Origin of the sequence: Clostridium sp. CM74B_53 (assembly GCF_036318045.1) — a bacterium.
In the GTDB taxonomy this organism is placed as follows: Bacteria; Bacillota; Clostridia; order Lachnospirales; family Lachnospiraceae; genus Pilosibacter.
Genome location: NZ_JAWQDE010000021.1, coordinates 1 through 52057, shown reverse-complemented (window position 1 = coordinate 52057; position 52057 = coordinate 1). Strand labels below are relative to the sequence as shown.

Annotated in this window: 60 protein-coding genes; 9 read left to right on the top strand and 51 right to left on the bottom strand. The window is 48.6% G+C overall.

The window, feature by feature from the left end; translation table 11 throughout:
* On the top strand, positions 1–832 hold an 832-nt coding region (locus V2546_RS14360; RefSeq protein WP_329752675.1), incomplete at its 5' end, for a transposase.
* A gap of 301 nt (positions 833–1133) precedes the next feature.
* Here the strand turns inward: V2546_RS14360 and prfB are convergent.
* Both prfB and secA read right to left on the bottom strand, forming a co-directional pair.
* Positions 1134–2273: a peptide chain release factor 2 gene (gene prfB / locus V2546_RS14355; RefSeq protein WP_118299253.1), complete on the bottom strand. Its 1140-nt coding sequence runs from the start codon at positions 2271–2273 to the stop codon at positions 1134–1136.
* Positions 2274–2365: 92 nt separating this feature from the next.
* Positions 2366–4942 carry a preprotein translocase subunit SecA gene (gene secA, locus V2546_RS14350; RefSeq protein ID WP_118533619.1) on the bottom strand — a complete coding sequence of 859 codons (2577 nt, stop codon included), beginning with the start codon at positions 4940–4942 and terminating at the stop codon, positions 2366–2368.
* A gap of 1213 nt (positions 4943–6155) precedes the next feature.
* On the opposite strand from secA, the gene hpf reads away from it, so the two are divergent.
* Positions 6156–6683, top strand: a complete 528-nt coding sequence (gene hpf, locus V2546_RS14345) for a ribosome hibernation-promoting factor, HPF/YfiA family (protein ID WP_118533617.1) — start codon at positions 6156–6158, stop codon at positions 6681–6683.
* 140 nt (positions 6684–6823) lie between these two features.
* Here the strand turns inward: hpf and sdaAA are convergent, their stop codons facing one another.
* From sdaAA to V2546_RS14320, 5 genes are all read right to left on the bottom strand, one after another.
* Entirely contained in the window at positions 6824–7705 is an 882-nt protein-coding gene (sdaAA, locus tag V2546_RS14340) for an L-serine ammonia-lyase, iron-sulfur-dependent, subunit alpha (protein ID WP_329752674.1), read from the bottom strand.
* A 14-nt stretch (positions 7706–7719) separates the two neighbouring features.
* Positions 7720–8397 carry an L-serine ammonia-lyase, iron-sulfur-dependent subunit beta gene (sdaAB, locus tag V2546_RS14335; protein WP_021905496.1) on the bottom strand — a complete coding sequence of 226 codons (678 nt, stop codon included), beginning with the start codon at positions 8395–8397 and terminating at the stop codon, positions 7720–7722.
* A gap of 260 nt (positions 8398–8657) precedes the next feature.
* Positions 8658–9956 (bottom strand): C40 family peptidase, encoded by a 1299-nt coding sequence (locus V2546_RS14330; RefSeq protein WP_021905497.1) that lies wholly within the window; start codon positions 9954–9956, stop codon positions 8658–8660.
* Between the two features lie 74 nt (positions 9957–10030).
* Positions 10031–11029, bottom strand: a complete 999-nt coding sequence (locus V2546_RS14325; RefSeq protein WP_329752673.1) for an FAD-dependent oxidoreductase — start codon at positions 11027–11029, stop codon at positions 10031–10033.
* A gap of 366 nt (positions 11030–11395) precedes the next feature.
* Positions 11396–13357, bottom strand: a complete 1962-nt coding sequence (locus V2546_RS14320) for an aconitate hydratase (RefSeq protein WP_118727771.1) — start codon at positions 13355–13357, stop codon at positions 11396–11398.
* 356 nt (positions 13358–13713) lie between these two features.
* Between V2546_RS14320 and V2546_RS14315 the strand changes: the two genes are divergently transcribed.
* From V2546_RS14315 to ymfI, 6 genes are all read left to right on the top strand, one after another.
* The gene (locus tag V2546_RS14315; RefSeq protein ID WP_329752672.1) at positions 13714–14604 is read left to right on the top strand and encodes a LysR family transcriptional regulator; all 891 of its coding nucleotides are present in this window, start codon (positions 13714–13716) and stop codon (positions 14602–14604) included.
* 12 nt (positions 14605–14616) lie between these two features.
* Positions 14617–15483 (top strand): LysR family transcriptional regulator, encoded by an 867-nt coding sequence (locus V2546_RS14310; RefSeq protein ID WP_021905501.1) that lies wholly within the window; start codon positions 14617–14619, stop codon positions 15481–15483.
* Positions 15484–15743: 260 nt separating this feature from the next.
* Positions 15744–16793, top strand: coding sequence for a lactonase family protein (locus V2546_RS14305; RefSeq protein WP_021905502.1), 1050 nt, complete (start codon positions 15744–15746; stop codon positions 16791–16793).
* Positions 16794–16805: 12 nt separating this feature from the next.
* Positions 16806–18059 (top strand): SLC13 family permease, encoded by a 1254-nt coding sequence (locus V2546_RS14300; protein ID WP_329752671.1) that lies wholly within the window; start codon positions 16806–16808, stop codon positions 18057–18059.
* A gap of 324 nt (positions 18060–18383) precedes the next feature.
* Positions 18384–19052, top strand: a complete 669-nt coding sequence (locus tag V2546_RS14295; protein ID WP_329752676.1) for an RraA family protein — start codon at positions 18384–18386, stop codon at positions 19050–19052.
* Positions 19053–19235: 183 nt separating this feature from the next.
* Positions 19236–19964, top strand: a complete 729-nt coding sequence (gene ymfI, locus V2546_RS14290; protein WP_329752670.1) for an elongation factor P 5-aminopentanone reductase — start codon at positions 19236–19238, stop codon at positions 19962–19964.
* On the opposite strand, the gene fliB is transcribed toward ymfI, so the two are convergent.
* The 6 genes from fliB to V2546_RS14260 form a co-directional block, all read right to left on the bottom strand.
* On the bottom strand, positions 19961–21343 hold the full coding sequence (fliB, locus tag V2546_RS14285; protein WP_329752669.1) for a flagellin lysine-N-methylase: 1383 nt from the start codon (positions 21341–21343) through the stop codon (positions 19961–19963). The genes ymfI and fliB overlap by 4 nt on opposite strands.
* A complete protein-coding gene (gene tsaB, locus V2546_RS14280; RefSeq protein WP_118650844.1) occupies positions 21340–22047 on the bottom strand; it encodes a tRNA (adenosine(37)-N6)-threonylcarbamoyltransferase complex dimerization subunit type 1 TsaB in 708 nt (235 codons plus the stop codon). Before tsaB ends, fliB begins: the two co-directional genes overlap by 4 nt.
* Complete coding sequence (gene tsaE / locus V2546_RS14275) at positions 22048–22473, bottom strand: tRNA (adenosine(37)-N6)-threonylcarbamoyltransferase complex ATPase subunit type 1 TsaE (RefSeq protein ID WP_021905508.1); 426 nt, start codon at positions 22471–22473, stop codon at positions 22048–22050.
* Complete coding sequence (locus V2546_RS14270) at positions 22470–22964, bottom strand: YcxB family protein (RefSeq protein ID WP_021905509.1); 495 nt, start codon at positions 22962–22964, stop codon at positions 22470–22472. The genes tsaE and V2546_RS14270 overlap by 4 nt, the downstream gene beginning before the upstream one ends.
* A complete protein-coding gene (locus tag V2546_RS14265) occupies positions 22961–24151 on the bottom strand; it encodes a MalY/PatB family protein (protein ID WP_329752668.1) in 1191 nt (396 codons plus the stop codon). Before V2546_RS14265 ends, V2546_RS14270 begins: the two co-directional genes overlap by 4 nt.
* Positions 24152–24342: 191 nt before the next feature.
* A complete protein-coding gene (locus tag V2546_RS14260) occupies positions 24343–26493 on the bottom strand; it encodes a Tex family protein (RefSeq protein ID WP_329752667.1) in 2151 nt (716 codons plus the stop codon).
* A 196-nt stretch (positions 26494–26689) separates the two neighbouring features.
* On the opposite strand from V2546_RS14260, the gene V2546_RS14255 reads away from it, so the two are divergent.
* Positions 26690–27433 (top strand): hypothetical protein, encoded by a 744-nt coding sequence (locus V2546_RS14255; protein ID WP_329752666.1) that lies wholly within the window; start codon positions 26690–26692, stop codon positions 27431–27433.
* 199 nt (positions 27434–27632) lie between these two features.
* On the opposite strand, the gene V2546_RS14250 is transcribed toward V2546_RS14255, so the two are convergent.
* From V2546_RS14250 to V2546_RS14065, 38 genes are all read right to left on the bottom strand, one after another.
* Positions 27633–28169 carry a bL17 family ribosomal protein gene (locus V2546_RS14250; RefSeq protein ID WP_118532559.1) on the bottom strand — a complete coding sequence of 179 codons (537 nt, stop codon included), beginning with the start codon at positions 28167–28169 and terminating at the stop codon, positions 27633–27635.
* A 144-nt stretch (positions 28170–28313) separates the two neighbouring features.
* Positions 28314–29276 (bottom strand): DNA-directed RNA polymerase subunit alpha, encoded by a 963-nt coding sequence (locus tag V2546_RS14245; RefSeq protein ID WP_118298697.1) that lies wholly within the window; start codon positions 29274–29276, stop codon positions 28314–28316.
* A 110-nt stretch (positions 29277–29386) separates the two neighbouring features.
* The gene (gene rpsD, locus V2546_RS14240) at positions 29387–29980 is read right to left on the bottom strand and encodes a 30S ribosomal protein S4 (RefSeq protein ID WP_015553822.1); all 594 of its coding nucleotides are present in this window, start codon (positions 29978–29980) and stop codon (positions 29387–29389) included.
* Between the two features lie 15 nt (positions 29981–29995).
* Positions 29996–30397, bottom strand: coding sequence for a 30S ribosomal protein S11 (gene rpsK, locus V2546_RS14235; protein ID WP_015553823.1), 402 nt, complete (start codon positions 30395–30397; stop codon positions 29996–29998).
* 87 nt (positions 30398–30484) lie between these two features.
* Positions 30485–30853, bottom strand: a complete 369-nt coding sequence (rpsM, locus tag V2546_RS14230) for a 30S ribosomal protein S13 (RefSeq protein ID WP_015553824.1) — start codon at positions 30851–30853, stop codon at positions 30485–30487.
* Between the two features lie 109 nt (positions 30854–30962).
* Positions 30963–31076: a 50S ribosomal protein L36 gene (gene rpmJ, locus V2546_RS14225; protein ID WP_003022746.1), complete on the bottom strand. Its 114-nt coding sequence runs from the start codon at positions 31074–31076 to the stop codon at positions 30963–30965.
* A gap of 232 nt (positions 31077–31308) precedes the next feature.
* Positions 31309–31527, bottom strand: a complete 219-nt coding sequence (infA, locus tag V2546_RS14220; RefSeq protein WP_015553825.1) for a translation initiation factor IF-1 — start codon at positions 31525–31527, stop codon at positions 31309–31311.
* 5 nt (positions 31528–31532) lie between these two features.
* Complete coding sequence (locus V2546_RS14215) at positions 31533–31706, bottom strand: KOW domain-containing RNA-binding protein (RefSeq protein ID WP_182426560.1); 174 nt, start codon at positions 31704–31706, stop codon at positions 31533–31535.
* A gap of 10 nt (positions 31707–31716) precedes the next feature.
* Complete coding sequence (map, locus tag V2546_RS14210) at positions 31717–32481, bottom strand: type I methionyl aminopeptidase (RefSeq protein WP_118532557.1); 765 nt, start codon at positions 32479–32481, stop codon at positions 31717–31719.
* 4 nt (positions 32482–32485) lie between these two features.
* Positions 32486–33130 (bottom strand): adenylate kinase, encoded by a 645-nt coding sequence (locus V2546_RS14205; RefSeq protein ID WP_329752665.1) that lies wholly within the window; start codon positions 33128–33130, stop codon positions 32486–32488.
* 107 nt (positions 33131–33237) lie between these two features.
* On the bottom strand, positions 33238–34560 hold the full coding sequence (gene secY / locus V2546_RS14200; protein WP_329752664.1) for a preprotein translocase subunit SecY: 1323 nt from the start codon (positions 34558–34560) through the stop codon (positions 33238–33240).
* A gap of 1 nt (position 34561) precedes the next feature.
* Complete coding sequence (rplO, locus tag V2546_RS14195; protein WP_118298693.1) at positions 34562–35002, bottom strand: 50S ribosomal protein L15; 441 nt, start codon at positions 35000–35002, stop codon at positions 34562–34564.
* A gap of 25 nt (positions 35003–35027) precedes the next feature.
* Positions 35028–35210: a 50S ribosomal protein L30 gene (rpmD, locus tag V2546_RS14190; RefSeq protein WP_015553830.1), complete on the bottom strand. Its 183-nt coding sequence runs from the start codon at positions 35208–35210 to the stop codon at positions 35028–35030.
* Between the two features lie 15 nt (positions 35211–35225).
* Positions 35226–35735, bottom strand: coding sequence for a 30S ribosomal protein S5 (gene rpsE / locus V2546_RS14185; RefSeq protein ID WP_118321375.1), 510 nt, complete (start codon positions 35733–35735; stop codon positions 35226–35228).
* A gap of 18 nt (positions 35736–35753) precedes the next feature.
* Positions 35754–36122, bottom strand: a complete 369-nt coding sequence (gene rplR / locus V2546_RS14180) for a 50S ribosomal protein L18 (RefSeq protein ID WP_015553832.1) — start codon at positions 36120–36122, stop codon at positions 35754–35756.
* Positions 36123–36140: 18 nt separating this feature from the next.
* A complete protein-coding gene (gene rplF, locus V2546_RS14175; RefSeq protein WP_015553833.1) occupies positions 36141–36683 on the bottom strand; it encodes a 50S ribosomal protein L6 in 543 nt (180 codons plus the stop codon).
* A gap of 160 nt (positions 36684–36843) precedes the next feature.
* Positions 36844–37245 (bottom strand): 30S ribosomal protein S8, encoded by a 402-nt coding sequence (rpsH, locus tag V2546_RS14170; RefSeq protein WP_015553834.1) that lies wholly within the window; start codon positions 37243–37245, stop codon positions 36844–36846.
* A 251-nt stretch (positions 37246–37496) separates the two neighbouring features.
* Positions 37497–37682 (bottom strand): type Z 30S ribosomal protein S14, encoded by a 186-nt coding sequence (locus V2546_RS14165; protein ID WP_008396318.1) that lies wholly within the window; start codon positions 37680–37682, stop codon positions 37497–37499.
* Between the two features lie 15 nt (positions 37683–37697).
* Positions 37698–38237 (bottom strand): 50S ribosomal protein L5, encoded by a 540-nt coding sequence (gene rplE / locus V2546_RS14160; RefSeq protein WP_118532551.1) that lies wholly within the window; start codon positions 38235–38237, stop codon positions 37698–37700.
* 23 nt (positions 38238–38260) lie between these two features.
* Positions 38261–38566, bottom strand: coding sequence for a 50S ribosomal protein L24 (gene rplX / locus V2546_RS14155; RefSeq protein ID WP_118532549.1), 306 nt, complete (start codon positions 38564–38566; stop codon positions 38261–38263).
* A 14-nt stretch (positions 38567–38580) separates the two neighbouring features.
* Positions 38581–38949: a 50S ribosomal protein L14 gene (gene rplN, locus V2546_RS14150; RefSeq protein WP_118532547.1), complete on the bottom strand. Its 369-nt coding sequence runs from the start codon at positions 38947–38949 to the stop codon at positions 38581–38583.
* Positions 38950–38974: 25 nt separating this feature from the next.
* Entirely contained in the window at positions 38975–39256 is a 282-nt protein-coding gene (gene rpsQ, locus V2546_RS14145) for a 30S ribosomal protein S17 (protein ID WP_330579573.1), read from the bottom strand.
* Positions 39257–39337: 81 nt separating this feature from the next.
* The gene (rpmC, locus tag V2546_RS14140; RefSeq protein WP_021905521.1) at positions 39338–39547 is read right to left on the bottom strand and encodes a 50S ribosomal protein L29; all 210 of its coding nucleotides are present in this window, start codon (positions 39545–39547) and stop codon (positions 39338–39340) included.
* Positions 39537–39974, bottom strand: coding sequence for a 50S ribosomal protein L16 (gene rplP, locus V2546_RS14135; protein WP_015553837.1), 438 nt, complete (start codon positions 39972–39974; stop codon positions 39537–39539). Before rplP ends, rpmC begins: the two co-directional genes overlap by 11 nt.
* Positions 39974–40630: a 30S ribosomal protein S3 gene (gene rpsC / locus V2546_RS14130; protein WP_015553838.1), complete on the bottom strand. Its 657-nt coding sequence runs from the start codon at positions 40628–40630 to the stop codon at positions 39974–39976. The genes rplP and rpsC overlap by 1 nt, the downstream gene beginning before the upstream one ends.
* 12 nt (positions 40631–40642) lie before the next feature.
* Positions 40643–41029, bottom strand: a complete 387-nt coding sequence (gene rplV, locus V2546_RS14125) for a 50S ribosomal protein L22 (RefSeq protein WP_015553839.1) — start codon at positions 41027–41029, stop codon at positions 40643–40645.
* A gap of 29 nt (positions 41030–41058) precedes the next feature.
* Positions 41059–41340, bottom strand: coding sequence for a 30S ribosomal protein S19 (gene rpsS, locus V2546_RS14120; protein WP_015553840.1), 282 nt, complete (start codon positions 41338–41340; stop codon positions 41059–41061).
* 18 nt (positions 41341–41358) lie between these two features.
* Positions 41359–42204 carry a 50S ribosomal protein L2 gene (gene rplB / locus V2546_RS14115; RefSeq protein ID WP_117470154.1) on the bottom strand — a complete coding sequence of 282 codons (846 nt, stop codon included), beginning with the start codon at positions 42202–42204 and terminating at the stop codon, positions 41359–41361.
* A gap of 75 nt (positions 42205–42279) precedes the next feature.
* Positions 42280–42579 (bottom strand): 50S ribosomal protein L23, encoded by a 300-nt coding sequence (rplW, locus tag V2546_RS14110; protein WP_117470153.1) that lies wholly within the window; start codon positions 42577–42579, stop codon positions 42280–42282.
* Positions 42579–43199, bottom strand: a complete 621-nt coding sequence (rplD, locus tag V2546_RS14105) for a 50S ribosomal protein L4 (RefSeq protein ID WP_117470152.1) — start codon at positions 43197–43199, stop codon at positions 42579–42581. Before rplD ends, rplW begins: the two co-directional genes overlap by 1 nt.
* A gap of 27 nt (positions 43200–43226) precedes the next feature.
* Positions 43227–43862 carry a 50S ribosomal protein L3 gene (rplC, locus tag V2546_RS14100; RefSeq protein ID WP_117503172.1) on the bottom strand — a complete coding sequence of 212 codons (636 nt, stop codon included), beginning with the start codon at positions 43860–43862 and terminating at the stop codon, positions 43227–43229.
* Positions 43863–44084: 222 nt separating this feature from the next.
* Complete coding sequence (rpsJ, locus tag V2546_RS14095) at positions 44085–44402, bottom strand: 30S ribosomal protein S10 (protein WP_015553845.1); 318 nt, start codon at positions 44400–44402, stop codon at positions 44085–44087.
* 503 nt (positions 44403–44905) lie between these two features.
* Positions 44906–46303, bottom strand: a complete 1398-nt coding sequence (locus V2546_RS14090; protein WP_329752663.1) for a S41 family peptidase — start codon at positions 46301–46303, stop codon at positions 44906–44908.
* A 141-nt stretch (positions 46304–46444) separates the two neighbouring features.
* Entirely contained in the window at positions 46445–47677 is a 1233-nt protein-coding gene (locus V2546_RS14085) for a peptidoglycan DD-metalloendopeptidase family protein (protein ID WP_329752662.1), read from the bottom strand.
* 13 nt (positions 47678–47690) lie between these two features.
* The gene (locus tag V2546_RS14080; protein WP_118321379.1) at positions 47691–48605 is read right to left on the bottom strand and encodes a cell division protein FtsX; all 915 of its coding nucleotides are present in this window, start codon (positions 48603–48605) and stop codon (positions 47691–47693) included.
* Positions 48595–49281 (bottom strand): cell division ATP-binding protein FtsE, encoded by a 687-nt coding sequence (gene ftsE / locus V2546_RS14075; RefSeq protein WP_215701824.1) that lies wholly within the window; start codon positions 49279–49281, stop codon positions 48595–48597. Before ftsE ends, V2546_RS14080 begins: the two co-directional genes overlap by 11 nt.
* 3 nt (positions 49282–49284) lie before the next feature.
* On the bottom strand, positions 49285–50373 hold the full coding sequence (locus V2546_RS14070) for a PucR family transcriptional regulator (protein ID WP_118321381.1): 1089 nt from the start codon (positions 50371–50373) through the stop codon (positions 49285–49287).
* 221 nt (positions 50374–50594) lie between these two features.
* Positions 50595–51692, bottom strand: a complete 1098-nt coding sequence (locus V2546_RS14065; protein ID WP_329752661.1) for an ABC transporter ATP-binding protein — start codon at positions 51690–51692, stop codon at positions 50595–50597.
* Between the last annotated feature and the right edge of the window lie 365 nt (positions 51693–52057).

The following is a 52057-nucleotide window of genomic DNA, read 5'->3' as shown; positions in this document are numbered from 1 at the left end:
GTCAAAAAAGAATCCTGTTAAAAGCTATACCACAAACAGTGTAAATGGAAATATCCTGTTAAAAGATGGGAAGCTGAAGCTCCCAAAGGCAGGCTGGATCCGGATCCGGCAGCATCGTAAGATCCGGGAAGATGCCTGCTTGAAAGGTGCATCCGTCTGTATGGAAGCTGATGGGCGGTATTATGTTTCTCTTCTGTATTTTTGTGAAGAAAAGCCGGTGGAAATAAGGAACATAAGGCAGGCCGTCGGACTCGATTTTTCCATGAAAGAACTATATGTAGATTCCAATGGAAAACATGTAGGTTATCCGCACTATTTCAGAAACAGCGAGGAAAAACTGGCGAAAGCGCAGAGAAAACTGAGTCATTGCCGGAAGGGGAGCAATCGTTACAAAAAACAACAGAAAAAAGTGGCGCGGATCCATACACATATCGCTCACCAGAGAAAAGATTACTTGCATAAAGAATCAAGAAAGATAACCAATTTCTATGATATCGTATGTATCGAAGATCTGGATCTGAAGACGATGAGCGGGGAACATCATTTTGGAAAAAGTGTTCATGACAACGGTTGGAGAATGTTCACAGATTTTTTGCAGTATAAACTGGAACGGGAAGGGAAGAAGCTTGTCCGCATCGACCGCTGGTATCCCAGTTCCAGAACATGCAGCTGTTGTGGAAAAATAAAACATGATCTGAAACTGGAAGAGCGGGTATATCTTTGCAGCTGCGGAAACCGGATGGACCGTGATGAAAATGCGGCGGTCAACATCTGCCGGGAAGGGCTGAGAATATCCGGGATCATATTGGAAAAGAGCGAAAAAGCATCATAAAAAGATATCAGTCCAAAAGAACCGTGGGACACACGGGGATCGCTCGTGAATGCTTTGCCCAACGGGGGAATCGAACGAGAAGCCCCCACTTCAAGCGTGAGCTAAGTGGTGGGAGTATGTCACTTTACAGGAACCTCCAGGGAATTTTCTAAAAAAAGTACGCCAGACAATGAATTTCTCCATCATCTGACGCACTTTCTTAATTTTCTTTATCTGATTCCTTTTTGATCTATCACCGGCTGCCCGGCCATTCCATCGTTTCGTATGGATCTGTTTCCGTCCATCCGTCATTCTTCCGGATCTATTCTACGTCCTGTCCGCCCTTCACCTGCGGCCGTCCAAGGCTCTCCCACTTCAGGTAGGCACTGATAAATCCGTCGAGTCCGCCGTCGAGCACCGCATTTACGTTTCCGCTCTCAAATCCGGTCCGGTGGTCTTTTACCATCGTGTATGGCTGGAGTACATAGGAACGGATCTGGCTGCCCCATCCGATATCTTTGATATCGCCGCGGATGTCGGAGAGCTTCTCTGCATTTGCCTGCTGCTTTAACATATACAGTTTCGCTTTCAGCATTTGCATTGCCTTGTCCTTATTCTGGAACTGGGAACGCTCATTCTGACACTGGACAACAACGCCGGTCGGGATATGGGTGATACGGACTGCAGATGACGTCTTGTTGATGTGCTGTCCGCCGGCACCGCTGGAACGGTAGGTATCGATCCGCAGGTCATCCGGGTTGATCTCGATATCCAGATCTTCCTCGATATCCGGCATAACATCACAGGATACGAAGGAGGTCTGTCTCTTTCCGTTCGCGTTGAACGGAGAAATTCTTACGAGACGATGAACGCCGCGCTCGGACTTTAAGTAGCCGAAAGCATTCTCACCGTTAATCTGGATCGTTACCGACTTAATACCGGCTTCCTCACCGTCGAGGAAATCGAGGACCTCGACCTGATAGCCTTTTCTCTCTGCCCAGCGGCAGTACATGCGGTATAACATGCTGCACCAGTCGCAGGACTCGGTTCCGCCCGCTCCGGCATTCAGTCTTAAGATCGCATTGTTATTGTCATATTCTCCGGTCAGAAGTGTGCGCAGACGAAGTGCATCGAGCTCAGAAGTGAACTCGTCGAGCATCTCCTGGATCTCCGGAATGATCGCCGGGTCATTCTCCTCGTACCCCATCTCGATCATCAGTCCGATCTCCTCATACTGATTCTGGAGCTTGTTGTACTCTGCGACCGTGTCCTTTAAGTTTTTCGCTTCTTTCACGAGTCTCGTAGATTTCTCTGCATCCTCCCAGAAGCTCGGCTCTTCCATGGTCTTGTCCAACTCATCGATCCTTCTGATCTTTGCCTCCAGATTCAGGGAATCACGAACCTCCTTTAACGGAGTTTCATATGTGGACAAGGTGTATTTAAACTGGTCTAACTCAACCATTGACTCTGCCCTTTCTTAATAATGATTTAACAAGGTCAGCGCAAGAATTTGCGCTGACCAGTAACATTTCAGTATCTTTCCGGCTGCCGTCTCTATGCCAGCGGTTTTCTTCCGTGACACTGCTTATATTTCTTACCGGATCCGCACGGACACGGATCATTCGGGTAGATTTTCTGGGTCTGGCGTCTCTGCGGAGCTTTTGCCGCGGAATCGTCACGGTTTGTACCTGTAACCTTGGCTGCCGGCTCTCTCTCGACCTTCTCCTCTACACGGATATGGCAGAGAATACGGAGCGTGTCCTCACGGATCGCCGCAGTCATATCATCGAACATCTCGTATGCGCTCATCTTGTACTCAACGAGCGGGTCACGGTTGCCGTATGCCTGTAAGCCGATTCCCTCACGGAGCTGATCCATATCGTCGATATGGGACATCCACTTGTTGTCGATAACCTTTAAAAGTACCACACGCTCGATCTCACGAACCTGCTCTGCATCCGGGAATTCTGCTTCCTTGGACTCATAGAACTTCGTCGCAAGCTCTTTTAACATGTGCTTAAACTCATCTTTGTTCATCTTCTTGATCTCTTCTGTCAGCTCGATCGGCTTTAACGGAATGATCGGAAGAAGAAGATCATTTAATTCCTTGAATCCCCAGTTCTCCGGAGTCTGCTCGTCGCTGATGGACATGTCCACAGCGCCCTCGACAACGTCGTTGAGCATCTTCATGATCACTTCACGCATGTTCTCACCGTCAAGTACCTGGCGGCGCTCAGCGTATACGACTTCACGCTGCTCATTATTGACCTCATCATACTTTAAGAGGTTCTCACGGATACCGTAGTTGTTTGTCTCGATCTTCTGCTGTGCCTTCTCGATCGCGGAAGACAGCATCTTGTGCTCGATCTGCTCATTCTCCGGAACACCGAGTGCATTGAACATGCTCATCAGCTTGTCGGAACCGAAGAGACGCATCAGGTCATCCTCAAGGGAGATATAGAAGCGGGACTCACCCGGGTCACCCTGACGTCCTGCACGTCCGCGGAGCTGGTTATCGATACGTCTGGACTCGTGGCGCTCTGTACCGATGATCTTTAAGCCGCCGAGTGCTTTGGACTCATCGTCAAGCTTGATATCGGTACCACGGCCTGCCATGTTCGTCGCGATCGTTACCGCACCGTGAACACCTGCGTCCGCTACGATCTCAGCTTCCAGCTCATGATACTTCGCGTTTAATACTTTATGCGGAACTCCGCGCTTCTTTAACATCTGGCTCAGCATCTCAGATGTCTCGATCGTGATCGTACCGACAAGGACCGGCTGTCCTTTCTCGTGTGCCTTTACGATCTCCTCGACAACTGCGTGGAATTTCTCTTTCTTTGTCTTATATACAGCATCATCAAGATCCTTACGGATTACCGGACGGTTTGTCGGGATCACGATAACGTCCATGCCGTAGATATTACGGAACTCTTTCTCCTCAGTCTGGGCTGTACCGGTCATGCCGCCTTTTTTCGCGTACTTGTTAAAGAAGTTCTGGAATGTGATCGTTGCAAGAGTTCTGGACTCTCTCTTGACGTTTACATGCTCCTTCGCCTCGATGGCCTGGTGGAGACCGTCGGAGTAACGACGGCCCGGCATGATACGTCCTGTGAACTCATCGACGATCAGGACCTCATCATCCTTGACCACATAGTCCTTATCGCGGAACATGAGGTTGTGTGCACGGAGTGCGAGGATAATGTTGTGCTGGATCTCAAGGTTCTCCGCATCTGCAAGGTTGTCGATGTGGAAGAATGCCTCGACCTTCTTCACACCCTGTTCTGTCAGGTTTACGACTTTCTCCTTCTCATTTACGATGAAATCACCGGTCTCAGTGATCTCCTCGCCCATGATGGCGTTGAGTTTATTAAACTCACCGGATTCCTCACCGCGGACCAGCTGCTTTGCAAGGACATCGCAAACCTCATAGAGCTTTGTGGACTTTCCGCTCTGTCCGGAAATAATAAGCGGGGTTCTCGCCTCATCGATCAATACGGAGTCGACCTCATCGATGATGCAGTAGTCCAGGTCACGGAGTACCATCTGATCTTTGTAGATCGCCATATTGTCACGAAGATAATCGAAACCGAGCTCATTGTTCGTCACATAAGTGATATCGCACTGGTAAGCTGCTTTTCTCTCCTCGGAAGTCATGGAGTTTAATACCACTCCGACCTTTAAGCCGAGGAACTCATGAACCTGTCCCATCCACTCAGCATCACGCTTTGCAAGGTAATCATTGACCGTTACGATCTGGACGCCTTTACCGGAGAGGGCATTTAAATATGCCGGACAGGTGGAAACAAGAGTTTTACCTTCACCTGTCTTCATCTCTGCGATACGTCCCTGATGAAGGACGATACCACCGATGAGCTGTACCGGGTAATGCTCCATATTTAAGACTCTCTTTGCTGCCTCTCTGACAGTTGCAAATGCCTCCGGCAGAATATCGTCGAGCGTTTCTCCTGCAGCAAGGCGCTCTTTGAACTTTCTCGTCTGATCCTTTAACTCGTCATCAGACATCGCCTGCATGGTCGGGCGCAGTTTCTCGATCTTATCGATGATCGGGTAAATATACTTTAATTCCCGGTCACTGTGCGTACCAAATATTTTTTCAACAAAATTCATTCTGCTTGTTCTCCTATATAAATAAATATCCACATGCGGCTACCCCCAGGCTTTCAACTGAAAATCCAGCCACATACACTGTTTCAATCTCTATCCGATGCCTTTTCTTCTATGTTGCGGCACTTTTCACATGACCGCATACGACTGCATCGTACAATCCTTAATATTTTAACACCTTCCGGGCTTTTATTCAATGACTTCATTTAATTTTAACAATTCGTACATAAATCTCTTATTTTTAAGGACGGTACTTTATAAATTTACAAATTAATGTCGCCTCCAGCAAACAAGCGCGACTCCCAAGCATGTTGTCGCGGCTGAACACCTCTACGGGCAGCAGACCAACGAGCTCCCGAAACCGTAGCAGCACATGCACTCGCCGCGGTTTACTACCACTGTGGCAGCGGACCGGTGAGATTCCGGGCGGGAGCACATTGATCCGGGGAGATGGCTTCTCTTATCTCGCGGGTGACTGCGTTGGAGAACAAGGAACACTTGTCTGAGCGAAGCGAGTTGTGTTCCTCGTTCTCCGCCCTTAGCAGTCGCACGCAAGCTTAGAGGAACCCTCCCTGGATCTCCGGTGCTTCTGCCCGGAATCTCACCGGCCCGCAGATACTCCCCAGCGCCCGCAATCTCTTCTCCCCAAATTCCTGCCAAACCATTTTCCACTTAAAAACTGTGCCCCTTTCCCACACACTTCCAAAAATTCAGATATTTTCCTCCCCTATCATTTTTCCCATCTTCTCCCCTTCCGGCATCCTCTTCCCGCAGCTTTTCCTCCATGATTCCCCCATTTCCCCCAGACTGTACAACTTGCACAAACCATACATTCGATTCTCCGGTTATCCACTTTATCCACACTAATCCACCAAAATTATGTGGAAAGTTGTCCACCTCGAAAAATGCCGATTTCACGCTATTTCGCAGTTATACACCAAGTTATCCACATTATCCACAGGTTTTTTCCTCCCCACCGGTGGATTTTACTCTCTCTTTATATTTGTTTTATTTTTGTGAACATCTCATAAAATTTACATTTCCGACAACTTTTTTGCCCGATCCCATTGACAAACCCGGAAGACTTTATCTAGCTTTTGAGCTTTTATACACCTTTTTTTACCTTTTGAAATTTTCTCATTTTTTGTGTATTTTAGTTGTCTTTTACAGAATTTTGTGTTATACTTAAGCCATCCCAAACAAAGGAGTTGATTTTATGCGTTACACAATCAGCGGAAAAAATATCAACATTACACCAGGCTTAAAAGATGCCGTGGAAAGTAAATTAGGAAAACTGGAGCGCTATTTTTCTCCTGATACAGAAGTACAGGTAACATTAAGCGTAGAGAAAGGACGTCAGAAAATAGAGGTTACGATTCCTGTCAAAGGCAGCATTATCCGTGCTGAACAGGATTCCAGCGATATGTACGTATCCGTTGATCTTGTAGAAGAGATCATCGAGCGCCAGATCAAGAAATATAAAACCAAGATCGTCGATAAGAAACAGAGCGCATTAGCTTTCAGCGAAGCTTTCCTTCAGGAAGAAGCAGAGCAGGAAGAAACCGTTAATATCGTAAAGACAAAACGCTTCGCGATGAAACCGATGGATGCTGAAGAGGCATGCGTACAGATGGAACTTTTAGGACACAATTTCTTTATGTTCCTCAACGCAGATACAAACGAAGTAAACGTTGTTTACAAGAGAAAAGGCAACTCCTACGGACTGATCGAGCCGGAGTTCTAAGTGTTCTGAAATTTCATAAGAATGAATCACCGGATAACGGCACCGATACGGATCATCGTACAGTGACCGGTTCTCCGGATCAGTAGAAAAACAGGCGGTACCTGATCTGAAATCGGTTATCGCCTGTTCTTTGTCTTCTTTTATCTCTTCTTTTTTGCACACGCCGCGCACGCCTCACATGCGCTCTTCGCGACTGCCATCCCGCCGAGGGATGTCTCGCGAAGCTCCGACGGGATCGAACGTCCGACCGCATACATGACTCCGATCGTCTCATCGATCGGGGTGATGCTCCGGATCCCGGCCATGGAGAGTTCTGCTGAGATCAGCGCATTCGAAGCGCCCATCGCATTCCGGTTCTGGCATGGATTTTCAACCAGTCCTCCGATCGGATCACAGACGAGTCCTAAAATATTCACGATCGCAAAGGATGCCGCATCGAGACACTGTGCCGGAGTTCCTCCGAGAAGCTCCACGGCCGCGGACGCCGCCATCGCACTCGCCGCTCCGACCTCCGCCTGACAGCCGCCCTCCGCTCCTGCCGTTGTTGCATTTCTCGTGATCAGGTAGCCGACTGCCGCCGCATTGAACAGCACCTTGCAGATCTCCTCATCCGTAAATCCGAAATTTTCCTGCAGCGAACAGAAAACTCCCGGGATCACTCCCGAAGATCCTGCGGTCGGTGCCGCCACGATAAGTCCCATGGAGGCATTGACCTCGAGAACTCCCACTGCGTAAGCGATCGCCTTTGAGACCACATCCCCGCAGATATTCTTTCCGTTCTCCCGGAGTGTGTGCAGCTTCCGGCTCTCCCCGCCGATCATGCCGCCCATGCTGACGATGTTCTCCTTCAACGGCTTTTTCGCCGACGCCTGCATGATCGACCATGCCTTTTTCATCTTTTCCTTCGTCTTTTGCGGATCCTGCTCCAGGAAGGTCGTCTCCCGCTCAAACATCGCCTCGGAGATCGTTTTCTTTTCTTTCTCACAGTACTCTAAAAGTTCTGCTCCATTTGTAAAATTCATCGTTTTCCCTCCCGTCAGTCCAGATTGATCGCCGGAACCAAAAGTACATTTTTGACCGCCTCAAAGCCGCGCAGAGCGTTTACCACCTGGTTTGAGACCGTCGTGTCCACTTCAATGATCGCATAGGCCATCTTGCCCTTGCTCTCCCTGTAGAGGCGCAGGGAGCCGATATTTAAGTCGTATGCACTTAAAACTGCCGTCACGAATGCAAGCGTTCCCTTCTTGTCGATATGCTGGACTACGATCGTACTGTAATTTCCGGTGAGATCCACATCAACGCCATTTAACCGCGTAATGACCGCATTTCCGCCGCCGATGGACTTTCCGCGCAGGGACATCTCATTCCCGTTCTCATCCTTCACATAGATGTCCACCGTGTTCGGATAGATCTCCTTGTCCGTAAAATTCTCCTCAAAACTGAACTGGAGTCCCGCCTCCTTCGCGTACTCAAACGAATCGCGGATCCTCTCATCATCCGGATGGTACCCTAAGATACCGCCGACCAGCGCCCGGTCCGTGCCGTGCCCATGGTACGTGCGCGCAAAAGAGCCATAGAGAACAAAGCGCACCGACACCGGTTTCTCCACCATTTTTCCGGCGATAAAGGCGATCCTCAGCGCTCCCGCCGTGTGAGAGCTTGACGGTCCGATCATATTCGGTCCGAGAATATCGAACGTTCCGATCTCATTCATACCTGTTTCCTCATTTCCTGTATTTTTCGCAAAACGGCCATGATGCTGCATGGAAAATACGCAGCGCTGGATTATAAAACGCAGCTGCCGTTTTGCTTTTCTTTTTCTACATACTGCACTATCCACTATTATACACAAAAAGGAGCTGTTTTTCCACAGCTCCTTATCGTTTCTTTTTTATAGTTCCTGCTGTAATTCTTCGCTTGTTCTTCTCTCTATTCCCGACAACTCCCAGCGGCAAGTCTCCGGGCAGGAGTGCCTTAATTCAGGAACGTAACCGCCTTCGCCGGCGTTCTGTAATACGCGTTGGAAATAATAATACCGGTCTTTGACGTGCTGGCGTGAATGATCTTTCCATCGCCGATATAGAGCGCAACGTGGTTGATCGTCTTTCCACTCGCATAGAACAGAAGGTCACCCGGCTGGATCTCAGACAGGGAGATCTGCTTTCCGTTCGATGCCTGATCTCTCGAAGTACGTCCGGTGGAAACTCCAAAATGCTCAAAGATCCGCATCGTAAATCCGGAACAGTCCGCTCCGTTTGTCAGGCTTGTCCCACCGTATACATACGGATTTCCGAGGAACTGTTTCGCATAAGCCACGATCGCTGTGCGGACTGCAGAATCATATACCGCACTTCCCGGTCCGTTCTGGGTATCCTGGTAACTTCCGGAGGTTCCCGTACTGCTGCCTGTGGAAGTATTACTGCCGTCACCGCCCGGACCTGCCGTATTGCCGGTATTCTGGCTTGTGCTGCCCTGGCTGCTCTGGTTCGTCTGCTCCTTCGTCGTTCCGTTGTCCGCATTCGGATTCTGCGCGATCATACCGATCGAGGTTGACGGAGTGTCCTTATTTTCCGTGCTCTGTCCAGATTCCTTTTTCAGCTCCTCAACCTTTGCGATCGCATCGTCCGCCTCTTTCTTGATCCGGGCAGCCTCCTCAGCTTTCTGCTTTTCTTCCTCAACGCTGACCGCCTGCTTGAACTCTACCCTCTGTGTGACATAATCCTTATGAACATATCCGCTCAGGGATTCATCGACCTGGATCTCGATAAAATCGCCGTCTTCCTTCACTTCCAGATATTCCGAATCTTTGGAAAGTGTCGTGAGGACCGCGCTGTTCATATTCGGCTGTTCGCGGAGATTTAAACCGTCCGCGCTGACTGTGACATATACAGTTCCCACATTCTTTGCGATCTTCTCAGCCTCAGCACCGGTAATAAAATATTCTGATTTTATGTAACCTTTAACGGAACCGGACTGGATCTGATACCAGGTTCCTCCCTCTCCGTCCACCGTTGCAAGGATCGTCGCCGCACAGTTATTGTAGATCTTTCCGACAATACTGCTGGAGGTGTTCGCCTCAGAACGGATATTTACATAGTTGCTCACGTGGGAGATCGCCACATTATCGTAAGCCGACTGTTTATTTCCAACGGTCGTGATCCCCTCTCTGGCGCTCACCTGCACCGAAAGCGTCTCAGCCGCATAAGCAGCCTGCGGCATCATGAGCGCCATGCTCAGCCCGCAGACCGCGATGATTCTTCCTGCTCTGTTCATTCTTTTTCTTTTCTCCTGTCAATTACCGGCAATCCCGTCTTAATTCTGCATCCTGTCAAAAGCTGTCGATATACTTAATTCTGCCCGTTCAGATAAGCTTCCACCGATGCGACGCAGTTCGCGCCGTCCGCCACCGCCGTCACGATCTGGCGGAGCGCCTTTGTACGGACATCCCCGGCCGCGAAGATTCCCGGAACATTTGTCCTTCCGTCCTCGCCGGCTGCGATATATCCCGCCGGATCCATCTCCACGGATCCTCTGAATCTCTCACTGTTCGGGGTGATCCCGACCGCGACGAACACGCCGTCCACAGCCAGGTCATTCTTCTCCCCGGTCTTCTTATTTAAAATTCTGAGTGTTTCCACCTTATCTGTTCCGACAATTTCTTCCGGGACTGTATCCCACAGGATCTCCACATTCGGAAGCTCCATCAGACGCTTCTGTAAACTCTTCGCTCCCCGGAACTCGTCTCTTCTGTGGATCACATAGACTTTCTCGCAGAGTCTCGCGAGGAAGATCGCATCCTCAAGGGCAACATCCCCGCCGCCGATCACCGCAGTCGTCTTTTTCCGGAAAAACGCACCGTCACAGGTCGCGCAGTAGGAAACACCTTTTCCCGTAAACTCCGCCTCTCCCAGGATCTCAAGCTTTCTGTGATGCGCCCCGGAAGCGATGATGACCGCTCTCGCAAGTCTCGTCTCCTTTTTGCAGACAACCTGATAGATCACAGGCGGGCGCTCCGCCCCGGCTTCTGCTGCCGTCAGGAGTTCCTGCTCCTCTTCCTTCCCGGATGCATCTGCGGACTCCGCACTTTCGATCTTCTGTACGGTATCTTTTGCGAATTCCACCCCGAGCTTATCGGCATGTTCCCGGAATTTCATTCCGAGATCAAAGCCGCCGATCCCCGGAAGTCCGGCATAATTGTCTACCTCATATGTTGTAAGCACCTGTCCGCCGCTCATCCTCTCTTTTTCGATCACGAGTGTCTCAAGCTCCGCGCGTTTTGCGTAGATCGCAGCCCCGAGTCCCGCCGGACCGGAACCGATAATGATCAGATCATAAATCTGTTCCATGATGCCTCCAATCTCAGAATCGATATATGTGATACATTTTCCGCACATCCTGTTCTTCATGTCCGCACCAGGCGGTCACAAAACACAAAAATACGCCTTGTATAGTATAGCACCATATATATCTATTATACAATCAGTTTCACTGAAATTTAAGTGGCATTCCTGTGGCAAAATACAGAAAAACGCAGCCATACGAGGGAGTACGACTGCGTTTTTCTACATCCTGATCAATTCACTTGGGGTATTAAAGGATATTGAAGGTATCTTTGCTGCATCCTGCAGCATATTTATCTGTAACGGTCCGTCCCTGGTTGAAGTACAGAGGGATGGGACGAAACCATTGCATTCAGGGAATTTTCCAGCTGTTTATTTTTCTCTTTCCGCCGCAAGCTGCTTCTTTAAGAAGGACAGCTGGCCGCCGCTCAGCACAACTGCGATCTCATTATCCGTAAGGTCAAGGCGTGCGCGGAAGGTGAAGTCTTTCGTCTTATCTTTGATGAGAATGGATCTTGTCGGGATCTGATCGAGCAGATCCGTAAACTCCAGCTCATCATTCTGGTCAAGACGGTCGTAGTCGGCCGGATCTTCGAATAACATCGGGATCACGCCGTGGTTTACAAGGTTTCCCTTGTGGATTCTCGCGATGCTCTTTGCGATTACCGCTTTGACGCCGAGGTACATCGGGTTGATGGCCGCATGTTCACGGGAAGATCCCTGGCCATAGTTTTCGCCGCCGATAATGATGCTCTTTCCCATCGCCTTTGCACGTGCCGCAAACTCCGGATCATAACGGTGGTAGCAGTACTGGGACATCAGCGGAATATTGGAACGCATGCTGGAGAATTCCGCGCTGGCCGGGGTGATATCATCCGTCGAGATGTTGTCACGCCCCTTTAAGCTGATCGGTGCACAGAGATACTGGGTCGGAGCTTCCGGCACCGGAAGGAACTTGATGTTCGGTCCGCGGACGATCTCAACCTTTTTCGCTTCCTCCTCGGAGAGCGGAGGAATGATCATGGAATCGTCAACAATGTACTGATCCGGCTCTTTGATCTCGCCGAGGATCTTCACGTTCTCGCCCATGATGTCCTCTGCGGTCGCAAATGTTCCCATAATCGCAGTCGCAGCGGCACTTTCCGGGCTTACCAGGTAGATCTTCGCAGTCGGATTTCCGGCGCGTCCCTTGAAGTTCCGGTTGGAAGTGCGGACAGCGACTCCGTCTGTTGCCGGTGTCTGGCCGATCGCGCAGCACGGGCCGCATGCGATCTCAAGGATCCGGACTCCTGCTGCGAGCAGCATATCGATATAGCCGTCACGCATCAGCTCACGGTAAGTCTGTTTCGAAGCGATCGCACAGGTGCAGCTCACGTCATCGTTGACATGATGTCCTTTGAACACGAGAGCAGCTTTTGCGATATCTGCATAGCTCGCATTCGTACAGCTTCCGATAAATACCTGCTGAACGCGCTTTTTCTCTGCATCCTTTAGCGGAATGACGTTGTCCGGCTGGTGTGGACATGAGATCAGCGGTTCCAGCTCGCTTAAGTTGATGTCAATGCATTCATCATATTCCGCATCCTCGTCCGGCAGCATTTCCACATACTGGTCGCCGCGTCCCTGCGCAGTCATGAACTTTTTCACCTGCGCATCCGCCGGGAAAATCGAGGTTGTCGCACCCATCTCAGCACCCATATTGGCGATCGTGGCTCTCGCCGGGACCTCCAGAGCTGCTGCGCCTGGTCCTACATACTCATATACATTTCCAAGTCCGCCTTTGATCGTGACGAGCTGGAGCATTTTTAAGATGACTTCCTTCGGGTTGCAGCCGGGTTTTAAGGAACCGGTAAGATTTACCTTCACGACACGCGGCATGGTGAGGCGCATCGGAACACCGGTCATTGCAGTCGCAACATCCATTCCGCCGACTCCGATACAGAGCATGCCGATCGCGCCGCCGTGCGGAGTGTGGCTGTCACCGCCCATGCTGACCTTTCCCGGAATTCCGAATCTTGCAACATGGACCGCATGGCAGATCCCGTTTCCCGGTCTGGAGACATGGACACCGAAACGCTTTGCCGCAGACTGTAAGTAGATATGGTCATCCGGCGTCTTATTGTCCACATAGAGCAGGTTGTGGTCCAGGTAGCTGACACTGCACTCCGTGCGGATCCGGTCAAGTCCGATCGCTTCAAATGCCAGGTATGTCATAACGGCATTGATGTCGTGGGTTAAGGTCTGGTCCACTTTAATAAAAACTTCCTCGCCCGGAGTCATGCTGCCGGAAACATAGTGGGACTCGATAATTTTTCTGGTCAATGATTTTCCCATGGTAAAACCTCCATCACAATCTTCATAACTGCTGTTTTCACTTTTTTATTTTCTTCTTCATCTGCACGATCTGCCGACTCTGACTTTCTGAAATTTTGCGGCGCCGATCACGCTCAAATTACTTTTGATCTGGTCTCATCATATCATCGGCAGCCGGGAAAATAAAATTGAAAGGTGGAATGAAATGATTCAAAAGTGGAATGGGGTACTTGCAAAAGCAAAATTTTTCTCTAAAAAACGGGACAAGCTGCCGATTCTGTCGTAAAATAATACTACGAATCCATAAAACGATTCCGTAGGTCTGCATATTTCTCGCCCCGGAATCGTTACCATGACTTAAGGGATGTGATTTTTCCATGAAAGACTCCGACTGGAGAATTCTTTATGAACTGCATAAAACATCAAATCTGACGAAAACGGCAAATCTCCTTTTTATGACGCAGCCGACCCTGACAAAGCGTTTAAAACAGATGGAGACCGAATGGGGATGTACCATTGTGGACCGGACGCCAAAAGGCCTGACATTCACCGCAGAAGGAAATTTTCTTGCCGCACAGGCAGAAAAATATCTGGAGCTGTTCCATGACACAAAGGAAGAATTAAAAAAACTGCAGGATGCCGCACTGACGGAGATCGTGATCGGCGCTTCCTACACTTACAGCAAATACTCTCTCGCAGATGTTCTTGTTCCGTACCAGATCGCGCATCCAAATATAAAATTCCGGATCGTCAATGATTCCAGTGATGCTCTTTACCGCCAGGTCCTGGACGGATCCGTGGATGTAGGATTTCTGCGCGGGGATTATGAGGGACCGGTAAACAGGACTCTGTTAGAGGAGACCCGCGGTTTCCTTGTCACGAAAGGAGCCGTGGAAGTGTCTGCGCTTCCCGGACTGCACCGGCTGGACTATAAAACGAACGAAAAGACGACCAAGATCCTGAACAGATGGTGGGAAATGTGCTTTGAGAGCGCTTACCCGTCCGGAATGATGGTCGGGCACATCGACGGGGCATGGAAGCTGATCGATGAGGGGATGGGATATGCCCTGAGTTTTCTGCCGGAAAACTTTGAGAACCGGTATCAGCTGACGCTCACGCCGCTTACATGGCCGGACGGAACACCGGTGACGAGAAAAACATGGTTTGTGTACCCGAAGGAGAAACGACTGCCGGAAAAGCTTGCCGATTTTATAAAATATACGGAATCGCTTGCTGCTTCATTTTCATCTTCATCTGCTTATTTTTAAGAAGGAACTTCTATGAAAAACATTGACTGGAAAATTTTAAAAGTATTATATGAAAAGCGCAGCATCACAAAGGCCGCCGACGCCCTCTTTATGACCCAGTCCGCCCTGACAAAGCGGCTGCAGTCGATCGAGAGCGAGTGGGGCCGCCAACTCGTGGAACGGACAAGCCGCGGCGTAACTTTCACAGAAGACGGAAAATATCTGGTACAGAAGGCAAACATCATGCTGGATTTTCTCCAGGAGATCGGGGACCACTTTGCAGACCGCCATACAAAGATGGAATCCTTAAAACTCGGCGTCCCGAACTCGTTTGCAAAGCGCCATCTTCCGAAACTCCTCGCCGCATACCAGAAAAGCGGAGCCAATCTCTATATCAAGACAATTTCCAACTCCAGCGACGTGATCTTAAAGGATCTGATCGACGATACGATCGATATCGGTCTCGTCTGCGGCGATTTCCCGTATCTCGGTGACCAGGTATGCCTGTTTCAGGAAGAGCTCTACATCGTTGCCCCGAAAACAGCAACCATGGATTCCATCGAACATATGCCACTCATCGAGACCTTCTATAATCCGATGGTCCGCATGATCATCAATCAATGGTGGAAAAGTCAGTTCGGAAGCAGTCCCCATGAGAAACAGCAGGTTCCCTACTTTGACATCGCCATCGAAATGGCAGAAAACGGGCTCGGGATCTGTTTCGTGTTCGGAGATGACTGGAAGATCGACGAGGAAAAACTACAGCTGATCCCTGCTTATGACCGGGACGGAAATCCTGTTTCCAGAAAAGTCTCCATGCTGATCTCGGACCGCTGCTATAAAAGCGAGGGAATCTCTGATTTTATCCGGTTTGTGGAAAACTATTACGGAGTAAACTGAAATTGGATCCGGCTGTCTGAAACCTGTTTGTAATCCGGCGTGATATTCCATAATGGAATATCGCGCCTATTCTTTTCCTGAATTTCCATTTGACATGTTAATAATTTATCATAAAGATATCACAAGACAGGATCCCTCCGATCTTTCCCTGAAGCCATCACTCCGGCTGCAGGAAATCCGGCATCGGATCTGGGAATCCCGTAACGTGATCAAGTGGGTATCTTTTATATGATCTATATTCATCTCAGGAGGAAAAGGAAATGAGCTACGCTTATGTGGGCTGCAGAACAACAAAAGAACGAAATGCACGCGGAAAAGGCTTAAAAGTTTTCGAGATCAACGACAAGACCGGAGACTGGAACCTGATCCAGTGTTTAAAGACGGAGGAGGAAAATCCATCCTACCAGACACTCGACAATGAGGGAAACTTTCTCTATTCCGTACACGGAGACAAGACAAAAGTCTCCAGCTATAAAATTCTTGAAGACGGAACTTTATCTCCGTTAAATATGATCGAAATCGGCGGAAAAAATCCGGTGTTCATCACTGCTGACAGAACAAACCGCTTTTTAGTCGTTGCTGCTCTTCAGGGCGGCGCTGTCTATGTCATTAAGAGAAATGAAGACGGAAGCCTCGGCGAGATCGTCTCTGAGACTCATCTTCCTGGCAAAAAAGAGGGAACTGTCTCCTTCGCACACCAGTGTATCTGGGATCAGACAAAGACCTACCTTTTTGTTGTGACCCAGGGAAGGATCCAGGGCTACGGTCAGGTTCTCGTATACCGCTTTGACGCAGAAAACGGGACTCTCACCGAGACCGACTGCTTCCGCTCCAGAGAGTACGATGAGCCGCGCCACATCGCAATCCATCCGAACAACCGGTATGCGTACCTGATCAATGAAAAGGGCAACAAGATGACATATTTCGGCTTTGATGACGTGAACGGAAAGCTTCTTCCGCGCCAGAACCTGCCGACACTTCCCGAGACATACACCGGAGAAGGACAGGCCAGCGCCTCTCTCCTTGATAAAAACGGTGAGATCCTCATCGGTTCCAACCGCATCCACGAATCCATCGTTCTCTACCGCATCGATCAGGAGACCGGTTATATGAAGGAGCTCGGCTACTATCCGGCAATGGGTCTCACCCCACGTTTCATTACCTTCAATCCGGATTACAGCCGTTTCTATATGGCAAATGAGGACAGCGATACCATTATCGAGATGAAACTTGACTCTGAACAGGGCCGCATGGAATACACAGGCCGCGTGATCGCAGCCGAAAGTCCGGTCTGCATCACATTCCGATAGGGAGGTGCACATATGAATCTTGGTCTTATTTCACTTATCGCTCTTTTAGCAGCTATCGTCATCGGCTTCGTCCGCAAGGCGAATGTCGGAATCTTATGTATCGGCTTCTCTATGGTCCTCGGTCTCGTCTACGGGATCAAGGCCGGAGACATCATTAAGGGCTTCAGTTCCTCCCTCTGCATGCAGATGATCGGTATCACTTATCTCTTTGCCATCATCAACGAAAACGGAACTCTGGAGCTTCTCGCAAAAAAAATGGTAGCGCTTGTCGGACCGCACAAGGCGCTGATCCCGTTCGTCATGTACCTGCTCGGATTCCTGATCTGTGCGGTGGGACCGGGAGCTATCCCGTCTCTCGCGATCGTTCCGGTCATCGCGATCCCGGTTGCGATATCCGCAGGTGTGAACCCGATCATGACGGCAATCATCGGCGATCTCGGCGTTATGTCCGGACGTATGAGCCCGCTGACTCCGGAGAGTGCCGTTGTCCGTGAGCTTATGGAAGCACAGGGACTCGCAGGAAATACCGTTCCGATCATGATGTGCCTCACTGTGACAGCTCTTGTCGTGGCTGTTCTCGTGTACATCTACTACAAAGGATGGAAGGTCGCTCCGCACACAGCTCATGAGGACGTTCTTCCGAAATTCAGCAAAAATCAGTGGCTCTCCCTCGCGGGACTTGCCGCTCTCGCCATCGGTGCCCTGTTCTTTTCATGGAATGTCGGTCTCACAGGATTTACCGTCGGTTCTGTTCTGATCGTTCTCGGATGCGGCGATGAAAAGACTGCATTCAAGATGATCCCATGGAACGTGATCATCATGGTTCTCGGTGTCGGCATCTTAATGAATGTCATCTCCCTCTCCGGTGGTATCGACATCATGGTCGACGGTCTGGAATCCGTTATGGGTCCGAAGACAGCCGCAACGATCATGGCGATCGCAGCAGGTCTCATGTCCTTCTTCAGTTCCGGTCTCGGTGTCGTATTCCCGACCTTGATCCCGACAGCTAGCGGGCTCGCTGCGAGCATCGGCGGCGTGACAGCGTTAGAGCTTGTCTCCGTAATCGTTATCGGCGGAACTGTTTCCGGCTTCACACCGATCTCCACCACCGGTGCTCTCATCATGGCAGGTGTTGCGCAGCAGGAGGATGCAGATGAAAAATTCCCGCAGAACAGACTGTTTGTCGAGCTGTTCGCGGTATCCTTCATCGCGCTTGCGGTGTTGGCAGTATTCGCTTTTATTGGAATTTATAAGATTATTGCATGAATATGCTAATTTGCTAAATAATTTCGATTATTCCATTTTTTTTGTTCATTCAGGGACTGAAGGTCCCAAATACATCCTTTGGAATGCCTGGTGAATCTTCATCGGGCATTTTTCTTAAAAAGTAATAAATTTAAGGAATGGATCTTCATGACATTTTGGCATGATGAATTGCGCCAAATTCATAAAATCCCTGCTGTTTTTCTGATATACTAAAATTAAATTATGACCGCCTGGGAAGAATTCAAATGATTCTTCCGGAAATGATCTATCATTATTTAGAAAGGAGAATCACAGCTGTATGAATGCAGAAACGCTGTGATACAAATGACCATGTTCAATAAAGAAGAACGAACCTACTGGATCGAAAACTACAAAAAATTTCCGACTGCAAACATCTCCGATGCCATGGACAATCTCGGACTCCGCTCCGGAGTTGTACTCGGACTTCACGCTCTGGATGTCTACCAGCCGCGTACTGCAGGCTTTGCGAAGACGATCCGCCAGATGCGCAGAAAGACTGCATTCGACGGAAAAGCGCTGACAAAACAGGCATCCATCATCGACACCCAGACCGAATACGGCGATCTTCTCGTCATCGAGGCGACCGGTCTTACCGATATCGCCACAGGCGGCGCCATGTTAGCCACAAGAGCCCAGATGCGCGGCGTGATGGGGGAACTCACAAACGGAAGTCTCCGCGACATCGACGAGATCGCAGAGCTGAAATTCCCGGTCTATCTGGGCAGCACAAGCCCGGTAAAGAGCGCCCGTTTCATGGAGACGGTTGACACCGATGTCCCGGTATTCATCGGCGGCGTCCAGATCTGCCCGGAAGACCTCATCCTTATGGACCGCACCGGCGTTGCCGTCGTTCCAAGTGCACATTTAAAGGAAGTTCTCGAAGAAGCCGAAAAGATCAAAGCAAAGGAAGACCGGATCGAAGACCTCGTCCGCGGCGGAATGAGCCTGAATGAGGCGAGACAGCAGAAATAAACTTACACAAAATCCCTCCGAAATATTTCGGGGGGATTTTCATCGTTACCATTGTATGATTTAACCTGATATGTTATACTTCGCACATCGGAAAGCCGGACGACTTTCCCCTCTTCGATTGAAGAGCAATTATACATCTCTCCCACAAATGAAAGGGAGAAATAAAAAATGAGGTGTCTCTCTATGAAAAAAACAGTTCTCGTCACCGGCTCCTCCCGCGGGATCGGGCGGGCGGTGGCTTTAAAATTTGCTTCCTGCGGATACCATGTCGTGATCAACTGTGCCCGAAGCACAGAACGGATGGAAGAAGTGAAAAAAGAAGTGGAGACGCTCGGTGCAGAGTGCCTGGCGGTACAGGCGGATGTCGGAAATCCGGAAGACTGTAAGCGCCTGTTTCAGGAGATCGAGTCCCGCTTCGGTCATGTGGATGTCCTCGTAAACAACGCCGGGATCTCCATCATCGGGCTCTTACAGGACTTGAGCTTTGAAGACTGGAACCGGATCGTCTCCGCGAATCTCTCCTCCGTCTTCCACTGTGCAAAACTCGCGATCCCAGGCATGATCCACAACCACAGTGGCAAGATCATCAATATCTCCTCCGTCTGGGGAGTCTGCGGCGCGTCCTGTGAAGCGGCATATTCCGCGACAAAAGGCGGCGTCAACGGACTCACGATGGCTCTCGCAAAAGAACTCGCCCCGTCGAATATCCAGGTCAACGCGATCGCCTGCGGCGCGATCGACACCGAGATGAACGGTTTTCTCTCCGAGGAAGAACATGCGATGCTTTTGGATGAGATCCCGGCCGGACGCATGGGAAAACCCGAGGAAGTCGCTGACCTCGTCATGAAACTCGTCGAAGCACCGGAATATCTGACCGGTCAGATCATTAAAATGGATGGGGGCTGGATCTAATCCGCCCCCACCAGTCTACGGATCCCAAATTCCGGCTGTTTTACTAATTGTTCCAGCAGATCCCTGTTTTCCGCTGAATTTTCTATCTGTCTCACAAAGAGATACGCGGTGCGGGAGAGTGCTGAGATCCGTTCTTTCGCAGATCTTTCTGTGACCATTTCATCATTTTCCAGAGACGTTACAGGCTCTGCATCTTTCCCTCTGCCCTCTCCGGTTCTCTTCCCATACTTCCCGGGATTTCTGAAATACTCCGCCATCTCCAGCTCTTCTGCTGCCACAGCACCGAACACGGCCATCTTCGCTTTCGTATAAAGATTCCCATCGTAGAATCCCGGCATCACAAACGAATACAGGAAATAGAACAGGAGCCGTTCCGTACAGACTTCCGTCTCCGGCATATTCCGGCGGAACTCCTGCTGCCGTTCCTCATACCGGCTGCGGCTGTCCTCCGAATGATACAAAAACGTCCTGCTGCACTCCAAAAGTTCCGGGAATCCGTGTCCGATCGGGGAGAGGGATGCAAACTCGGCGAAAAAATCCGCCATGAGGGAAAAACGCTCTTCCAGGTTATGCATGTCTGCCTTCCCTGGTGTGTATACATCGTTAGTTTTTTCCCAATCTTTTTCCCTGTGATCGGCTTCTTTCAATCTTCCCGGCACATTTCTTTCCGTCATCCTTTCTTCCTTCGTCTGCAGATGATCTCCTGTTTTGTCTCCATCTATCAGATCAGGAACAGGATCCGCCCCGTTTCTTCTGCATGCAGTTTCTTTCGCCCGCCCCACAAGCGCCTCCACGCCAGCCGTATCTTCTCTTCTCAGTCTTCCCTGCACGTCATGACAAAATGCCAGGATCCGCCTCATGCGAGCCCAAAGCGGCATTCTGCGGTCTCCCGCCATCGCGAACACCTGCTCCCTGACGGAAAACCAAAGCGCCAGGCGCTCCTCATCGATCCCGTCCGTATTTCCTTTTCGCTCCGGCATGTTCCTCGTGATAAGCCGGAAATCCTCCGACAGGATCAGTCTCGCCGCCTCCGGGCAGGAACATAAAAGCTCCACCTCGTGGATATCTCCAAAATCCTCCACATGTCTCGGATAGCGCCTGCAGGTCCTCGTCATCGCCGCTTCCCCGTATTCTCTGCAGAGATCACAAAGCCCGTCCCCAGCAAGGAACGGGCATCTGTCTCCGTCCGGGATAATGAGACGGCGGCGGACTGATCTTCTCAGGCGCTCTGCCAGCTCACTTTTCCCCTTCCGGAGTTTCTGATATGTTTTTTCCGTCTCCCTGTCCACGGTGATCTCCCATCCGATACAGCAGGTATCCGGACATTCCCCCGCAAGACAGTGAAACTTTTTATAATAACCTGGATAATGAATGATCAAGCGTTCTTAGCCTCTCTCTCCTCACGTTCCCGCTCCGCCTGGGACTTTCTCAGGTAGTCCGGCTTATGCTCCATGGCAGTCTCCGTCTTTCCCTCCGCAAAATAGACAGCACCGAGAGCGGCCACAGACGCGGCTCTCTGGCGGTTTACATGCGCCGGGGCAAGATCATAAGGCACGGTCATCTTCTCCGCGATCTGCTTCTCGTAAACAGGCACACCGTCACCTAAAAAGATCACGCGCTCGCCCATCGCGTTCAGTTTTTCGATCAGCTCGCCCATATCCATCGCATCCTGATCCATCACGGTCTCAAATTTCTTCTCAAAGCGATAGATTCCCGTGTAGACCTGGTTTCTTCTCGCATCCATGATCGGACAGATCAGTCCGGATGCACCGAACAGGTTGTACGCTGTCGCGTCAAGCGTCGGAACATGGATCAGCGGCTTATTTAATGCCAGTCCAAGTCCCTTCGCAGTCGCAGAGCCGATCCTGAGTCCCGTAAAGGATCCCGGACCGCCTGACACCGCGATCGCGTCGATCGTGTTCAGATCGATCCCGACAAGTTTTACCATCTCATCGATCATCGGCAGCAGAGTCTGTGAATGGGTCATCTTGAAATCCACCGTATATTCCGCCATCGTGATCCCATCCTCATAGATGGCCGTCGATGCCACCAGTGAGGAGCTCTCAATTCCTAAAATCCGCATCTATTTGTCCTCCACCGTGATCTTTCTGTAATCAAAACCTTTCTCCAGGTTCTTTTCGATCGTGACGGTTTTCACATGTTCCGGCAGGATCTCCTCGATCATGTTGGACCACTCGATGAGCGTCACACCATCCCCGTAGAAGCAGTCTTCGTATCCAACTTCATCCATCTCGCTGATATCACCGATCCGGTACACATCGAAATGGTACAGCGGCATTCTTCCGCTGTCATACTGCTGGACGATCGTGAAGGTCGGGCTGTTTACCGGCTCCGTGATTCCGAGTCCCTCAGCAAAGCCCTTCGTAAAAACTGTTTTCCCGACGCCAAGATCGCCGTTCAGACAGATCACTTCGCCCGGCTTTGCCTGTTCCCCAAGCATTTTTCCAAAGGCGAAGGTCTCCTCCGGTGCATTTGTTTCCTTTATCATGCCTTTAATCCTTTCGTCTTCTTCGGCGGAAGATTCCGCTTGCAGAAATCAACAAACTCCTGCTTTCTCCCTTCAATGGACCGGAATGGCACAAGATATCCGTTTGTCGGTCCGACCTTGATGATATACATATTCGGGATCCGAACGACTTTCCAGATCTGATCCCATTTCAACTCTCCGGTCACACCGGCCTGTTCGACCCCAATCTGCTCATCCGAAACGTCAAGATTGATCGGCGTTGAGTATCCGGTCGTTTTCGCATGCGCCTTTGCCTTCATCCAGATCATGATCGGCTGGACAAACACAAAAAGGATGATACAGCCCAAAAGCATGACTCTCTGCATCACTGCCACCGAGCTCCATGCGTATCCGAGGATCCCGATGACCAGGATCAGAAACACGAATGTAAAGATCCCGGCAAATCCCGAATACGCGCTGTACATGGAGAAATCAAAAATATCTCTCGCTGTCATTTTTACCTGAATTTTCATACCAGTTTTTCCTCTTCAAATGCCGTCCGGATCCGGTTCATACACTCCTCGATGACGCTGCGCGGGGAAGCGACGTTGATACGCTCAAATCCGCGTCCCTCCTCACCGAAGATATATCCCTCATCCAGAGCGACCTTTGCTTTCTTCTGCATCAGTTCTTCCAGTTTTTTCTCATCCCGGTCAACGTATCCGTTGAGATCAAGCCACGCGAGGTAGGTTCCCTCCGCCTTGACGAGATGGGCCTTCGGAAGGTATTTCTTTAAATATTCGTCGATATACGCGAAGTTTCCATCCAGATAGTCCTTCAGCTGCTCCAGCCACTCTTCCCCCTCTGTGTAGGCCGCGATCATCGCCGTCATACCCAGAGCGGAAGCGCCATCCATGGACAGGCTGCCATTCACATAGTCTTTCCACTTTTTCTGAAGTTCCTTATTGTGGATCACGATGTTGGAGGTCTTCATTCCGGCAAGGTTGAAGGTCTTGCTCGGCGCCGTGCAGACAACGATCCGGTCCGCATACTCCGGAGCCACATTCATGATCGGTGTGAAGGTCACACCGCGGCGGATCAGATCGCAGTGGATCTCATCGCAGATGATCCATTTGTCATATTTTTTACAGATCTCAACCGTCTTTTTAAGCTCATCTTCTGTCCAGACACGGCCTGTCGGGTTATGCGGGCTGCACACCACGAGAACCTTGTTTGCCGGATCCGCCATCTTTCGATCAAGATCTTCAAAGTCGATCCGGTAAGCACCGTTCTCATAGATCAGGGCGTTATCTACCGGAATGCGGCCGTTGCTGTTGGCCTTATTCGTAAATGGATAGTAGATCGGGCGCTGGAGAACGATCCCGTCCCCCGGTTCCGTGAGGAGGTTGATGAGCGCTGCATAGGCAGCCACAACGCCCGGACAGAAGAACAGGTTCTCTCTGCTCTCATCCCAGCCATAGCGCTTCTTCATCCAGCCTGTCACAGCGTCCATGCACTCGTCCGCATCGTACATGGTATAGCCAAAGATCTTCCGGTCGATCCGCTCATGGAGAGCCTTTAAGATCGGTTCTGCGCAGGCAAAGTCCATATCTGCTACCCAGAGGGCAAGAGAATCCTTGTCCGCTCCCTTCGGCAGGCGCTCAACCTTCATTGCATGGGTTCCTTTACGGTCGATCACTTCATCAAAATTATACTTCATGAATGACTCCTCCATTTCTTCGGCTCGCCGGATGCTTCTCCGTCTGACCTGTTTATTCATTTTTATCTGGTTAGTCTCCTTAAAAGCCTTATATCTCTGGCATTCCTACGCTAAAATCAGTTTCTTCCTGCCGCAGGGATTTCAGGACTTTTCCGCCAATTAAATCTTCCTTCATATCGACAATTTAGAATTTATTCCTCATCCAATATCATAGATAAGGAAATTCTTTTCTTCGCCATATCCACTCCGAGAACCTTCACCTCAACGATATCCCCTACGCTGACCGCCTCAAGCGGATGCTTGATGTACTTCTTGGAAAGCTGGGAAATGTGCACAAGACCGTCCTGATGGACACCGATATCTACGAAAGCGCCGAAATCAATGACGTTTCTGACGGTTCCCTTTAAGATCATTCCCGGTTTTAAGTCCTTCATATCGAGGACATCCGTTCTGAGGATCGGTTTCTGCATCTCCTCACGCGGGTCTCTCGCCGGTTTTTCCAGTTCCTTTACGATATCCTTTAAGGTCTCCTCACCAACTTCCAGTTCCTCTGAGAGCTTTTTATAATCCATGATCTTCTTTGAAATCCCGGCAGCTCCGCCTTTTGTGATCTCCTCCGGCTCTACATGGACACGTTTTAACAATTCCATCGCCGCCTTGTAGGACTCTGGATGCACAGACGTTCCGTCAAGTGGATTATCCCCACCGGCAATTCTCATAAATCCGGCGCACTGCTCGAACGCCTTCGGGCCGAGCTTTGCGACCTTTAAGAGCTGGCGGCGGTTTGTGAATGCACCGTTCTCCTCACGGTAAGCGACAATATTTTTCGCGATCGTCTTTGACACGCCGGAGATGTACTCCAAAAGGGATGCCGATGCTGTGTTCAGGTCAACTCCAACCTTGTTTACGCAGTCCTCCACAACATTCCCGAGCGCCTCACCGAGGTGTTTCTGGTTCATATCATGCTGATACTGACCGACGCCGATGGCCTTCGGATCGATCTTTACAAGCTCTGCAAGCGGGTCCTGGAGACGTCTCGCGATGGAGACAGCACTTCTCTGACCTACATCAAATTTCGGGAATTCCTCTGTCGCAAGCTTACTGGCAGAATATACGGAAGCTCCCGCCTCGTTTACGATCACATACTGGACGTGTTCCGGGATCTCCTTGATAAACTCCGCGATGATCTGCTCAGACTCTCTGGAAGCAGTTCCGTTTCCGACGGAGATCAGGGAGATCTGATATTTCTCGATCAGCTTCTTTAAGGTCTTTTTCGCGTCCTCGACCTTATTCTGCGGTGCGGTCGGATAGATCACAACGGTATCGAGGACTTTTCCGGTCGCATCAACGACAGCCAGCTTACAGCCGGTACGGAACGCCGGGTCCCATCCAAGAACAACGCGTCCTGCGATCGGAGGCTGCATGAGAAGCTGTTCCAGGTTCTTTCCGAATACCTGGATCGCGCCGTCCTCCGCCTTTTCCGTCATGAGATTTCTGACCTCACGCTCGATCGCCGGAGCGATCAGACGGTTATAGCTGTCCGCGATCACTTCCTGCAGGATCGGAGTTGTCACCGGGTTTTCTCTCGTGATCACCATCTTGTTCAGATAGCGCAGGATCTTCTCCTCCGGAGCCACGATCTTTACAGTCAGGATCTTTTCCTTCTCGCCGCGGTTTAAGGCGAGGATCCTGTGTCCTGCACACTTTCTCACGAGTTCCTCGTGGTGATAGTACATCTCATAGACAGATTCTGACTTCTCATCCTTTGCCTCGGAGACGATCGATCCCTCTTCCTTCGTCACGTTTCGGATATAGGCGCGGTATTTCGCAACCTCGGAGATCCGCTCCGCGAGAATATCCTTTGCGCCGTCGATCACTGCTTTCACGTTCGCAACGCCTTTTTCCTCTGATACATACGGGGCCGCAAGAGTCTCGATCGGCTCCTTCGCCATCTGCAGCATAATCGTATCGGCAAGCGGCTCAAGTCCTCTTTCCTTTGCAACGCTTGCTCTCGTCTTTCTCTTCGGGCGGAACGGAAGATATAAGTCCTCGACCGCCACCATCGTCTCAGCATCCTCGATCTTTTTCTTCAGATCAGCGGTAAGTTTTCCCTGATCTTCGATCGCCGCGAGGACCTGGGTCTTACGTTCTTCCAGTCCGCGCAGATATTTTAATCGTTCATCCAGGTTCCTTAATACCTCATCGTTTAAGGAACCGGTTACTTCTTTCCGGTATCTGGCAATAAACGGAATCGTGTTTCCCTCGTCGATCAGATTTACGGCTGCCTCGATCTGGCTCCGTTTTACCCCTAATTCCGCTGTCAGTACGCCTAAAATGTCCATGTTGTTTCTCCTTCTGGTTCTTCCCCGGACGGCTCCAGGCTGCCGGAGATGTCAATCTCCATTATAATTCAATCCATCCTCTTATGCAACTTAAATGTGGACATGCGCGGCGTTTCATGTTAAACTATACGGTAACTGTTCCGTGTCATTTTTCCGCGGCGCGGACAAGTTTCACATACATTTAGGAGGAATTTTCATGACAGATTACGACGATCAGAATTCATCTGAATATAAAGACCAAACCACTGAAACAGCTCCTGCAGAACAGACCGGTCAGCAGATTTCATCCCCGGCAGACGGACAGGATACAAACCAGCAGTCCCCGGACAATAGGCAGATGCCTCCTCAGAATAATGGACAGGATCCTTACTGGCAGAACACAAATAACCAGCAGATCCCTCCTCAGAACAACGGACAGAATCCTTACTGGCAGAACCCAAACAACCAGCAGATCCCTCCTCAGAACAACGGACAGAATCCTTACTGGCAGAACACAAATAACCAGCAGATCCCTCCTCAGAACAACGGACAGAATCCTTACTGGCAGAACCCAAACAACCAGCAGATGCCTCCTCAGCATAACGGGCAGCCGCCCTACTGGCAGGATCAGCCGCAGCGCCCAAGACGCGAGAAAAACTCATTCGCAGCGATGTCCCTGATCAGCGGTATCTTCGCGATCCTGACGCTCTGCTGTTTCGCATTCCCGGTTGCGATCATCTGCGGAGTCGGCGCGATCTGTTTCGCGATCATCTCCAAACGCGGGCAGGCATTCCGCGGAACAGCCATCGCAGGCATCATTCTCGGTGTGATCGCCATTCTCCTCGGTGTCGGTGAATTCTTTTATGCTCTGACGATCACCAACTTGATGAAGGACCCGGCCAACGCGGCAGCTTTCAACCAGTTCTTTGAACAGTTTCAGCAGCAGTTCGGGATCAATTAATCTTTTGTTTCAAAAGCCGGTTGATCACCTTTTATGGCAATCGAAAAGCCACTGTTCCCTTCCATCGATCACAAAAAGATCGCGGAAGAAGAACAGTGGCTTTCCTTTTTTCCATATGACGCAAAAAAACCGGCAGAACACGCATAAAACGTATTCCACCGGTCTTAAGTTCTGCCGTACGGCTAATTGCTATACAGAATTAAACGAGCTCGATCAGAACTGCCATAGCACCGTCGCCCTTACGCTGACCGATCTTGATGATTCTTGTGTAACCACCGTTACGGGAAGCGTACTTCGGAGCGATCTCGTTGAACAGCTTGTTTGTAAGATCAACTTTCTTTGTGTTTTTCTTCTTACCAGCTGCTGCTGTCGGAACTTCTGTTACGTCATAAAGAGCTTTTACCATCTGTCTTCTTGCATGAAGTCTGGACGGCATGTCCTTCTTGATTTCCTTCTCAACTTCATCGTATACAGTAACTTTCTTACCGTCAACAACTTCTTTTACTCTCTTGCCGTTAGCGTCCTTGCGGGCAACTTTAGCAGTAACTTTTACAGTCTCGAAGTTATCTTTCTCTTTTACTGCAAGAGCGATCAGGCTCTCAACGATCTTTCTTACTTCTTTAGCTCTAGCCTCAGTTGTAACGATCTTTCCATGATATAAAAGGTTTGTAGCCTGGATTCTAAGTAATGCTTTTCTCTGACTGGAAGTTCTTCCGAGTTTTCTATAACCTGCCATGATTTAATTCTCCTCCATTTGTGGAACAGCCGCCCACGCATCTTTGGACTTACTGGACTGCCGCCTTTTTCTCCATAATGAGTCGCTCTACGCCCGTCCGTGCTTCTTTGGACTTACCATCCGGGTGTGTATCACAACTAAATTTTACTGTTCGTCACTTGAATTGAGCTGTAAGCCCAGTTCTTTTAACTTTGCAAGTACTTCCTCGAGGGACTTACGACCAAGGTTTCTAACCTTCATCATATCCTCAGATGTACGGCTGCAAAGCTCTTCAACGGTATTGATACCGGCTCTCTTGAGACAGTTGTAGGAACGAACGGATAACTCCAGCTCGTCAATGTTCATCTCAAGAACTTTCTCTTTCTCGTTGTTCTCCTTTTCAACCATAACCTCTGCAGTCTTTGCATTCTCAGAGAGGTCGATGAAGAGATTCAGATGCTCGCTTAAAACTTTAGCAGCAAGGCTGACTGCCTCGTCCGGATCAAGTGTTCCGTTTGTGTAGATCTCAAGTGTGAGCTTATCGTAGTCTGTCTGCTGACCAACACGGGTGTTCTCAACGGACATGTTGACACGCTCAACCGGTGTGTAAATGGAATCTACAGCGAGAACTCCGATCGGAAGATCGTCGCTCTTGTTCTTATCAGCGCTCACGTAGCCACGGCCGTTGGTGATCGTAAGTTCCATGTAGAACTTGCTGTCTGCACCGCCGCTTAATGTTGCGATCACCTGATCCGGGTTGAGGATCTCGATGTCAGCATCTGTCTGAATGTCAGATGCGTGGATCACGCCCTCGCCCTCGAACTCGATGTACGCAGTCTTCGGCTCGTTTGTATCGCTGTTGTTCTTAATTGCTAAGCTCTTGATGTTCATGATGATCTCAGTTACATCTTCCTTAACGCCGGAGATGGAGCTGAACTCATGAAGTACACCATCAATTTTCACCTGGCTGACAGCAGAACCCGGTAAAGAAGAAAGCATGATTCTTCTCAGGGAATTTCCCAGAGTTGTGCCGTAACCCCTCTCAAGCGGTTCTACGACAAACTTTCCGTATCTTTTATCTTCGGAAATCTCAGCAATCTCAATGTTTGGTTTCTCAAAATCGAACACAAAAAGCCCCTCCTTTTGGGTATGCTTTGACAAATGCCACGGAGCATTTTAGAACACAAAGCATCCGGCCGAAAAAAGGCCAGATACTTTGTAAAAACCGCTCCGGTGAATTATTTGGAGTATAACTCGACGATGAGCATCTCGTTTACAGGAACGTCGATTTCTTCTCTTGTCGGAAGAGTTTTGATCTCGCCCTTTAAGTTCTCATGGTCAGACTCTAACCATGCCGGAACAAGACGGCCAGCTGTGGTCTCGAGAACCAGCTTGTAGTGGTTGTCGCCTTTGTTCTTTTCTCTGATCTCAACAACATCGCCAGCCTTTACAAGGTAGGACGGGATGTTTACGCACTTACCGTTTACAAGAACGTGCTTGTGGTCAACGATCTGTCTGGCTTCCTTTCTTGTTCTTGCGAAACCAAGACGGAAGATAACGTTGTCAAGTCTGCGCTCAAGAAGGATCATAAGGTTTTCACCTGTCTGTCCGTTTAAACGCTCAGCCTTATCGTAGTAGTTACGGAACGGCTTCTCCAGAACGCCATAGATGAACTTAGCTTTCTGTTTTTCTCTTAACTGAAGACCATACTCACTGATCTTCTTGTTTGCTCTCTTAGATTCTCTGTTGGATTTTTTATCTATTCCTAAATAAATGGGATCAAGGTCAAGGGATCTGCATCTTTTAAGAACAGGAACTCTATCAACTGCCATTTTATTTCCTCCTAATTAGACTCTTCTACGCTTTGGCGGACGGCATCCGTTGTGCGGAACCGGTGTTACGTCCTTAATGCTTGTTACTTCAAGACCACATGCCTGAAGGGCACGGATAGCAGCCTCACGGCCTGATCCCGGTCCTTTAACCATAACGTCTACGGATTTTAAACCATGTACAAGAGCTGCCTTAGTTGCAGTTTCTGCAGCCATCTGTGCTGCATATGGAGTAGATTTCCTTGAACCTCTAAATCCCAGACCGCCTGCACTTGCCCAAGATAAGGCATTACCCTGTGCATCTGTTAATGTCACGATTGTGTTGTTAAAAGATGACTGGATGTGCGCCTGTCCGCGTTCAACGTTTTTCTTTACACGCTTTTTTGTCACTTTTTTAGCAGTGGACACTTTTTTAGCCATTTTAAACTAACCTACTTTCTCATTTACTGAACCCTGTTTCCTGTCTTTAAAACATGCAACGTGATTCATAACATTTGTTACTGATTATTATTTCTTCTTGTTTGCAACAGTCTTTCTCGGACCCTTGCATGTTCTTGCGTTTGTCTTGGTCTTCTGACCACGGCAAGGAAGACTCTTTCTGTGACGAATACCTCTGTAGCATCCGATCTCCTGAAGTCTCTTGATGTTTAAAGCGATCTCACGACGTAAGTCACCTTCAACAGTCTGAGTCTCAGCGATTACTGCTGCAATGTTCTTTACTTCGTCATCGGTTAAATCCTTTACACGAGTGTCAGGATTTACACCAGCCGCAGCAAGAATACGGTCTGCACTTGCTCTACCGATACCGTAGATATAAGTTAAGCCGATTTCGACACGTTTTTCCCTTGGTAAATCAACACCTGAAATACGAGCCATGAGTGGTACCTCCATTTAAATATTGTAGAAATAGTTATTGCCGACACGACAACGCACTCTCGCGTTTCATGTCAAAGCCGCGCGAAAAAATACAGGCAAATATGCGGCATCAGCCCTGTCTCTGTTTGTGCTTAGGATTTTCACAGATAATTCTGATACTGCCTTTTCTCTTAATAACCTTGCACTTCTCGCAAATCGGTTTTACTGATGATCTTACTTTCACAGTAATTCTCCTTTCCTTCGTAGTCCGCTTCCCTTACTGCCGGAAACACACCGATTCCGTGCCATCTGGAAACGGCATTACGGGTTGCTATACCTGTATAAAAAGCACCTGAAAATGGGCATAATACAAGCGTTCCAACAAAGTTCGCTTGAGCATTATAACACTTCCTTACGGGAAAATCAAGCATTTTTGCTGGTTTTCTTCAACTTTTTTCTGCCCGTCCTCAAAGATACTATTTATCTCTCCAAATGATACGTCCCTTGGATAAATCGTATGGGGACATCTCTAATGTTACCTTGTCTCCCGGAAGAATACGGATGTAGTTCATACGCAGTTTTCCGCTGATGGTTGCTAAAACCTTGTGGCCATTTTCAAGTTCAACCTGGAACATGGCATTCGGCAGTTTCTCTACAACAACGCCTTCGATCTCGATTACGTCAGCCTTAGACATAAAATTTACCTCCTGTTTGCTTTCTTAATGATCTGGACATGTTTTTTATTTTTCCGGAGGACCCGGCCGTTCTCTGCAAGCAGAGAAACGTATGTTCCAAGGTCCTCCGTTATGACATAGATTTTATCCTTGTCATTTCCGGCAAGTGATCTCGCCAGGAATCCCGGGGTCATCTCCATGCGGGGCCTCCTATTCAAGGCCCGGACGCAGGGAGAGGATCTCCGGCTCGCCCTCGGTGATGAGGATCGTATTCTCATAGTGAGCGGACAGGGCATGATCTGCTGTAACAACGGTCCAGTCATCGTCCATCCAGATTACATCCGGTGTACCTGCATTGATCATCGGCTCGATCGCCAGTGTCATGCCCGGCTGCAGAAGGATCCCCTTTCTCTTCGTTGCGAAGTTCGGGACCTCCGGATCTTCATGAAGGTGGGTACCAATTCCATGTCCAACCAGCTCGCGGACAACGCCATAGCCGAATTTCTCGGCATATGCCTGGATTGCCGTGGAGATGTCATTCAGATGATTGCCTGCTTTTGCAAATTTAATACCTTCGTAAAAGCACTGTTTTGTCACATCCATCAGTTTCTGTGCTTCCGGGGAGACGTTTCCTACTGCCCAGGTGCGGGCTGCGTCGGAATGGTATCCTTTATAGATCGTTCCCGCATCAAGGCTGACGATATCTCCTTCCTTTAAAATGCGGTGCTTATTCGGGATACCATGTACGATCTCATCGTTTACGGACACGCAGATGGATGCCGGATATCCATTATAATTCTTAAAGGACGGAATGCATCCATGGCTGCGGATCAGGCGCTCTCCCAGCTTGTCGATGTCCATCGTGGACATTCCCGGATGAACGGCTGCATGCAGCTCCTCGTGTACCTGCGCCAGAATTTCTCCGGCTTTTCGCATCAGTTCGATCTCTCTCGGCGATTTAATTGTTACTGCCATTCTTTTAAGCTCCTAAAATCTTTGTGATAGCCTCAAATACCTGTTCCATATTCTGTGTTCCGTCTACAGTGTAGAGAACGTGCTTATCCGCATAGAAGCTGATGAGCGGACGTGTCTGCTCATGGTAAACAGCCAGACGTTTTGTAACAGTCTCCGGCTTATCATCATCTCTTAAAATGAGTTCAGCGCCGCACTTATCGCAGATGCCTTCCTTCTTCGGAGCAGCATATACGATGTGATAGGTCATTCCGCACTTTACGCATGCACGGCGGCCTGCCATACGGGTAACGATCTTCTCATCCGGTACGTCGACATCGATCGCGAAATCGATCGCCTCTCCCTTTTTCGCAAGAGCCTCTGTGAGAGCCTCTGCCTGCGGGATCGTACGTGGGAATCCATCGAGGATGTATCCCTCTTTGCAGTCCGGCTGGCTGATCCTGTCCATAACAAGGTCAACAGTCAGTTCATCCGGAACAAGAAGTCCCTGGTCCATGAATGCTTTCGCTTTCTTTCCAAGTTCTGTTCCGTTCTTGATATTAGCCCGGAAGATATCTCCGGTAGAAATGTGCGGGATTCCGTACTTTTCCGCGATTCTCTGTGCCTGGGTTCCTTTTCCGGCACCCGGCGCGCCCAACATAATGATCTTCATAATTGTTATTTCCTCCACTCGTCCTAAAAAACCGAAAAAGCGGGCGAAAAGCATCTTTCCGCCCGCTCCGATTTTCAGCACGCAGCTGCTGCTATTTCTCTGTCAAATCAGTCATTTAAGAATCCCTTGTAATTTCTTACAAGCATTAAAGACTCCACAGCCTTGATCGTCTCGAGGATAACACCTGCAATAATGATCAGGGATGTGCCGCCGAAGGAAAGATTACCAACGGAGAAGAGACCGGATGCGACGATCGGGATAATGCACACGATCACCAGACCGCAGGCTCCAATAAATACAATATAGTTTAAGATATTGTTAAGGTAGTCCGAAGTTGGCTTACCTGGGCGGATGCCCGGGATAAAGCCGCCGGATTTCTTCATATTATTAGCAACTTCCAGCGGGTTAAACGTAATGGACGTATAGAAATACGCGAACAGTACGACTAATACGATATATACGAGCAAACCAATGGAGTAAGCCGGAGCTTCCGGTTTAAACCAGTTGGATGAGCTCAACGCTAACAGGATCTTTCCACCGATGGTTGAATAATCAACGTGGAAGAACTGAGCGATCATGACCGGCATGGACATGATGGAAGAAGCGAAGATGACCGGAATAACGTTCGCGGTGTTTACCTTCAACGGAATGTAGGTAGACTGCCCGCCGATCATTCTGCGGCCCTGCATCTTCTTGCTGTACTGCACCGGGATCCGGCGCTCTGCATCGTTTAAAACGAGGACAAAGACAACGATCGCAACGATAATTGCCAGTACAATGATGCCTGATACAGTTGCGACTGCAACTGATCTGCCTGCCATAAAGCGCTCATATAATGTCATCATATCCTGTGGAGTACCAGATACGATATTGATCAGAAGTACGATGGAAATACCGTTTCCGACTCCATTGTCTGTAATCCTCTCGCCAATCCACATCAGAAGAGCGGAACCTGCGGTCATAGCTGCTACAACCGTGAGGTATCCCCAGACATTGCGGTGATCTTCGAGAAGAAGTCCTTTACCGCCAAGGCCGACTGCCATTGCACAGGACTCGAAAAGAGCCAGGCCAACGGTAAGATATCTGGTGTACTCTGCGATCTTCTTTCTTCCGTCCTCACCATCCTTCTGCATTTCCTCAAGTTTCGGAATTGCAATGGTAAGCAACTGCATGATGATGGACGATGTGATATACGGGGTGATGCTCAGCGCAAAGATCGACATGGAGGAGAAAGATCCTCCTGTGATCGCATTGAAAAATCCCATTCCAGATGACTGGAGATTGGAAAAGAAATCATGCAGATAGCTGGGATCAACGCCCGGAATCGGAAGACAACAGCCGATTCGGATGACTACAAGCATCATGAAGGTGTAAAGAAGTCTGTCGCGGACTTCTTTCACCTTAAATGCCTTCTGTAAGGATTTTAGCATATTAGATCACCTCGCAGGTTCCACCTACTGCCTCAATTTTAGCTTTTGCGCCTTCACTGAAAGCATTGGCTTTAACGACAAGTTTCTTTGTTAACTCTCCGTTACCAAGAATCTTAACGCCGTCCTGCGGGTTTTTGATCACACCTGTCTCCAGTAATGTCTCAACGGATACTACGGAGTCATTCTCAAATCTCTCTAATGCGCTTACATTAATTCCAACGATCTCCTTGGAGTTGATGTTTGTAAATCCTCTCTTCGGAAGACGTCTGTATAACGGCATCTGGCCGCCCTCGAAACCAGGTCTCGGTGCGCCGGAACGTGCCTTCTGGCCCTTATGTCCCTTACCAGCTGTCTTACCATTTCCAGAAGCGTGTCCACGACCTCTTCTGAAACTATCACTGTGTTTAGATCCTTCAGCAGGATGTAAATTAGATAAGTTCATCACTGCACCTCCTTACTTATATCTATTAGATCTCTTCAACTTTTACCAGATGTCTAACATTCTGGATCATGCCTCTAACTGCACCATTATCCGGCATCTCAACAGTCTTGTGCATCTTCTTTAAACCAAGTGCCTCGATTGTTGCTCTCTGCTTCGGAACAGCGCCGATAGGGGATTTTACTAATGTGATTTTTAACTTCTCTGCCATTTTATTATCCTCCTATTAGCAAACAACGTCTTCAACAGATTTGCCGCGGTTCTTAGCAACCTCTTCCGGAGTCTTTAATTTTGTAAGACCCTCGATTGTTGCGAGAACTACGTTTGTCTTGTTGTTGGAACCTAAAGACTTTGTACGGATGTTCTTGATGCCTGCAAGCTCTACTACGGAACGAACCGGACCACCAGCGATGATACCAGTACCTTCCGGAGCTCTCTTAAGAAGTACGGAAGCACTTCCGAACTCTCCAAGGAAGTCATGCGGGATACTATTGTTCTCATCCATCGGGATCTCTACAAGGTTCTTCATAGCAGCCTCTTTACCCTTACGGATAGCTTCCGGAACCTCACCTGCTTTACCAAGGCCTGCGCCTACGTGACCATTGCCGTCTCCTACTACTACCAGAGCGGAAAATCTCATGGTACGTCCACCTTTAACAGTCTTGGATACGCGCTTAATGGCAACAACTTTGTCATTTAACTCTAACTGACTTGCGTCAATGATTGTACGCTTCATGCTGTTTTCTCCTCTCTATTAGAATACGAGACCAGCCTCGCGGGCTGCATCTGCTAATGCCTGAATCTTACCCTGATAAATGAAACCGCCTCTATCGAAAACGACCTCTTTGATGCCTTTCTCGATTGCTCTCTTAGCTACTACGGTTCCGATATATGCAGCTGCATCAACGGTATCTGTGTTCTCTAACTCTGCTTTGATCTCTTTCTCAAGAGTAGAAGCAGATACTAAAGTATGTCCAACGGAATCGTCGATGATCTGAGCATACATATGATTATTGCTTCTGAACACTGCTAAACGCGGTCTCTCTGCTGTACCAGCAAAGCGATTGCGTAATCTATAGTGTTTTTTTCTGCGGATTTCGCTTCTTGACTGCTTGCTAACCATTTTTACACTCTCCTTAAATTATTTCTTACCAGTCTTACCAACTTTGCGTCTGATAACCTCATCAGCGTACTTGATACCTTTGCCCTTATACGGCTCCGGTCTTCTCTTCTCTCTGATTTCAGCTGCATACTGGCCGACTTTCTCTTTGCTGATGCCCTTAACGATGATGATGTTCTGTCCATCAAGAACAGTCTCGATACCTTCCGGATCTTCCATCTCTACCGGATGGGAGTAACCAAGGGAAAGTGTGAGCTTCTTGCCCTGCTTCTGAGCTCTGTAACCAACACCGTTTACCTCAAGCTTCTTCTCGTAGCCTTCAGTAACACCCTGGATCATGTTATGGATTAGCGTTCTTGTAAGACCGTGTAAAGATTTCATCTTCTTTAAATCGTTCGGTCTTGTTACGACGATGTGTCCATCTTCTTCTTTGATTTCCATCTCTACCGGTAAATCTCTTACCAGTGTTCCCTTCGGACCTTTAACGGTCACATTGTTGTTCTCTGCGATTGTTACAGTTACGCCTGCTGGAATCGCTACCGGCATTCTACCAATACGTGACATGCCTTTTACCTCCTACTTAGATTCTCGGAAAGTGCTTTAACACTCTCTGTTTTCAGTTTCTATGTTATATATAGTCTGAAGTTATCTCCAGACGCACGCAAACTCCGCCCTTCCAGATCTTAAATCCGGCTTTGCAGGCGGGGTGCGATAACATCAATAATTACCAAACGAACGCAAGAACTTCTCCGCCGACACCAAGCTGTCTAGCCTGCTTGTCAGTGATGATTCCCTGGTTTGTGGATACGATAGCGATACCAAGTCCGCCAAGTACCTTCGGCATATCTTCCTTGCCAGCGTATACACGTAAGCCCGGCTTGGAGATCTTCTTGATACCGGAGATGATCTTCTCGTTCTTGTCTGCGCCATACTTTAAGGAGATGCGGATTGTCTGGAATGCACCGTCCTCAACGATGTCATATTTCTTGATGTAGCCTTCTCTTACAAGGATATCAGCGATAGCTAATTTCATCTTGGAAGCCGGAACATCTACTGTATCGTGTTTAGCAGTGTTTGCGTTACGAATTCTTGTAAGCATATCTGCAATCGGATCGCTCATAGTCATGATTATATTTCCTCCTAATGGGTTGTTGGTTTATCACTGTGGTTCGCGAATCATTCGCGCTGCACAGGAATGTTGTTCGGCCTGGGGAAAACAAGTTTTCCGTATAGGCGTTGTTACGATGAATAGGGAAGTTCTTTTCCCTGTGGTCGAAGAACGGGACCAGTCAGCTTGCCAGGCGCTTCACTGCACGGTCAGGCGGGGGAACTCGCCGTTTCCCACCTGACTTCTGACGCCTTTTAAGCAGCTAAATCCTACCAGCTTGCCTTCTTTACGCCCGGGATCTCGCCCTTGTAAGCGAGCTCACGGAAGCAGATACGGCAAATGCCATATTTTCTCAGATATGCATGTGGACGACCACAGATTCTGCAGCGGTTGTATTCTCTTGTGGAGAACTTTGCCGGACGCTGCTGTTTAATCTTCATTGAAGTCTTTGCCATGGTTACTCCTCCTAATTACTTTGCAAACGGCATGTTGAATAATGTTAAAAGTTCACGAGCTTCCTCGTCAGTCTTAGCGGTAGTAACGAAGATGATGTCCATACCTCTAACCTTGTCAACTTTATCATATTCAATTTCCGGGAAAATTAACTGTTCCTTGATGCCGAGTGCGTAGTTACCTCTGCCGTCGAACGCGTTAGCGTTTACGCCGCGGAAGTCACGTACACGCGGAAGAGCGAGGTTGATCAGACGATCAGCGAACTCGTACATCTTCTCGCCGCGAAGAGTAACTTTGCATCCAATAGCCATGCCCTCTCTGAGTTTGAAGTTTGCGACAGACTTCTTAGCCTTTGTAAGAACTGCCTTCTGACCGGAGATGATCTCAAGGTCACGAACTGCAGAGTCAAGGACTTTCGCGTTGTCTTTTGCTTCGCCTACGCCCATGTTGATAACGATCTTGTCGAGCTTCGGCACTTCCATGATATTCTTATAACCAAATTTCTTGATCATTGCTTCAACGATCTCGTTCTGGTACATTTCTTTTAATCTAGCCAACTTGTGTTTCCTCCTCTCTGCTATTAGTCAATTACTTTACCGGTTGCCTTAGCAACGCGGACTTTCTTACCGTCTTTAACTTCAAAGCCAACTCTTGTAGCTTTTCCGTCAACGAACAGCATTACGTTGGAGATGTCGATCGGAGCTTCCTGATGAACGATTCCGCCATTCTGGTTTGTCTGGCTCGGTTTGGTATGCTTTGTTACCATGTTGCAGCCTTCAACAACAACTTCGTTCTTCTTGCTGTCTACACTCAGAACCTTACCGGTTTTATCTTTATCTTTACCTGCGATGATCTTTACCATATCATCTTTTTTGATTTTATGCATTATCTGGCACCTCCTTATAATACTTCCGGAGCCAGAGATACGATCTTCATGAACTGTTTCTCACGAAGCTCTCTTGCAACCGGCCCAAAAATACGGGTTCCTTTTGGAGTCTTGTCATCTTTGATGATAACTGCTGCGTTCTCATCAAATTTAATATAAGAACCGTCTTTACGACGTGCGCCTTTTACAGAACGAACTACAACGGCTTTGACTACATCGCCCTTCTTTACAACGCCGCCTGGTGTTGCTTCTTTAACGGAGGCTACGATTACATCACCGATGTTAGCATATCTTCTTGTAGAACCGCCCATAACGCGGATACAAAGCAGTTCTCTTGCACCTGTATTATCGGCAACCTTTAATCTGGATTCCTGCTGAATCATGCCTGTTACTCCTTCCTCGAATCAATTATCTTGCTTTCTCGACGATTTCAACAAGTCTCCATCTCTTATCCTTGGATAACGGTCTTGTCTCCATCACTTTAACTGTATCGCCGATATTGCACTCATTTTTCTCATCATGAGCTTTTAATTTATATGTCTTTTTAACGATCTTTCCGATTAACGGATGTTTTACATGGTTCTCGATAGCAACGACGATTGTCTTGTCCATCTTGTTGCTAACTACCTTACCAGTACGTGTTTTTCTAAGATTTCTTTCCACGACGGATAATCTCCTTTCAAAATCGATTTGTTACACGCATCGGCGTGTGTCATAACGACAGCTGTTCAACCCGCAAGTATGCCTTGGGGGTTCTTCACCGATACGGGATTAGTTAGCAACTCTTGCCTTCTCTGTGATAACAGTCTGAATTCTTGCGATGTTCTTGCGAACCTCTTTGATTCTGCTTGTGTTATCTAACTGGTTGGTTGCGTTCTGGAATCTCAGGTTGAAGAGCTCCTTCTTTGCTGCAACTAATTCTTCATTTAACTCTGCAGCGGTTTTCGCTTTTAATTCTTCTACATACTTATTAGTTTTCACTGTTATCACCGCCTTCTAAATCTGCCTTGGAAGCAATTTTACACTTACACGGGAGTTTGTGCATAGCAAGACGAAGAGCTTCCTTTGCTGTTTCCTCCGGAACGCCAGCGATTTCGAACATAACACGGCCCGGTTTAACTACTGCTACCCAGTACTCAAGAGCGCCCTTACCGGAACCCATACGAGTCTCAGCCGGTTTAGCTGTTACCGGTTTGTCCGGGAAGATCTTGATCCAAACTTTACCACCACGTTTGATATAACGAGTCATGGCAACACGGGCTGCCTCGATCTGATTAGATTTGATCCAGCACGGCTCAAGGGCAACAAGGCCATACTCACCGTTGGAGATTGTATTTCCTCTTAAAGCTTTACCGGCCATAGTTCCACGGAACTGTTTGCGGCGCTTTACTCTTTTCGGCATTAACATTATTTATCGCTCCCTTCCTTATTTCCCTTAGTCGGAAGAACCTCGCCTTTGTAGATCCAAACTTTAACGCCAAGTTTGCCGTAAGTTGTATCTGCCTCTGCGAAACCATAGTCAATATCTGCTCTTAATGTCTGAAGCGGGATTGTTCCCTCGCTGTAGAACTCTGTACGTGCGATATCAGCGCCGCCAAGACGTCCGCCAACTGCTGTCTTGATACCAAGAACGCCAGCCTTCATGGATCTGGACATTGTGGACTTCATAGCACGACGGAAGGAAACACGGTTCTCAAGCTGCTGAGCGATGGACTCTGCAACGAGCTGAGCTTCACGGTCCGGTCTCTTAACTTCCTTGATGTCTACAAATACCTTTTTAGCAGTCATCTTCTGAACTTCAGCTTTGACCTTCTCGATCTCAGATCCGCCCTTACCGATAACTACGCCCGGTTTTGCTGTGAAAACGATAATTTTTACTCTATCAGATGCGCGCTCGATTTCGATCTTGGAAACGCCGGCGCTGTATAATCTCTTCTTCAGGTAAGTTCTGATTTTGTGATCCTCGATGAGGTTGTCAGCGAAATCAGCTTCAGCGTACCATCTGGAATCCCAGTCTTTGATAACGCCGACTCTCATGCCGTGTGGATTAACTTTCTGTCCCATAACTGCCTCCTATTATTTCTCGTTCAGCACGATAGTGATGTGGCTCATTCTCTTTTCGATTCTGTAAGCTCTACCCTGTGCTCTCGGTTTTACTCTCTTCATAATCGGTCCCTGAGATGCGTAGCACTCCTCCACATACAGGTTCTCTGCGTTCATTCCGTTGTTGTTCTCAGCGTTTGCGATTGCAGATTTTAATAATTTCTCGATTAAGCTGGAAGCATATCTAGGATTGTAAGTTACAATACCAAGTGCTGTCTGAACATCTTTGCCTCTGATGGCATCTAATACGAAACAAGCCTTCTGAACGGATACTCTTGCGTAAGACAGCTTTGCAGACGGTCTTGTATCCTTCTGGGCATTTCTCTCTCTCTTAATCTGACTTCTATGTCCCTTAGCCATTACTGGAACCTCCTTTCAAAGCGTATCTATTATTTACGTCCGGACTTTTTCTCGTCTTTGCCGTGGCCTCTGTAAGTTCTTGTAGCAACGAACTCACCAAGTTTGTGACCAACCATATCTTCTGTTACGTATACCGGTACATGCTTTCTGCCGTCATGTACAGCGATTGTATGACCAACCATCTGCGGGAAGATTGTAGAACGGCGGGACCAGGTCTTGATAACCTGTTTCTGTCCTGCCTCGTTCATAGCATCTACCTTCTTCAGTAAGCTAGCGTCTGCAAATGGTCCTTTTTTAAGTGAACGAGCCATCGTTTTACCTCCTATCGATTATGAAATCGCCTTACCATTTCTTCTTCTTACGATTAACTTGTTAGACTGTTTGTTTTTCTTTCTAGTCTTAAGACCAAGAGCAGGCTTGCCCCACGGTGTGCACGGACCCGGACGGCCGATACCAGTCTTACCTTCACCACCACCATGCGGATGGTCATTCGGGTTCATAACGGAACCACGGACTGTCGGGCGGATACCCATGTGACGTTTTCTACCTGCTTTACCAATCTTAACAAGGTTATGGTCGCCGTTGCCTACAACACCGATTGTTGCGCGGCACTCGATCGGAACCATTCTCATCTCGCCGGACGGTAAACGAAGTGTAGCGTATTTTCCTTCTTTAGCCATTAACTGTGCAGCGTTTCCTGCAGAACGAACCATCTGGCCGCCCTTGCCCGGGAAAAGCTCGATATTGTGAACCTGTGCACCAACCGGAATTAAGGATAACGGTAAGCAGTTGCCGACCTTAGCCTCTGCGTGCTCGCCGCTCATAACCTTCATGCCGTTTGTAAGGCCCTGCGGTGCAAGGATGTAGGACTTCTCACCATCTGCGTAGCAGATTAAAGCGATGTTAGCGCTTCTGTTCGGATCGTACTCGATACCGATTACAGTTGCCTGAATTCCGTCTTTGGAATTTCTCTTGAAGTCAACCATTCTATATTTCTGTCTGTTTCCACCGCCCTGATGTCTAACGGTGATCTTACCCTGGTTGTTACGACCAGCGTTCTTCTTTAAAGAAACTACTAAGGACTTCTCCGGAGTTGTCTTTGTGATCTCGGAGAAATCAGAACCTGTCATATTTCTTCTGGAAGGTGTATATGGGTTATAGGTTTTGATTCCCATTTCTGACTCCTTTCAACGCCTTCTGGCGTTTCTATTTTTCGTATCGCGGCTTTGGTTGCCGCATAGTTTCAAAAATTACAGACCCTGGAAGATTTCGATATCTTTGCTGTCTGCTGTAAGCTTAACGATTGCTTTCTTTGTCTTAGCAGTCTTGCCTACTACCATGCCACGTCTGCGGTTCTTACCGTCAGCGTTCATTGTGTTTACGCTGTCAACCTTTGTTCCCGGGAACATTTTCTCAACAGCTTCTTTGATCATGGTCTTGTTTGCTTCCGGATGTACGAGGAATGTGTATTTCTTCTCGCTCATAGCGTTCATGCTCTTCTCAGTTACAACCGGTTTGAGGATTACGTCGTAGTACTGTACGTTTGCCATTATGCGTATACCTCCTCGATAGATGCTACAGCAGCCTTAGTAGCTACTACAGTGTTGTATTTCAGAATGTCGAATACATTGATTGTATTAACAAGGGAAGTCTTAACTTCCGGGATATTTCTTGCGGAAAGAACTGTGTTCTGATCGTTGTCAGCAAGAACAACAAGAGCCTTGGAAACCTTGAGGTTGTTCATAACAGCCTTGAAGTTCTTTGTCTTGATCTCGTCGAACTTTAACTCGTCAACAACTACGAACTTGTTCTCGTTTACTCTGCTTGTAAGAGCGGACTTAAGAGCAGCTCTCTTCTCTTTCTTGTTAAGAGTGATTGTGTAATCTCTCGGAGTCGGAGCGAATACCATTCCGCCGCCTGTCCACTGCGGAGATCTTGTGGAACCCTGTCTAGCGTGACCTGTTCCTTTCTGTCTCCACGGCTTTCTGCCGCCACCGGAAACCTCAGAACGTGTTTTTGCTTTCTGTGTTCCCTGACGTTTATTTGCAAGCTGTGCAACAACAGCCATGTGTACGAGATGCTCGTTCACTTCAACGCCAAATACAGCGTCGTTCAGCTCGATTGTGCCAACTTCTTTACCTTCCATATTGTATACGGATACGTTTGCCATTTCTGTTTCCTCCTTTCCTGTAAAAGCTTATTTGTTAGCCTTTACTGTTTCCTTTAATGTTACTAAGGACTTCTTCGGTCCCGGTACAGCGCCTTTAACAAGGATCAGGTTGTTCTCAACGTCAACCTTGACAATCTCGAGGTTCTGAGTGGTAATCTTCTTGTTACCCATCTGACCCGGCATGCCTTTGCCCTTGAATACGCGGCCCGGAGTTGTTGCGGAACCATTGGAACCCTGATGACGATGGAATTTAGAACCATGAGCCATCGGTCCTCTGCTCTGTCCAAGTCTCTTAATAGCGCCCTGGAAACCTTTACCTTTGGAGATAGCAGTTGCATCAACCTTATCGCCAGCAGCGAAGATATCAGCTTTGATTTCGTCTTTTACGTTATACTCTTCAGAATTCTCAAAACGGAACTCTCTAACGAATCTCTTGTAAGATACGCCAGCCTTGTCGAAGTGACCCTTTACCGGCTTGTTTACAAGTTTCTCTCTCTTATCTACAAAGCCAACCTGTACAGCTTTGTATCCATCGTTCTCCTCTGTCTTAACCTGTGTTACTACACACGGACCAGCCTGAAGAACAGTTACCGGAACAAGAACGCCTTCATCGTTGAAGATCTGAGTCATTCCGACTTTTGTAGCTAAAATCGCTTTCTTCATTGTTTTTACCTCCTGTTACTAATCTACAGCGGAACGCAAAACAGAATTTTCTGTGCGTTCATCCTAGAGCAGCCCAACATAGGTGGAACACTATGACATTACATATTGTAATGATGTTGATTCCCTTTCAGGATGAGTAGTGTTGCTTTTATATCAGAACCATTCAGGATTTCTAATTTTAGTGGCTACATTTCAGTAGCATGAAAAATAAATATTTTTCAATTATTTATTTTTCATTTTGATGTCGATATAAACACCAGCCGGCATTTCCAGTCTGGACAGTGCATCTACTGTCTTCTGGCTCGGGCTTGCGATATCGATGAGTCTCTTATGAGTTCTCTGCTCGAACTGCTCTCTGGAATCTTTGTACTTATGAACAGCTCTTAAGATTGTTACAACCTCTTTCTTTGTCGGCAGCGGAACCGGACCACTCACCTGTGCTCCTGTTTTCTTTACTGTCTCGATGATCTTTCCAGCGGACTGGTCGATCAGCTGATGGTCGTAAGCCTTTAATGTGATTCTCATAACCTGACTTGCCATAAAAAAAGTCGCCTCCTTTTCGCACTTTTAATCGAAGTACGACAAGCGGTGACTGTACACGGTCTCGTGTGTATCATGCCGATTCACACGTTGTTACTGCCCCTTACCCTGAGCAGCTGTTAATTTGGTACAGTGACTTGTCGCCAGTTTCCTAACTTGACATTCGCTCCACGGAACACCTGCCATTCTCAGGCAGCAACCTCTCGCTTCTACGCTATCATGTCACAGCCAGATAAGAATAACACATCGTAATCTAAAAATCAAGCCTTTTTTGCTTATTTTTTAAGGGTTTTTTCAATTTGTGGATAATCGGCAGGAGCATGTTCAAATCGAAGTTTTCCATGCACAGATTGAAACAGCAAAGAGGAAAAAGGTCGCATCAGATCCATTCTCATGTGACTTTTTCCTCTTTTCGCTTCAGGGAGCATCCTGTTTCTTCTATATAATATAGTAGATATTCAATTTTCCCCGTTATCAATTTCTCAGAATCTAATGCGCAGGTCCTACTTCTCAGCCCCTGTCTCTTTCTCGATCTCCAGATTCTCCTTTACCTTCGCCTCAAAGTCATCATTCGCAGCTTCTGTCTCCCCGGTCTCCGCGGAGATCTTCGCTTTTACCGCATCGACGCCTTCATCGAAAACTTCAAGTGCTGTCTGCAGCTGATTGTCCTCATCCTTCGGGATCTCGATCTTTGACTTCAAATCCTCGTCGAGTGTGACTGTCACATCCGGCTCGATGCCGAGTTTGTGGATGCACTCACCGGACGGGGTATAGTAGTATGCCGTTGTGAGTTTCAGGCCACTGCCGTCCGGGAGATTGAACACTCCCTGGGCGATTCCTTTTCCGAAGGTCTTCTCTCCGACGATCGTTGCCCAGTTGTTATCCTTTAAGGCACCCGTCAGTACCTCGGAGGCGCTGGCGCTCTCGCCGTTTACAAGAAGAATGATCGGGACATCCACTTCATGTCCGTCATCGGAAGAGTAGGTGCTGTCATCGATTCCTTTTCCCTTAAAGCTTACGATGGTCTTTCCATCCGGAAGAAGATAATCTGCGATTTCCTTCGCCGCCTGGACAACACCGCCGCCGTTGTTTCGAAGATCGACGATCAGCTTTTCCATTCCCTGAGCTGTAAGGTCATCCACAGCTTTCTTAAACTGTTCGGAGCTTACCTCCTCAAAGGAAGAAAGTGAGATATATCCGGCTTTGTTTTCCAGCATCTCATACTCCACGGTCGGATTCTCCACCATGCGCCGCTCCACATCCATCTCCACATATTCATCCGTGGACTGACGGTAAACAGTCAGATGGACCTTCGTTCCTTCCTCACCGCGGATGTGATCGCTCACGAGAAGAGAGAGGTCCTCACCGGTCGCCTCGATATCTTCCACTTTGTAGAGGATATCTCCGGGAAGCATTCCGGCTTCCTGTGCAGGGGAATCCTTAAACACCTTCACAGCCGTGATAATCCCGGTATATACATTCTGGCTGACCTGAACGCCGATCCCGCAGTAGGTACCGGAATTTTCCTCGTTCAGACTGGTATATTCGTCCTTATCATAATACACAGAATACGGATCGTTCAGAGAATACATGTACCCACGATAGATCCAGTCCTCCGCTGTCCCGTTCTTCTTCTGTTCTTCCTCCGTCATGTTCTCATCAAACAGGAAGTACTTGTCGATCAGTGCCTCCATGTACTGAAGCTTCGGCTCGATCTTTTTCATATCCAGCTTGTTGGCATCCGCTCCGGTCGTCTGTGCGCTCTGACTCTCCGAAGTCCGACGCCCGATGATCCATATTCCGGTTGCAAATCCAACCACTGCAAATCCCGCAAAAGCCGTCACAAGTGCGCCCACCAGGACGCCTTTCCAGAATTTATTTTTTGTCTCTTTCTCTTCCAATGTCTTCTCTCCTTCATCCTTCTGCAGCTGTTTTTGTCTGGAGATTTTTCTCTTCCATTGCTGTCTGAAATCCATTATGTACAGCAAAGCCTATCACGATCCGAATTGTCCGCATGATCTGCGCAGCTCTGTCAAAGTCCGCTATGGACTTACATACTTCGTCGGATTCACATAGGAACCGTTCACCCGGACTCCGAAATGGAGATGGGATCCGGTGGAATAGCCCGTTGAGCCGACTTTCGCGATCGTCTGTCCCTTTTTCACACTTTGTCCCTGTGATACCAGAAGACTGGACGCGTGCATATAAACCGTATAGACGCCGCCTCCATGGCTGATCATCACATAATTTCCAGCGGAAGAGCTGTAAGTCGCGATCACGACCTCACCCGCTGCAGCCGCGACGATGGAAGTTCCTGTCGGCGCGCTGATATCGATTCCCTGGTGGTTCGAAGAAGCTCCCTTTGTCGGGGATTTCCGGCTTCCGAATCCCGAAGTGATCCGTCCGCTCGCCGGACACGGCCATGTAAAGCTAATGTCCCCAAGGCTCACGGTTTTATACGTCTGTGCCGCCTTGTTTGCCGCAGCAGCTTTTTTCTTCTCTTCCTCGGCTTTCTTTCTCGCTTCCTCTTCCTTCCGTTTGATTTCCGCCTCGATGGACTTGATCTGGTTTTCCTGCGCCTCGATCGCCTTCGCATATTCGGAGATCTGACCTTCTGCGGAAGCGATCTTCGTCTCGTAGTTCTGGAGCTCCGTCTGTTTCGCGGCGAGAAGCTTCTCCACGGACGCCTGTTTTGCCTCCGTCTCATCCTGAAGAGTTAATAGTTCAGCATGCTCTCCTTCCAGAGCTTTCTCTTTCTCTGCGATCTTCTCCTTCGTTGCGGCATACTCATCGAGTTTTTGCCGGTCATAGGAAGAGATTTTTGTGATATACTCCGCCTTGCTTAAAAGCTCTGAGAGGGAACCCGCCTCCATGAGAAGATCCACGTAGGTGCTGTCTCCCTTCTCGTACATATATTTTATCCGGAGCTTCATGGATTCATACTGGCTTTTCTCCGTCTCCTTCGCCTCGGAGAGTTCCTGCTTTGTCGTATCGATCTGCTTTTCCTTCGCGTCGATGTCATCATTCAGCTTTGAAAGCTCATTTCCAATGGATTCCAGGCTGGAATCCAGCTTTTTAACATAGGCGGTCGTGTCGCTTTTCAGTCCTTCCAGGTTCTTTAATTCCTGTTCTGTTTTCTTTTTTTCCGCTTCCAACGCCGTTTTTTTGCTCTTCGCGTCACTCAGTCCGCTCTTCGTCGCCTGGGCGGAAAGCGGCGTCGCGAGAACGAGGGCAAAAGACAAGGCCGCAGCCAGAAATTTTCCTGATCTTCTCATTTGTCTCTCCCTCCTACACGCGCAGCTCTCTGCGGATCGTAAAGAAACTTACGAAAAATCCAAGTCCGCCGCCAAGTGCGAGGGCGATCGCCGCCATCGTCGGATAGAAGGTTCCGATCGGCAGGAACTGGATGATCCCCGAGAGCAGCTCAAACCGGTTCATCACATATTCCACGGTCTGGCGGTAAACGAACAGCATGACTCCCAGCGGGATCGCCGCTCCGATCAGCCCCAGGATCGTTCCCTCCACCACAAACGGTGCCCGGATCATGAAATTTGTCGCTCCGATGAGCCGCATGATCCTGTTCTCGTTCTTGCGGAATTCAGCGGCGACAGAGATCGTATTGCTAATCAGGAACACCGCAACGGCGAGCAGCATGGCGATCAGGACGCCGAACAGGAGTCCCAGGATCTTATTAAAGCTCGCGAGGCCGGTTGCCGCACTGTTGGAATAGTTTACCTTGCGGACTCCGGAAAGTCCTTCCAGGTAAGCCACCATCCCGTCCTGATCCGTGATGTTGTTTAAGCGGATCTCATAGGAAGAAGATCCCGCAAGAGGATTATCGTCCGCAAATCCTTCCGCAAGTGCCTCCTCGTCCCCGAAATACTCGCTCTTAAAGCTGTCCCACGCCTCCTCAGCGGAGACAAATTTGATCTCTTTTATGATTCCCGACTTATCCGACTCGATCTTTGCCCCGATGTCTTTGATCTCGTCCTCCGTCAGGTTCTCATCGAAAAATACCGTGATCCCCATCGTTGTCTCCGCCGTGCGGACCATGTACTCGATGTTGGTGATCACAGAAAAAAATACGCAGAATAAAAAAATACATGCAGAAATGATCGCGGTCGACGCAAGGGAAAACCAGATATTTCTGCATATATTCACCAGTCCCTGCTTCATGCAGAACCAGAATGTGCTAATCCTCATAACGGTACCCACTTTCCTCCTCATCACGGATCACCATACCACGGTCGATCGTAATAACACGTTTTTTCATCATGTCCACGATCTCATGGCTGTGCGTGACAACGATCACGGTTGTCCCACGCCTGTTGATCTTTTCCAGAAGTCCCATGATCTCCATCGCATTGTGGGGATCCAGGTTTCCTGTCGGCTCATCGGCAAGCAGGATCTCCGGACGGTTGATCAGAGCCCTGGCGATCGCCACTCGCTGCTGTTCTCCGCCGGAAAGCTGGTGCGGGAAAAACTTATATTTGGAAGAAAGACCTACCATCTTCAACATATGCGGAACAGATTCCCGGATCGTCCGGCTGGACTCTCCGATCACTCTCTGGGCAAATGCCACATTCTCATAAACTGTCTTATCTTTTAAAAGACGGAAATCCTGGAATACGACACCAAGGCGTCTGCGGTATTTCGGAACATATCTTCTCGGCATTTTCACGAGGTCCATGTCATTAACGACAACACGGCCGGAAGTCGGCTCCACTTCCTTCAAGAGGATCTTGATCAATGTGGATTTTCCGGAGCCGCTCCGGCCGGTTATAAAGACAAATTCCCCATCATCGATCGTGATGTTCACATCCCGCAGGGCTTTCGTACCCCTGTCATAGGTCTTTGTCAGTTTTGAAATTTCTATCATAATTTAGTAGTCCAAATTCTCCATGTACTTCATGTACTTTACAACCATCAGGGCGATCTTGAAGGTGATCGCGTCCTCAAATACGCGCAGATCCAGGCCGGTGCTCTTCTGGAGCTTATCCAGACGGTAAACAAGCGTATTTCTGTGGATGTAGAGCTGTCTTGATGTCTCGGAGACATTCAGGCTGTTCTCAAAGAACTTATTGATCGTTGTGAGTGTTTCCTCATCGAACTCATCCGGGTTCTTCCCGTCAAAGATCTCCTTGATAAACATCCGGCAGAGCGGAAGCGGAAGCTGATAGATCAGACGTCCGATACCAAGGTTCGAGTAAGCAACTACATTCTTGCTGCTGTAGAAGATCTTTCCGACGTCGAGAGCCATCTTCGCCTCTTTGTAGGAGCGGGAGACATCCTTGATCTCGCCGACGATCGTACCGAACGCGATGCGCACCTTGGACATTGCCTCCGTGTTCAGCATATCCAGAATCGTGTTCGCGACCTTCTCAAGATCCTCGTAAGTCTCACCCGGCTTTACCTCGCGGACGAGGATGATATTCTTTTCATCGACAGCCGTGATGAAATCTTTTGTCTTTGTAGAGAACAGGCTCCGCATCGTCTCCAGAGCATTGTTGTCTTTTTCATTCTTTGTTTCGATCAGATATACTACTCGTTTTACATTCGTCTCGATATGGAGCTTCTTCGCGCGGTTGTAGATATCAACGAGAAGAAGGTTGTCGAGAAGAAGGTTCTTGATGAAGTTATCTTTATCGAATCTTTCCTTGTAGGCCACCAGAAGATTCTGGATCTGGAACGCTGCCAGTTTGCCTACCATATAAACATCATCGCTGCCGCCTTTTGCGAGCAGGATGTACTCAAGCTGGTGCTCATCAAACACTTTAAAGAACTGATAACCGGAAATCACCTGGCTGTCCGCCGGAGAATCCACAAACGCGAGTATGGAGCTTTCATACTCTTCCGCATGCTCGAATGTGGAAGCCAGGACCTTTCCCTCCACATCACAGACGCAAAGGTCAATTCTTGTAATCTCTTTCAGTCCTTCGATATTCGACTGTAAAATCTGATTTGAAATCATAGCGTCCTCTCCTTTTCACAGTATCGCGACGATCCAGTACCTTTCTCCTCAGGTTCCACGGTTTGCAGTTCCTTTCGGGATGAATGGCAATCGTTGCAGGCATGGACATATTCACATTTATTCTAATGCAAAATCACAAAAAAGAAAAGAATTTTTTTGTATTTTTCACTAAAAAAGCAGACCGGATCCCCGTAAAAGGACCGGCCTGCCTGATATTTTGGTTATTCTGCAATGATTTTTTCTGTTTCTTTGTCGAAGAGGTACACATTGTCGCCGGAAATTTTGAAGGACATCTTCTTTCCGGTGAGATTTTCTCCGCCTTCCGCCTTTGCCAGGAATTCATTCTCACCGACACGGAAGCGGATATACGGCGCATCATCGATCTCCTCGCCTCCGATGAGTTCCCCCGTGATCTCACCGTTCTCTCCGTTCTTTGCCGGAGCGACTTTATCCGGGCGGACACCTGTAAAGACCTCCTTGCCCACATAGCCGAGCTCTCTGAGGAAATTTCCTTTTTTCTCTGAGAGCGGGATTGTTCCTGATGAAAACTTCAGGACAACACTGCCGTTCTCCTCCGTCACCTTCGCGATGGATAAGTTCATCCGCGGTGTTCCGAAAAATCCGGCAACAAACAGGCTGCCCGGGTGGTTGTAGATATTCTGTGCGGAGTCTTCCTGGCAGATCACGCCTTCGTTCATCACGATCATCCTTGTCCCCAGCGCCATTGCCGTTTTCTGGCTGTCTGTCGCGTAGATCACTGTGATCCCGAGCTCACGGTTGATGTTCGCAAATTCTTTTCTCATCACTTCCTGAACATCCGGATCCGCCTCCGCGATCGTGCGGTCCAGGAGCAGGATCCCCGGGCGGCGCATCAGGGCACGTCCGAGAAGGACACGATATGTATCAGCGGCTGAGAGTTCTTCCGGCATCTTGTCAAGAGTCTCCCCAAGATTTAAGATCTTTGCAGTCTCTTCCACTCTTCTCTCGATCTCCGCCGGGTTCATTTTTGCCATCCGGAGTGAAAACATGAGATTTTCCTCCACGCTCATTCCCGGATAGAGTACACTGTTCTTAAAAAGCATCGCGACGTTTCTCTCTTTCGGATCCGTGTCCGTCATGTCGATCCCATCGATCAGCAGGCTGCCTGAAGTGATCTCCTCAAGTCCGCCGATCATCCGAAGCAGCGTCGATTTTCCGCACGCCGTCGGTCCCACCAAGATCAGAAATTCCCTATCCTTCACTTCCAGATTGAAATCCCGGATTGCCTGCTGGTCACCCGGAAACGTCTTGTTGATATTTTTTAACACTAAACCAGACATCAATTTCCTCCTGATCTGTATGATATATTCATCTGCAGGATTGCAGACTTAACCTATTGTTATATCTATTGTATCCATCATACACAAACAGTACATGTTTTTCCATATGGTTATTCCACAAAAAAAATGCGTTTTTTCCATGCATATTCCATAGGACCACTCAGACTTTTTGAAAAATATGCCCTTTTTCCATAAAAACAGACAGACGGTTAGTTAATTTCTTATCAAAATTACCAAAAAGGGGCTGTCGCATTAGCAAATATTTTTTGCTGGGCGGCAGCCCTGCTTTATGCCCAAATGGCATCGAAATCGGTCACGTTTTCGATGCCATTCTTTATAAACGCAGTTCATTCCCAGGCATCCCT

Bases quoted from the DNA above. Each gene is read 5' to 3' on its own strand.
- V2546_RS14070 (WP_118321381.1), bottom strand. From the start codon at position 50,373: ATGATTTCAAATCAGATTTTACAGTCGAATATCGAAGGACTGAAAGAG.
- rplR (WP_015553832.1), bottom strand. From the start codon at position 36,122: ATGGTTAGCAAGCAGTCAAGAAGCGAAATCCGCAGAAAAAAACACTAT.
- rpsD (WP_015553822.1), bottom strand. From the start codon at position 29,980: ATGGCAGTTGATAGAGTTCCTGTTCTTAAAAGATGCAGATCCCTTGAC.
- V2546_RS14300 (WP_329752671.1), top strand. From the start codon at position 16,806: ATGAATCTTGGTCTTATTTCACTTATCGCTCTTTTAGCAGCTATCGTC.
- V2546_RS14310 (WP_021905501.1), top strand. From the start codon at position 14,617: ATGAAAAACATTGACTGGAAAATTTTAAAAGTATTATATGAAAAGCGC.
- V2546_RS14265 (WP_329752668.1), bottom strand. From the start codon at position 24,151: ATGAAGTATAATTTTGATGAAGTGATCGACCGTAAAGGAACCCATGCA.
- rpsC (WP_015553838.1), bottom strand. From the start codon at position 40,630: ATGGGACAGAAAGTTAATCCACACGGCATGAGAGTCGGCGTTATCAAA.
- V2546_RS14315 (WP_329752672.1), top strand. From the start codon at position 13,714: ATGAAAGACTCCGACTGGAGAATTCTTTATGAACTGCATAAAACATCA.
- rpsS (WP_015553840.1), bottom strand. From the start codon at position 41,340: ATGGCTCGTTCACTTAAAAAAGGACCATTTGCAGACGCTAGCTTACTG.
- rplD (WP_117470152.1), bottom strand. From the start codon at position 43,199: ATGGCAAACGTATCCGTATACAATATGGAAGGTAAAGAAGTTGGCACA.
- secA (WP_118533619.1), bottom strand. From the start codon at position 4,942: ATGAATTTTGTTGAAAAAATATTTGGTACGCACAGTGACCGGGAATTA.
- tsaB (WP_118650844.1), bottom strand. From the start codon at position 22,047: ATGCGGATTTTAGGAATTGAGAGCTCCTCACTGGTGGCATCGACGGCC.
- rplX (WP_118532549.1), bottom strand. From the start codon at position 38,566: ATGCATAAAATCAAAAAAGATGATATGGTAAAGATCATCGCAGGTAAA.
- V2546_RS14260 (WP_329752667.1), bottom strand. From the start codon at position 26,493: ATGGACATTTTAGGCGTACTGACAGCGGAATTAGGGGTAAAACGGAGC.
- V2546_RS14250 (WP_118532559.1), bottom strand. From the start codon at position 28,169: ATGGCAGGTTATAGAAAACTCGGAAGAACTTCCAGTCAGAGAAAAGCA.
- tsaE (WP_021905508.1), bottom strand. From the start codon at position 22,473: ATGATAAAGGAAACAAATGCACCGGAGGAGACCTTCGCCTTTGGAAAA.
- V2546_RS14215 (WP_182426560.1), bottom strand. From the start codon at position 31,706: ATGGAGATGACCCCGGGATTCCTGGCGAGATCACTTGCCGGAAATGAC.
- rpsK (WP_015553823.1), bottom strand. From the start codon at position 30,397: ATGGCTAAAAAAGTGTCCACTGCTAAAAAAGTGACAAAAAAGCGTGTA.
- hpf (WP_118533617.1), top strand. From the start codon at position 6,156: ATGCGTTACACAATCAGCGGAAAAAATATCAACATTACACCAGGCTTA.
- V2546_RS14270 (WP_021905509.1), bottom strand. From the start codon at position 22,964: ATGAAAATTCAGGTAAAAATGACAGCGAGAGATATTTTTGATTTCTCC.
- rpsJ (WP_015553845.1), bottom strand. From the start codon at position 44,402: ATGGCAAGTCAGGTTATGAGAATCACATTAAAGGCTTACGACCATCAG.
- rplB (WP_117470154.1), bottom strand. From the start codon at position 42,204: ATGGGAATCAAAACCTATAACCCATATACACCTTCCAGAAGAAATATG.
- rplO (WP_118298693.1), bottom strand. From the start codon at position 35,002: ATGAACTTATCTAATTTACATCCTGCTGAAGGATCTAAACACAGTGAT.
- infA (WP_015553825.1), bottom strand. From the start codon at position 31,527: ATGTCTAAGGCTGACGTAATCGAGATCGAAGGCGTTGTTGTAGAGAAA.
- sdaAB (WP_021905496.1), bottom strand. From the start codon at position 8,397: ATGAATGAGATCGGAACGTTCGATATTCTCGGACCGAATATGATCGGA.
- V2546_RS14305 (WP_021905502.1), top strand. From the start codon at position 15,744: ATGAGCTACGCTTATGTGGGCTGCAGAACAACAAAAGAACGAAATGCA.
- V2546_RS14330 (WP_021905497.1), bottom strand. From the start codon at position 9,956: ATGAACAGAGCAGGAAGAATCATCGCGGTCTGCGGGCTGAGCATGGCG.
- V2546_RS14080 (WP_118321379.1), bottom strand. From the start codon at position 48,605: ATGAGGATTAGCACATTCTGGTTCTGCATGAAGCAGGGACTGGTGAAT.
- prfB (WP_118299253.1), bottom strand. From the start codon at position 2,273: ATGGTTGAGTTAGACCAGTTTAAATACACCTTGTCCACATATGAAACT.
- V2546_RS14085 (WP_329752662.1), bottom strand. From the start codon at position 47,677: ATGAGAAGATCAGGAAAATTTCTGGCTGCGGCCTTGTCTTTTGCCCTC.
- ymfI (WP_329752670.1), top strand. From the start codon at position 19,236: ATGAAAAAAACAGTTCTCGTCACCGGCTCCTCCCGCGGGATCGGGCGG.
- rpsH (WP_015553834.1), bottom strand. From the start codon at position 37,245: ATGACTATGAGCGATCCGATTGCAGATATGCTTACAAGAATTCGTAAC.
- rpsM (WP_015553824.1), bottom strand. From the start codon at position 30,853: ATGGCTCGTATTTCAGGTGTTGATTTACCAAGGGAAAAACGTGTCGAA.
- V2546_RS14255 (WP_329752666.1), top strand. From the start codon at position 26,690: ATGACAGATTACGACGATCAGAATTCATCTGAATATAAAGACCAAACC.
- V2546_RS14325 (WP_329752673.1), bottom strand. From the start codon at position 11,029: ATGGAACAGATTTATGATCTGATCATTATCGGTTCCGGTCCGGCGGGA.
- rplF (WP_015553833.1), bottom strand. From the start codon at position 36,683: ATGTCACGTATTGGTAGAATGCCGGTAGCGATTCCAGCAGGCGTAACT.
- V2546_RS14320 (WP_118727771.1), bottom strand. From the start codon at position 13,357: ATGGGAAAATCATTGACCAGAAAAATTATCGAGTCCCACTATGTTTCC.
- map (WP_118532557.1), bottom strand. From the start codon at position 32,481: ATGGCAGTAACAATTAAATCGCCGAGAGAGATCGAACTGATGCGAAAA.
- ftsE (WP_215701824.1), bottom strand. From the start codon at position 49,281: ATGATAGAAATTTCAAAACTGACAAAGACCTATGACAGGGGTACGAAA.
- V2546_RS14295 (WP_329752676.1), top strand. From the start codon at position 18,384: ATGACCATGTTCAATAAAGAAGAACGAACCTACTGGATCGAAAACTAC.
- V2546_RS14165 (WP_008396318.1), bottom strand. From the start codon at position 37,682: ATGGCAAAGACTTCAATGAAGATTAAACAGCAGCGTCCGGCAAAGTTC.
- V2546_RS14205 (WP_329752665.1), bottom strand. From the start codon at position 33,130: ATGAAGATCATTATGTTGGGCGCGCCGGGTGCCGGAAAAGGAACCCAG.
- secY (WP_329752664.1), bottom strand. From the start codon at position 34,560: ATGCTAAAATCCTTACAGAAGGCATTTAAGGTGAAAGAAGTCCGCGAC.
- rpmD (WP_015553830.1), bottom strand. From the start codon at position 35,210: ATGGCAGAGAAGTTAAAAATCACATTAGTAAAATCCCCTATCGGCGCT.
- rplV (WP_015553839.1), bottom strand. From the start codon at position 41,029: ATGGCTAAGGGACATAGAAGTCAGATTAAGAGAGAGAGAAATGCCCAG.
- sdaAA (WP_329752674.1), bottom strand. From the start codon at position 7,705: ATGAATTTTACAAATGGAGCAGAACTTTTAGAGTACTGTGAGAAAGAA.
- rplC (WP_117503172.1), bottom strand. From the start codon at position 43,862: ATGAAGAAAGCGATTTTAGCTACAAAAGTCGGAATGACTCAGATCTTC.
- rplW (WP_117470153.1), bottom strand. From the start codon at position 42,579: ATGGCAAACGTACAGTACTACGACGTAATCCTCAAACCGGTTGTAACT.
- rpsE (WP_118321375.1), bottom strand. From the start codon at position 35,735: ATGAAGCGTACAATCATTGACGCAAGTCAGTTAGAGTTAAATGACAAA.
- rplP (WP_015553837.1), bottom strand. From the start codon at position 39,974: ATGTTAATGCCGAAAAGAGTAAAGCGCCGCAAACAGTTCCGTGGAACT.
- V2546_RS14065 (WP_329752661.1), bottom strand. From the start codon at position 51,692: ATGTCTGGTTTAGTGTTAAAAAATATCAACAAGACGTTTCCGGGTGAC.
- rplN (WP_118532547.1), bottom strand. From the start codon at position 38,949: ATGATTCAGCAGGAATCCAGATTAAAGGTTGCCGATAATACAGGTGCA.